Origin of the sequence: Anaerococcus sp. NML200537, from assembly GCF_026131715.1 — a bacterium.
GTDB lineage: Bacteria > Bacillota > Clostridia > Tissierellales > Peptoniphilaceae > Anaerococcus > Anaerococcus kampingae.
The window spans coordinates 1-57,671 of the sequence record NZ_JAMXSL010000003.1 but is presented as its reverse complement, the minus strand read 5'-3'; the positions used below and the strand labels follow the sequence as shown (position 1 = coordinate 57,671).

60 protein-coding genes, 1 tRNA gene and 1 pseudogene (1 of these 62 running past the window's edge) are annotated in these 57,671 nt (G+C 36.4%); 14 read left to right on the top strand and 48 right to left on the bottom strand.

All coding sequences use genetic code 11. The features are described from left to right. From NH288_RS01470 to cls, 11 genes are all read right to left on the bottom strand, one after another. On the bottom strand, nucleotides 1-495 hold the 5' portion of the coding sequence (locus NH288_RS01470) for an ABC-2 transporter permease (protein ID WP_265212525.1). The gene continues 156 nt to the left of window position 1, outside the view; 495 of the gene's 651 nt are visible here — the first part of the coding sequence; its start codon is at nucleotides 493-495; its stop codon lies beyond the left edge, outside the window. After that, nucleotides 495-1,331, bottom strand: a complete 837-nt coding sequence (locus NH288_RS01465; protein ID WP_265212523.1) for an ABC transporter ATP-binding protein — start codon at nucleotides 1,329-1,331, stop codon at nucleotides 495-497. Before NH288_RS01465 ends, NH288_RS01470 begins: the two co-directional genes overlap by 1 nt. Further along, nucleotides 1,324-1,707, bottom strand: a complete 384-nt coding sequence (locus tag NH288_RS01460; RefSeq protein ID WP_265212521.1) for a GntR family transcriptional regulator — start codon at nucleotides 1,705-1,707, stop codon at nucleotides 1,324-1,326. Before NH288_RS01460 ends, NH288_RS01465 begins: the two co-directional genes overlap by 8 nt. A gap of 136 nt (nucleotides 1,708-1,843) precedes the next feature. Beyond that, a complete protein-coding gene (pulA, locus tag NH288_RS01455) occupies nucleotides 1,844-5,407 on the bottom strand; it encodes a type I pullulanase (RefSeq protein ID WP_265212520.1) in 3,564 nt (1,187 codons plus the stop codon). Nucleotides 5,408-5,587: 180 nt separating this feature from the next. Further along, the gene (gene udp, locus NH288_RS01450; RefSeq protein WP_265212518.1) at nucleotides 5,588-6,355 is read right to left on the bottom strand and encodes a uridine phosphorylase; all 768 of its coding nucleotides are present in this window, start codon (nucleotides 6,353-6,355) and stop codon (nucleotides 5,588-5,590) included. After that, nucleotides 6,352-7,029 carry an HAD family hydrolase gene (locus tag NH288_RS01445; protein WP_265212516.1) on the bottom strand — a complete coding sequence of 226 codons (678 nt, stop codon included), beginning with the start codon at nucleotides 7,027-7,029 and terminating at the stop codon, nucleotides 6,352-6,354. The genes udp and NH288_RS01445 overlap by 4 nt, the downstream gene beginning before the upstream one ends. After that, nucleotides 7,007-7,459 carry a deoxycytidylate deaminase gene (locus NH288_RS01440; protein WP_265212514.1) on the bottom strand — a complete coding sequence of 151 codons (453 nt, stop codon included), beginning with the start codon at nucleotides 7,457-7,459 and terminating at the stop codon, nucleotides 7,007-7,009. Before NH288_RS01440 ends, NH288_RS01445 begins: the two co-directional genes overlap by 23 nt. 9 nt (nucleotides 7,460-7,468) lie before the next feature. Beyond that, entirely contained in the window at nucleotides 7,469-8,701 is a 1,233-nt protein-coding gene (locus NH288_RS01435) for a hypothetical protein (RefSeq protein WP_265212512.1), read from the bottom strand. Further along, nucleotides 8,698-9,465 (bottom strand): ATP-binding cassette domain-containing protein, encoded by a 768-nt coding sequence (locus NH288_RS01430; protein ID WP_265212582.1) that lies wholly within the window; start codon nucleotides 9,463-9,465, stop codon nucleotides 8,698-8,700. Before NH288_RS01430 ends, NH288_RS01435 begins: the two co-directional genes overlap by 4 nt. Nucleotides 9,466-9,549: 84 nt before the next feature. Continuing rightward, on the bottom strand, nucleotides 9,550-9,924 hold the full coding sequence (locus NH288_RS01425; RefSeq protein WP_106461784.1) for a GntR family transcriptional regulator: 375 nt from the start codon (nucleotides 9,922-9,924) through the stop codon (nucleotides 9,550-9,552). Between the two features lie 102 nt (nucleotides 9,925-10,026). Next, nucleotides 10,027-11,625 carry a cardiolipin synthase gene (gene cls / locus NH288_RS01420; protein ID WP_106461782.1) on the bottom strand — a complete coding sequence of 533 codons (1,599 nt, stop codon included), beginning with the start codon at nucleotides 11,623-11,625 and terminating at the stop codon, nucleotides 10,027-10,029. A 94-nt stretch (nucleotides 11,626-11,719) separates the two neighbouring features. Between cls and NH288_RS01415 the strand changes: the two genes are divergently transcribed. The 6 genes from NH288_RS01415 to NH288_RS01390 all read left to right on the top strand — a co-directional run bounded on the left by NH288_RS01415 (nucleotide 11,720) and on the right by NH288_RS01390 (nucleotide 15,694). Then, nucleotides 11,720-12,478 (top strand): bifunctional hydroxymethylpyrimidine kinase/phosphomethylpyrimidine kinase, encoded by a 759-nt coding sequence (locus NH288_RS01415; RefSeq protein ID WP_106461780.1) that lies wholly within the window; start codon nucleotides 11,720-11,722, stop codon nucleotides 12,476-12,478. Between the two features lie 10 nt (nucleotides 12,479-12,488). Next, nucleotides 12,489-13,829, top strand: a complete 1,341-nt coding sequence (locus NH288_RS01410; RefSeq protein WP_414731743.1) for an MATE family efflux transporter — start codon at nucleotides 12,489-12,491, stop codon at nucleotides 13,827-13,829. Between the two features lie 10 nt (nucleotides 13,830-13,839). Continuing rightward, on the top strand, nucleotides 13,840-14,106 hold the full coding sequence (locus tag NH288_RS01405; RefSeq protein ID WP_106461777.1) for a hypothetical protein: 267 nt from the start codon (nucleotides 13,840-13,842) through the stop codon (nucleotides 14,104-14,106). A gap of 78 nt (nucleotides 14,107-14,184) precedes the next feature. Next, nucleotides 14,185-14,260 (top strand) — tRNA-Ala (locus tag NH288_RS01400). A 121-nt stretch (nucleotides 14,261-14,381) separates the two neighbouring features. Further along, a complete protein-coding gene (locus tag NH288_RS01395) occupies nucleotides 14,382-15,185 on the top strand; it encodes a class I SAM-dependent methyltransferase (RefSeq protein WP_265212503.1) in 804 nt (267 codons plus the stop codon). Beyond that, nucleotides 15,182-15,694, top strand: a complete 513-nt coding sequence (locus NH288_RS01390; protein ID WP_265212501.1) for a GNAT family N-acetyltransferase — start codon at nucleotides 15,182-15,184, stop codon at nucleotides 15,692-15,694. The genes NH288_RS01395 and NH288_RS01390 overlap by 4 nt, the downstream gene beginning before the upstream one ends. A gap of 56 nt (nucleotides 15,695-15,750) precedes the next feature. On the opposite strand, the gene NH288_RS01385 is transcribed toward NH288_RS01390, so the two are convergent. Together NH288_RS01385 and NH288_RS01380 are read right to left on the bottom strand one after the other, a co-directional pair. Then, entirely contained in the window at nucleotides 15,751-16,077 is a 327-nt protein-coding gene (locus NH288_RS01385) for a hypothetical protein (RefSeq protein ID WP_265212499.1), read from the bottom strand. Beyond that, nucleotides 16,074-16,367 (bottom strand): DUF2089 domain-containing protein, encoded by a 294-nt coding sequence (locus tag NH288_RS01380; RefSeq protein ID WP_265212498.1) that lies wholly within the window; start codon nucleotides 16,365-16,367, stop codon nucleotides 16,074-16,076. Before NH288_RS01380 ends, NH288_RS01385 begins: the two co-directional genes overlap by 4 nt. 147 nt (nucleotides 16,368-16,514) lie before the next feature. Here NH288_RS01380 and NH288_RS01375 point away from each other — a divergent pair, with 147 nt between their 5' ends. Further along, nucleotides 16,515-16,895 carry a VOC family protein gene (locus NH288_RS01375; RefSeq protein WP_265212497.1) on the top strand — a complete coding sequence of 127 codons (381 nt, stop codon included), beginning with the start codon at nucleotides 16,515-16,517 and terminating at the stop codon, nucleotides 16,893-16,895. Between the two features lie 44 nt (nucleotides 16,896-16,939). On the opposite strand, the gene NH288_RS01370 is transcribed toward NH288_RS01375, so the two are convergent. From NH288_RS01370 to NH288_RS01305, 14 genes and pseudogenes are all read right to left on the bottom strand, one after another. Next, a complete protein-coding gene (locus NH288_RS01370) occupies nucleotides 16,940-18,313 on the bottom strand; it encodes an alanine/glycine:cation symporter family protein (RefSeq protein ID WP_106461755.1) in 1,374 nt (457 codons plus the stop codon). A 10-nt stretch (nucleotides 18,314-18,323) separates the two neighbouring features. Further along, nucleotides 18,324-19,286: a D-2-hydroxyacid dehydrogenase gene (locus tag NH288_RS01365; protein WP_265212496.1), complete on the bottom strand. Its 963-nt coding sequence runs from the start codon at nucleotides 19,284-19,286 to the stop codon at nucleotides 18,324-18,326. Then, the gene (locus NH288_RS01360) at nucleotides 19,264-20,103 is read right to left on the bottom strand and encodes a PHP domain-containing protein (protein WP_265212495.1); all 840 of its coding nucleotides are present in this window, start codon (nucleotides 20,101-20,103) and stop codon (nucleotides 19,264-19,266) included. Before NH288_RS01360 ends, NH288_RS01365 begins: the two co-directional genes overlap by 23 nt. A gap of 65 nt (nucleotides 20,104-20,168) precedes the next feature. Further along, the gene (locus tag NH288_RS01355) at nucleotides 20,169-20,408 is read right to left on the bottom strand and encodes a Veg family protein (protein WP_265212493.1); all 240 of its coding nucleotides are present in this window, start codon (nucleotides 20,406-20,408) and stop codon (nucleotides 20,169-20,171) included. A gap of 147 nt (nucleotides 20,409-20,555) precedes the next feature. Then, nucleotides 20,556-21,938 carry an aminopeptidase gene (locus NH288_RS01350; RefSeq protein WP_265212491.1) on the bottom strand — a complete coding sequence of 461 codons (1,383 nt, stop codon included), beginning with the start codon at nucleotides 21,936-21,938 and terminating at the stop codon, nucleotides 20,556-20,558. Nucleotides 21,939-22,168: 230 nt separating this feature from the next. After that, entirely contained in the window at nucleotides 22,169-22,360 is a 192-nt protein-coding gene (locus tag NH288_RS01345; RefSeq protein ID WP_265212490.1) for a helix-turn-helix transcriptional regulator, read from the bottom strand. A gap of 5 nt (nucleotides 22,361-22,365) precedes the next feature. After that, a complete protein-coding gene (locus NH288_RS01340) occupies nucleotides 22,366-22,692 on the bottom strand; it encodes a hypothetical protein (protein WP_265212488.1) in 327 nt (108 codons plus the stop codon). A gap of 228 nt (nucleotides 22,693-22,920) precedes the next feature. Continuing rightward, on the bottom strand, nucleotides 22,921-23,274 hold the full coding sequence (locus NH288_RS01335) for an SdpI family protein (RefSeq protein ID WP_265212486.1): 354 nt from the start codon (nucleotides 23,272-23,274) through the stop codon (nucleotides 22,921-22,923). 94 nt (nucleotides 23,275-23,368) lie between these two features. Then, nucleotides 23,369-23,514, bottom strand: a pseudogene (locus NH288_RS01330) (conjugal transfer protein); the annotation flags it as partial. A 120-nt stretch (nucleotides 23,515-23,634) separates the two neighbouring features. Further along, complete coding sequence (locus NH288_RS01325; protein WP_265212484.1) at nucleotides 23,635-24,108, bottom strand: hypothetical protein; 474 nt, start codon at nucleotides 24,106-24,108, stop codon at nucleotides 23,635-23,637. A 110-nt stretch (nucleotides 24,109-24,218) separates the two neighbouring features. After that, complete coding sequence (locus NH288_RS01320; RefSeq protein WP_265212483.1) at nucleotides 24,219-24,635, bottom strand: hypothetical protein; 417 nt, start codon at nucleotides 24,633-24,635, stop codon at nucleotides 24,219-24,221. 266 nt (nucleotides 24,636-24,901) lie between these two features. Beyond that, on the bottom strand, nucleotides 24,902-26,749 hold the full coding sequence (htpG, locus tag NH288_RS01315) for a molecular chaperone HtpG (protein ID WP_265212481.1): 1,848 nt from the start codon (nucleotides 26,747-26,749) through the stop codon (nucleotides 24,902-24,904). Between the two features lie 88 nt (nucleotides 26,750-26,837). Continuing rightward, nucleotides 26,838-27,488, bottom strand: a complete 651-nt coding sequence (trhA, locus tag NH288_RS01310) for a PAQR family membrane homeostasis protein TrhA (RefSeq protein WP_265212479.1) — start codon at nucleotides 27,486-27,488, stop codon at nucleotides 26,838-26,840. Next, a complete protein-coding gene (locus NH288_RS01305; protein WP_265212477.1) occupies nucleotides 27,475-27,807 on the bottom strand; it encodes a hypothetical protein in 333 nt (110 codons plus the stop codon). Before NH288_RS01305 ends, trhA begins: the two co-directional genes overlap by 14 nt. Before the next feature lie 80 nt (nucleotides 27,808-27,887). On the opposite strand from NH288_RS01305, the gene NH288_RS01300 reads away from it, so the two are divergent. Next, nucleotides 27,888-28,106, top strand: a complete 219-nt coding sequence (locus NH288_RS01300) for a DUF1858 domain-containing protein (RefSeq protein ID WP_106461732.1) — start codon at nucleotides 27,888-27,890, stop codon at nucleotides 28,104-28,106. Between the two features lie 27 nt (nucleotides 28,107-28,133). Here NH288_RS01300 and NH288_RS01295 read toward each other — a convergent pair whose 3' ends face one another. From NH288_RS01295 to NH288_RS01285, 3 genes are read right to left on the bottom strand one after another with little or no spacing between them, the layout of a single operon-like run. Beyond that, nucleotides 28,134-28,649: an NUDIX hydrolase gene (locus NH288_RS01295; protein ID WP_265212474.1), complete on the bottom strand. Its 516-nt coding sequence runs from the start codon at nucleotides 28,647-28,649 to the stop codon at nucleotides 28,134-28,136. A gap of 44 nt (nucleotides 28,650-28,693) precedes the next feature. Next, nucleotides 28,694-30,340 (bottom strand): putative manganese-dependent inorganic diphosphatase, encoded by a 1,647-nt coding sequence (locus NH288_RS01290; protein ID WP_265212472.1) that lies wholly within the window; start codon nucleotides 30,338-30,340, stop codon nucleotides 28,694-28,696. 10 nt (nucleotides 30,341-30,350) lie between these two features. Continuing rightward, complete coding sequence (locus NH288_RS01285) at nucleotides 30,351-31,598, bottom strand: hemolysin family protein (protein WP_265212470.1); 1,248 nt, start codon at nucleotides 31,596-31,598, stop codon at nucleotides 30,351-30,353. A 153-nt stretch (nucleotides 31,599-31,751) separates the two neighbouring features. Between NH288_RS01285 and NH288_RS01280 the strand changes: the two genes are divergently transcribed. Together NH288_RS01280 and NH288_RS01275 are read left to right on the top strand one after the other, a co-directional pair. After that, on the top strand, nucleotides 31,752-33,056 hold the full coding sequence (locus NH288_RS01280) for an NCS2 family permease (protein WP_265212468.1): 1,305 nt from the start codon (nucleotides 31,752-31,754) through the stop codon (nucleotides 33,054-33,056). 324 nt (nucleotides 33,057-33,380) lie between these two features. Continuing rightward, complete coding sequence (locus NH288_RS01275; protein WP_265212467.1) at nucleotides 33,381-33,893, top strand: tryptophan transporter; 513 nt, start codon at nucleotides 33,381-33,383, stop codon at nucleotides 33,891-33,893. A gap of 60 nt (nucleotides 33,894-33,953) precedes the next feature. Here NH288_RS01275 and NH288_RS01270 read toward each other — a convergent pair whose 3' ends face one another. The 6 genes from NH288_RS01270 to NH288_RS01245 are packed head-to-tail and all read right to left on the bottom strand — an operon-like array spanning nucleotide 33,954 to nucleotide 38,981. Further along, nucleotides 33,954-34,730 (bottom strand): ABC transporter ATP-binding protein, encoded by a 777-nt coding sequence (locus NH288_RS01270; protein WP_265212466.1) that lies wholly within the window; start codon nucleotides 34,728-34,730, stop codon nucleotides 33,954-33,956. Further along, nucleotides 34,723-35,292, bottom strand: a complete 570-nt coding sequence (locus NH288_RS01265) for an ABC transporter ATP-binding protein (RefSeq protein ID WP_265212465.1) — start codon at nucleotides 35,290-35,292, stop codon at nucleotides 34,723-34,725. The genes NH288_RS01270 and NH288_RS01265 overlap by 8 nt, the downstream gene beginning before the upstream one ends. Then, nucleotides 35,280-35,696, bottom strand: coding sequence for an ATP-binding cassette domain-containing protein (locus NH288_RS01260; RefSeq protein ID WP_265212463.1), 417 nt, complete (start codon nucleotides 35,694-35,696; stop codon nucleotides 35,280-35,282). The genes NH288_RS01265 and NH288_RS01260 overlap by 13 nt, the downstream gene beginning before the upstream one ends. Next, on the bottom strand, nucleotides 35,693-36,511 hold the full coding sequence (locus NH288_RS01255; protein ID WP_265212462.1) for an ABC transporter permease: 819 nt from the start codon (nucleotides 36,509-36,511) through the stop codon (nucleotides 35,693-35,695). Before NH288_RS01255 ends, NH288_RS01260 begins: the two co-directional genes overlap by 4 nt. Then, complete coding sequence (locus NH288_RS01250) at nucleotides 36,508-37,455, bottom strand: ABC transporter permease (RefSeq protein ID WP_106461717.1); 948 nt, start codon at nucleotides 37,453-37,455, stop codon at nucleotides 36,508-36,510. The genes NH288_RS01255 and NH288_RS01250 overlap by 4 nt, the downstream gene beginning before the upstream one ends. After that, a complete protein-coding gene (locus tag NH288_RS01245) occupies nucleotides 37,455-38,981 on the bottom strand; it encodes an ABC transporter substrate-binding protein (RefSeq protein WP_265212460.1) in 1,527 nt (508 codons plus the stop codon). The genes NH288_RS01250 and NH288_RS01245 overlap by 1 nt, the downstream gene beginning before the upstream one ends. A 231-nt stretch (nucleotides 38,982-39,212) precedes the next feature. On the opposite strand from NH288_RS01245, the gene NH288_RS01240 reads away from it, so the two are divergent. The 3 genes from NH288_RS01240 to NH288_RS01230 all read left to right on the top strand — a co-directional run bounded on the left by NH288_RS01240 (nucleotide 39,213) and on the right by NH288_RS01230 (nucleotide 43,429). Then, nucleotides 39,213-40,406, top strand: a complete 1,194-nt coding sequence (locus tag NH288_RS01240; RefSeq protein ID WP_265212458.1) for a M20 metallopeptidase family protein — start codon at nucleotides 39,213-39,215, stop codon at nucleotides 40,404-40,406. Nucleotides 40,407-40,984: 578 nt separating this feature from the next. After that, a complete protein-coding gene (locus tag NH288_RS01235) occupies nucleotides 40,985-42,139 on the top strand; it encodes an MFS transporter (protein ID WP_265212456.1) in 1,155 nt (384 codons plus the stop codon). Between the two features lie 30 nt (nucleotides 42,140-42,169). Continuing rightward, nucleotides 42,170-43,429 (top strand): amidohydrolase family protein, encoded by a 1,260-nt coding sequence (locus NH288_RS01230; protein WP_106461710.1) that lies wholly within the window; start codon nucleotides 42,170-42,172, stop codon nucleotides 43,427-43,429. A gap of 307 nt (nucleotides 43,430-43,736) precedes the next feature. Here the strand turns inward: NH288_RS01230 and NH288_RS01225 are convergent, their stop codons facing one another. Both NH288_RS01225 and NH288_RS01220 read right to left on the bottom strand, forming a co-directional pair. Next, nucleotides 43,737-44,033, bottom strand: a complete 297-nt coding sequence (locus NH288_RS01225; protein ID WP_106461708.1) for an MTH1187 family thiamine-binding protein — start codon at nucleotides 44,031-44,033, stop codon at nucleotides 43,737-43,739. Continuing rightward, nucleotides 44,034-45,311, bottom strand: a complete 1,278-nt coding sequence (locus tag NH288_RS01220; protein ID WP_265212454.1) for a M18 family aminopeptidase — start codon at nucleotides 45,309-45,311, stop codon at nucleotides 44,034-44,036. 72 nt (nucleotides 45,312-45,383) lie between these two features. Between NH288_RS01220 and NH288_RS01215 the strand changes: the two genes are divergently transcribed. Then, nucleotides 45,384-46,568: an MFS transporter gene (locus NH288_RS01215; protein WP_265212452.1), complete on the top strand. Its 1,185-nt coding sequence runs from the start codon at nucleotides 45,384-45,386 to the stop codon at nucleotides 46,566-46,568. 271 nt (nucleotides 46,569-46,839) lie between these two features. On the opposite strand, the gene NH288_RS01210 is transcribed toward NH288_RS01215, so the two are convergent. From NH288_RS01210 to NH288_RS01165, 10 genes are all read right to left on the bottom strand, one after another. After that, on the bottom strand, nucleotides 46,840-48,096 hold the full coding sequence (locus NH288_RS01210) for an amidohydrolase (protein WP_265212450.1): 1,257 nt from the start codon (nucleotides 48,094-48,096) through the stop codon (nucleotides 46,840-46,842). Between the two features lies 1 nt (nucleotide 48,097). Then, a complete protein-coding gene (locus NH288_RS01205) occupies nucleotides 48,098-48,931 on the bottom strand; it encodes a formate/nitrite transporter family protein (RefSeq protein ID WP_265212448.1) in 834 nt (277 codons plus the stop codon). 105 nt (nucleotides 48,932-49,036) lie between these two features. Continuing rightward, nucleotides 49,037-50,725 carry a glycoside hydrolase family 13 protein gene (locus NH288_RS01200; protein WP_265212446.1) on the bottom strand — a complete coding sequence of 563 codons (1,689 nt, stop codon included), beginning with the start codon at nucleotides 50,723-50,725 and terminating at the stop codon, nucleotides 49,037-49,039. Nucleotides 50,726-50,848: 123 nt separating this feature from the next. Next, entirely contained in the window at nucleotides 50,849-52,840 is a 1,992-nt protein-coding gene (gene tkt / locus NH288_RS01195) for a transketolase (protein WP_265212445.1), read from the bottom strand. Nucleotides 52,841-52,848: 8 nt separating this feature from the next. Further along, nucleotides 52,849-53,502 (bottom strand): fructose-6-phosphate aldolase, encoded by a 654-nt coding sequence (gene fsa, locus NH288_RS01190; protein WP_265212444.1) that lies wholly within the window; start codon nucleotides 53,500-53,502, stop codon nucleotides 52,849-52,851. Between the two features lie 87 nt (nucleotides 53,503-53,589). Then, nucleotides 53,590-54,225, bottom strand: a complete 636-nt coding sequence (locus NH288_RS01185) for a 3-keto-L-gulonate-6-phosphate decarboxylase UlaD (RefSeq protein ID WP_265212442.1) — start codon at nucleotides 54,223-54,225, stop codon at nucleotides 53,590-53,592. Between the two features lie 11 nt (nucleotides 54,226-54,236). Further along, nucleotides 54,237-55,067: an L-ribulose-5-phosphate 3-epimerase gene (locus NH288_RS01180; RefSeq protein ID WP_265212440.1), complete on the bottom strand. Its 831-nt coding sequence runs from the start codon at nucleotides 55,065-55,067 to the stop codon at nucleotides 54,237-54,239. Next, nucleotides 55,054-55,746 (bottom strand): L-ribulose-5-phosphate 4-epimerase, encoded by a 693-nt coding sequence (locus tag NH288_RS01175; RefSeq protein ID WP_265212436.1) that lies wholly within the window; start codon nucleotides 55,744-55,746, stop codon nucleotides 55,054-55,056. The genes NH288_RS01180 and NH288_RS01175 overlap by 14 nt, the downstream gene beginning before the upstream one ends. Before the next feature lie 31 nt (nucleotides 55,747-55,777). Further along, on the bottom strand, nucleotides 55,778-56,074 hold the full coding sequence (locus NH288_RS01170; RefSeq protein WP_265212434.1) for a PTS sugar transporter subunit IIB: 297 nt from the start codon (nucleotides 56,072-56,074) through the stop codon (nucleotides 55,778-55,780). A gap of 16 nt (nucleotides 56,075-56,090) precedes the next feature. Beyond that, nucleotides 56,091-57,560, bottom strand: a complete 1,470-nt coding sequence (locus tag NH288_RS01165; RefSeq protein WP_265212432.1) for a PTS ascorbate transporter subunit IIC — start codon at nucleotides 57,558-57,560, stop codon at nucleotides 56,091-56,093. Nucleotides 57,561-57,671 lie beyond the last annotated feature (111 nt).

The window sequence follows — 57,671 nt, the reverse complement described above, 5'->3', positions numbered from 1 at the left end:
CATTCCTATTACAGCAATTATAAATATTGGTAAAAAACAAAAGATCCTTGCTTTAGCATAGCCGTATTTAAAATAAATCGGATATTGAACAGAAATAATAATTGCATACAAAGCAATGTTAATTCCAATAACCATTGACATATCAAGACCTATTGGCATATTTTTTATTAGAAAAACTACAGCATAGATTGAGAAACCAACCAGACTAGCCACTATAAAAGTCAAGCCAGCTAATATATACCTACCTATAACTACCTTTTTACTATTTATGGAAAAAATTTTATATAAGGCATCAATGCCAGAATTTTCCCCTAACAAAAATGGATTAGATGAATACATAACAGCAAAAAACAATGTCATTGGAACCAATCCTATAGGAGATTTATTAATAAAAGAATTATAAATAAATATACCTAATATTATGATTAAATTTTTTAAAGTATAATAGGGTTTCATTGAAATTATATCTAGTTTAATTTGTTTTTTAATATCCATTAGATCCTCCCATAATAAATCATTATTTGATCAATACTAGGCACTTCTGCCACTAAGGCCTCATCTTCTTTGTAATCTTCTCTTAGGATTAGGGCCTCAAAATTAACCTTAGTCTTCTTTTGTCCATAAATTTTAAGGTTTTTTATTTTTTCAAAATCATCAAGACCACCCTTTATAAGCAAAAATTTGTCATAGAGCTCATCCTTACTGCCTTCAAAGATGATTTTCCCTTGGTCTATAAAGATAATATAATCAGCAATCCTGTCAAGGTCTTGGGTGATGTGAGTAGAAAATAGGACTGTATGATCTTCATTTTCCATATAGTCCAAAATCATATCCACAAGTTCATCTCTCATTGCAGGGTCAAGGCCGCTTGTTGGCTCATCTAGGATAAGAATTTTCGCATCATGTGAAAGGGCGATGGCAAGCATTAGCTTGATTTTCATACCTCTTGATAGTTCTTCAACCTTTTTATCTCTATCAAGCTTAAATTTATCAAGATATTCATAATAAGATTTCGAATCCCAATTTTCATATCCCACATTCATAGCAGCATCTACAAGGTCTAAGGTCCAGTCCTTGCCCAGAAAGGAATCATCCATTACAAGGCCTACATCTTGAAGATAGGTCAAATCATTAATTTTCTCACCATCTATGAATATTTCCCCCTCATAGTTTATAAGGGACAAAAGGGCCTTGATGGTAGTTGTCTTTCCCATGCCATTTTTGCCGATAAAGCCAGTTACAAAGCCTTTTTTGATAGTAAAATCATTTGGTCCGAGTTTAAATGTTTCATAAGATTTGGCAAGATTTTTTGCCAGGATTTTTTCAGTCATTAAAATCTCCTTCATATAAATATGCTAAAAGTTCAAATAAATCATTCTTTTCCATTTCAATATCTTTTGAAATCCTAATAGCAGAAAGTAAAGACTCCTCGAGTTTTTTCTGCTTTTCCTCAAGCCTTAAATTTGGGTCTTCCTTGCCAACAAAGGTCCCAAGTCCTTGGCGACTTTCTATAAATCCTTCATCTTCAAGCTCATCGTAGGCCTTTTTGACAGTCAAAATAGAAATAGAAAGCTCACGGGCAAGGGCCCTTACAGAAGGAAGTTTTTCTCCTGCTTTCACATTCTCCTTTAAAATCTCATCCCTAATGGCATTTTTAATCTGTTCATAAATAGGAACTGGCGATCCATTTTTAATAATTATTTTCAATTTCTTCCCCTCTCATCTATAACAGTATATAACAGTTTATAACACTTGTCAATTCTATTTGATATATTAAAAAATTCTAAAAGAAAAAACCGCTATTTCTAGCGGTCTTTCTTTTACGTCTTAAAAATCAATATTCCTATTCGTAGCAATTTTCAAGCTCTGTTAAATATTTAAGGGCCTGATCTCTTAAATTTTCTGCAAGTGCTAGTTGTTTTTCTAGCTTGCTTTTTACTGGTCTTACTGTTTTTGGAGCATTTTCCAATAAATATTTTGCAGATTTTGATATTACTAGATTCCTGTGGTAGGCTTTCTTTAGCTCGTAATATTGTTTTCTAACTTTTGCATTCATCTTGCAAGGCTTATCTTTTTTATTTAGTTTATTGTTTAGATAAGCAAAATTGAAGAAATAATCATCATTTTTACCTGGTTTCTTATTATCTTCTGGTTTTTTGGTTTCCTCTGGATCTTTTGTCTCCCCTAATTTCTCTAGCATTAAGGTTGACATTGGATCTACTGCTATTTTGCCATCTTTTACTTCTATAGTTTCAAGTCCCTTATGGTTTGCCTTATCAGCTTTGATTAGGACCTTGTATTTGCCATTTGGAAGATTGAATTCTTTTGCAGAATCTTCCCTATTATGTCCGATATATAGGTCCTTGTCTCCTTGGCTTAGACTGTAAGCTATTAGTCCGTCACTTGCTACTATCTTATTAACTCTAGCATCGACTTGGTCAAAGCTTGTTGAGTGGAAAAGTGGTTCGTTTTTCCTAATTGCTATTACTTCTTTGATGTATTCGATGTTGTCTTTGTACTCTTCTGCCCTCTTCCAATCTAGCTCATTGACTTCTGCAGGAGCATTGTAGGAGTTTTCATTTCCTCCCTTTGTTCTTGCAAATTCTTGTCCTGCATGGATAAATGGTCTTCCTTGTGAAAGAAGAGGAATTACTGTTGCTAGTCTTTGTCTCTTTAGAGTTGTCGCATCATCTTCGTTTGGATGAAGTTCTTTTATCTTATCAAAGACTGTCTTATTATCGTGTGCTTCTGTGTATTGGATGAGCTGTTGAGGATTGTCGTAATTTTTACCATTTATTTGTTTTACAGTCTTTATTGATGAGAATAGCTTTTCTTCTACACCTTTTTCACCATTTACAAAGCCTTTTGCATTACCATCAAAAGCTGATCCCTTGACTCCATCTCTTAGGTCGTCGTTGAAGGTTCCTACATGAGGCATCTTTACTGAGTTTACTTGAGTTGCCCTTTGATCTTTTGGAAGATTTCCCATATCCCATCCTTCTCCTAGGATTACTATGTCTGGGTTTATTTCCTTTAGCTCTTTTACTAGGGTATTCATTGTGTGATAGTCAAGTATTCCCATTAGGTCAAATCTAAAGCCATCTAGCTTATAGGTTTTGGCCCAATATTTTACAGAATCTACGATGAATTTACTCATCATCTTTCTTTCAGATGCTGTTTCGTTGCCTACTCCTGTACCGTTGTGTGGGTTGCCATTTTCATCAAATCTGAAATAGTAACCTGGTACTATCTTGTTAAAGCTGTGTTCTCCTAGAGAAAATACATGGTTGTAGACTACATCCATGATTACGCCCATATCTTTTTTATGAACGGCATCAACCGCCTTTTGGAGTTCTTCTATCCTTGCGTATGGATTGTTTGGATCTGTTGAATAAGCTCCTTCTGGAGTATCGTAGTTTACTGGATCGTAGCCCCAGTTGTATTTATCCATCGGATTTTTCTCATTTACAGAATTTTTACTATAGTCATAGATTGGTAGAAGCTGGATATGGCTTACTCCCAAATCTGCTATATAGTCTAGTCCTGTCTTAAATCCATTTGGTGTCTTTGTTCCTTCTTCAGTAAGCCCTAAGAATTTACCCCTGTTTTTGATTCCTGAGTATTCTTGGTTTGATAGGTCTCTTACGTGAAGTTCGTATATTATTGGGTTTTTAACATATTTATTTGCTGGTCTTTCAACCATTGATACTTGTGGATTTACTACTACAGCTTTTTCACCGTTGATGGTTGTTGATTTTGCATATGGATCTACTACCCTATTTACAGAACCATCTTTGAAGTGGATATCATACATGTAGACTGTCTTATCTTGATCACCTGCAAGTGTATATGAATATACTCCCCTATCTTCTTTTTTCATCTGGTCTTTTACTTCGCCATCAGCTCCAAAGATTACTAGGTCTACGCCGCTTGCTGTTGGAGCCCAAAGCTTAAATGTTGTTGCTTCTTTTGAATATATTGAACCAAGCTCTCCATCATAAGCATAGGCTTCGTCAAATTTCTTATCTGCCACTATATTAGCAAGGACTGCCTTTGCGTTTAATTTAATATTTTTTGCAGAGTCTAGATAGAAAATAAATTCGTAGTCCTTGTCAAGTTCTAGGTCTTTTTTGAATTTAATATTTAGCTTATTGCTTATATTATTAGAATCTTTTGAGCCTATTGCTTCTATATCTTCCTTAACAAGGTCAGAATTTGTTATAAAACCATAACCATGGTCAAGCATTTCCTTGATATTTACAGCCTTATTTAGGTTTACATTTATTTCTCTATAGCTATCTACACTTGCCTTTTCTACCCTGATATCTTCATCTACTAGGGTCTTGTCATAAAATACTCTTGGAGCATCTTGTAATACATAGACTTCGGCCTTGCCAGTATCATCAAATCTCTTGATTTCTTTGACATCTCCATCTTGGTAGATGACTTTGCCTTCACTATCAATCTTAACTAGGGTGAAGAGGACTTTATTTATCTCTGATCCTTGGCTTGTAATATTTCCTGTGTAATATTTACCATCTTTTGTTAGCTTTTGGATTTTTGAATTTGCTTCATCTTTGTTATTCCAATATTTGATTGCCCATATATCATCAGTTGACATATCATATCTTCTGTAAGATACATTTGCCTCTAACTTATCATAAGATTTTGCTTCGCCATAAGGATTGTCATAATATATTGTTGGGTCCTTAGATTTTAGCCAAATTTCTGTTCCTTGACTTATATCTATAAACCTATCTTCACCGATATCTTTGTTCCAATCCTTATCTTTCACTAAAAATCCTAGGGAATTTTTATCGGTTTTTATGTCAATTTCTGCATATTTTCCGTTTTCATCTTCGCCTGTAAATGGATAATCCTTGCCTTCGCCATCTTTTGGCCATAGCCATAGGCTCCAGCCACCATCCTTTTTATCGAAGTGGACTGTTACGCTTACTGTTCTTTCAGCTTGTTTTTTATCGTCTTTTTCTTCTTTTGGCTTTTCTTCTTTTTTATCTTCTACTTGGTGTTTAATAAAGGACTCACCATAAGAATCTGTGATAGGAAGGACTCTACTTCCATCCTCCTTATCTGATGGTTCTCTTTTTGACCAATCGGATTTTCTTACGATATAGGTAACTTCTTTTAGGGCTTTATCGAGTGTGATTTCAGCATAATTGCCCTTATCATCCTTCTTATCAAAAGGATGGGCTGCTCCATCTACTCCATCTCCCCAAAGCCATACATCCCAACCACTAGGGTCTTCTCTATCGTAATAGATCTTGACAGTGGTGGAAGCCTGACTTTCGCTTGCTTGGGTATAAGTTGTTGAATAAGGTCCCAAGCCTAGTAATAATACCAAACTAATTATAAAAGTTTTCATAAACTTCCTAAGTTTATTTGTCATAATACCTCCTTTTTGAAAACGTTTATAAAATTATTATAAGACATAATTTTTGATTGTCAAAAAACAATTTAATATAATTTGATAAAGTCTATTGAAACTTGTATATCAAGCCTTTCTTGAATTTTAAAGTTGGAAAATGTTTTTTAACGAAAGAAAAACCGCTATTTCTAGCGGTTGTCCTTACTTATCTTCTTTTATTAATTTTCTAAGTGCTTCAATTCCAAGCCTTATGGCTAGGCCTGTGTCGTGGACTACTGGATTATCCAGCCCCTTTTTTTCTCTTTCTTGGTTAGCCACTACCAAGAAGCATGATCCTACTCTTACTTTTAAGAAACTTCCTACTGTAAATAGGGCTGCTGATTCCATTTCGCTTGCCAGGGTTCCAAGTCTTTTCCAGGCTTCCCACTTGTTAGTTAGGTCGTATGATACCGGCATGAGGTCTGCTTCGTGTTGGCCGTAGAAGGAATCCTTGCATTGGACTACTCCCACATGACTTTTTAGACCCATTTCATTGGCACTTTCCTTAAGAGCTGATGTTATTTCAAAGTCTGCCACTGCAGGAAATTCTATTGGGGCATATTCCTTGCTGGTGCCTTCTGCCCTTATTGCTGCTTGGCCAATGACTATGTCTCCACTTTTGACATCTAAGTCTATGCCACCGCAGGTGCCTACTCTAATAAAGGTATGAGCTCCGATTTTGCTTAACTCTTCTAGGGCTATGGCTGCTGATGGGCCGCCAATACCTGTGGATGTGACTGAAACCTTGACCCCATCTAGGTAGCCTGTGTAGGTGATATATTCACGATTATCTCCTACTTTGACTGGTTTATCGAAATATTGGGCAATTTTTTCGCTTCTTTTAGGATCTCCTGGCAAAATCACGTATTCTCCTACATCGCCCTCTTTTAGTCCTATGTGGTATTGTCTGCCATCTTCTGTATATTTCATATGACCTCCTTGATTAATTCTGCAATCGATTCTACCCTATACTTGCAAACCTCATTTACAAATGGATTTGTCACATAAGTTAGGGTGTATGACCTTTTGGTCGCTTTTAAAAATACTATATCATTGTAATCATCGCCTATGGCATAGATTTCATCCCTATATTTATAAAAGTCCTTTATTATATCTATACCCCTTTGCTTGTCAATTCCTTTATTTACTACATCCACCACTCCTATTGAATAGTGAAAATCAAATATTTTTGAAAGATAATTTTCAACTTGGTCTTCTGTATAAATTGCTAGGGCCATGATGTCCTTATCTACATCGTCTAAATTATAAAGCTTCCTATCTTCGGTAAAGATTGTAATTTCATAATCTTTGGCATATTGATTTATAAATTTTTGGGCATTTTCCCTTTGGATTACAGATTTAAAAATCTCTTTGTAGGTGTCATTTTCTCTCACTAGGATATGGCCGCCGTTGTTGGCTATTATATAATCTGGGGCAATTTTTCCTTCTATGAGAGGGGCAAGATTGTGGTAGGACCTGCCTGTTACAAGACCAAAAAGATTTCCAACATTTTGGAAATCTCTTATGGCTTTTATATCATTTTTATTTATGGACTCGTCAATTAAGATTGTCCCATCAAAGTCAGATGCTATTAACTTCATCATCTTCTATCTCTATATATTCTATATTGTTTTTTAATAAAAGCTCGATTGCATAGTCATCCACGCGATAGGCATTTCTATAATAAATTTTCTTTATACCTGCTTGGATTAGGGACTTGGTGCAATTTAGGCAAGGAAAATGGGTTACATAGCAGATGCAGTTATTTACACTTATGCCTTCCTTGGCACAATACAAAAGAGCATTCATCTCAGCGTGGATTGTAGCTATGCAGTGACCATCTCTCATGGTGTGGCCTATTTCATCGCAGTGGCTATTTCCCTTAATTGATCCATTATAGCCTGTTGATACTATCCTATTTTCACCATTGACTATGACACAACCCACATAGGCCCTGTCGCAAGTTCCTCGCATGGCTACAGTTTCAGCCAGCCTCATAAAATATTCATTCCATGTTAGTCTATCTTTTGCCATTATTCACTCCTAAAATTTAAGTCTTATCTTAAATAGGATATCAAATAACTTGTAAGATATCAAGAGGGAAAGGCCGTAGGCTATAATATTTATGAAAATATTTGTACCATCATTACTTATTATTCCTGTTGTTACCATAAAAAGTACTGATGTAAGACTTAAGATGCCAGAGCACTTGCAAATATTTGAAATCACCTCATTTTTGGCCATGTAGCCTGATCTTTCTGCTGATGACTTTCCTATTAAAAAGTAAGAGGCGATTGCTATTATTAAGGCTACAGCAAGTCCTGCCCACACGGATGATGTCTTTTCAAAGTTAACATTGGTTAAGGATAGAAAGACAAGACCTGCTGGACTTAGAGTCTTTTTAAAGGCATAAAAGCTATCATTTGCCCTACTTACAAGGTCTTCACCAAATATTGCCATAAAGGAGAATACTATAAACTTAAACCATTCTATAAAGCCTATAGCAATTACTGAAAGACCCATATGACCTAAGAAATTGCCTGCAAGGAGTCCTAGGGAAACGCCAACTAAGCTCGTAGATATAAGAGATAGGATTGATTTTAAAATGAAAGTTCCTAATCCTTCAAAGCTTGCAATTTCAGAAAAAACTGATCTTTTTACAAGGCCGTAAACTATGGCTGAATTTATGGCAAATAAGCCAAGGCCAAAGACTAGGCAAATGCCTATCTTCATGATAAATTCCTTTTTCTTTGACCAAGGAAGCATCCTTGTGAAGTCGTAATAATTGAGGGATTCTTCGATTGATGTCAGTGCCATAGCTAGGATGAAAATAAAAGCTATAGTAAGGCTCATAGTAGATGTTAGATTATCTACAGCCTGAAATTTATTATCTTTATATGCTTCCACGATGTTTATGAAATCATCGTAGGCATAATACTTATCAAGGATTCCATTTTTGTCCATCTTTTCATATTCATCTTCACTTAACTTCCTATCCATGTCTCTAGAAAGCTTGTATTTTTCAGCAAATTCTTCAGCAAGTTTTTTGCTATCTTCTAGATATTTTTCATCGATTTTTCCATCGTCCCGATGTTCATTTTCCTTTCCCATGTATCTTTCAATTTGCATAAGGCTAGAATGGAGTCGTCTTTTATTCCAATCTATATTTTGTTTTACTCCAAGGACATTTGAAAGAGTTAGGAAAAATCCTAAGAGGATAAGCCAAATAGCATATCTTTTCCAGGATATTTTTAATAGTTTCTTAAAATCTCTCATATTTTCCCTCCTGCTTCCATGTAGAAGTAATCTTCTATATTTAGACCTAGAATGTCGTATTGGACAATCTGATCATCTGATAAATATTCGCTTAAGAGCTTATCATCAGCCTTGATCAAAATTACCTTGACCCTGCCAAGGGATGAGATTATCACGGCATTGTCTGCCAAGGTCTGTGGGAGTTTATCCTTGACTACTACTTGAACCTTTCTGATGTTTTTAGTGTCTTGGCTCGTGTTTTTAAGCTTACCATCCTTTGATAGGTAGAGGATTTCTTCACATATTCCAGCCAAATAATCTAGCTCATGGCTTGAGGCAAGGACGGTCCTACCAGCTTCCTTGGCATCTAATAAATAGGAAAGGATTAGCTTTTTATTTAGGACATCCATCCCATCAAGGACCTCATCGACAAGGATTATATCAGCCCCACTTGCCAAAATTGTAATTAGCCCAAGGAGATTTTTCTGACCCTTGGAGAAATTTCTAATAGTTTGGTTAGGATCAATTTCATTTTTATTAAGCTGGCAAAAGAAATAGTCGCTATCAAATTTTTCATAAATTATCTTATAAAAATCTGGCACATCCTTTGCCTTATAAAAAGAAAAGTAGTCAAACCTATCTGGCAAAAATCCTATGTGAGAAATTAGTTTTGGATCATCTGCAAGTTCTTTCCCATCTAGGCTGAATTTCCCAGAGTCTGCCCTATAAATCCCGCAGAGGATTTTAAGAAGGGTGGTCTTGCCTGACCCATTTCTGCCTACTATGCCTGTGATAGTACCTGGCTTTAGGTCAAAGCTTACATCTTCTAAGACCTTGTTTTGCCAAAGGTCTTTGTGATATTAGAAACCTTAAACATCATCTATCTCACCTCTAACTTTCTCATAAAGGGATATAATCTCTTCCTTAGTCACCTGCAAAAAAATCGCCTGGGATATATCTTCTTCTAGTTTTCTAAAAAAGTCTTCCTTTTCTAGATTAATCTTCTTATCATCTAACTTGATAATTGTGCCTATGCCCGGCTTACTTTCAATAATCCCCTGACTAGCTAGCTCCTTAAATGCCTTGGAAACTGTGGTCTGATTGATCAAAAGCTCTTTTGATAAGTCTCTTACTGACGGGAACTTATCGCCATTTCTAAAGATGCCACTTGCAATGGCTATCTTTGTTTGATCAACTATTTGCATATAAAGAGGACTGTCAGAGCTTGTATCTAGCTTAAACATCTTAACTCCTTATTGTTTGGTTATCCACCATACATCATATAATAATTATATAAGCTTTCTTAATTTTTGTCAAGAAGAAAAGCCCTAAGACTAGCTTAGGACTTACATCAAAGGAGCAAATGGCTTTAGGAGTGCACCTGCTAACCTTGTTCTTAATTTTATATTTTCAATATCTTCTTCTGTGACAAGTTGACTAACTTCAAAAAATTCATCAAAATCTTCTTTTATTGTCTCAAGGGACTTAGATTTATAAATCAGGACTCCGCACTCAAAGTTTTGGAAAAGAGCCCTGTAGTCAAGGTTGATTGTCCCAACCATGCCAATTTTTCCATCGGCAAGCCAAGTTTTGGAGTGGACAAAACCTGGGGTGTATTCATAAATTTTTACCCCGCACTTTATAAGTTCCGCATAATGAGTCTTAGCTAGGCTAAAGGCAATCTTTTTATCAGGTATGTGAGGTATGCAAATTCTCACATCTACACCCTTTTTTGCTGCTGCTTGAAGGCCTGATACTACTTCATTATCTACGATAAAATAAGGTGTCATGGCATAAATATAATCTCTGGCATTATTAACCATATCTAGGAAAATATTTTGGCTAAGCCTCTCATCATCGGTAGGATTGTCAGAAAAGGCCACATAATATCCATCGTGGCTTTCGATTGGCTTAGCCACTAGGTATTGATTATAATCTTCAACTACTCTTTCAGGATTTGCTGCATTCCACATGGTCAAAAACAAATTGGTAAGGGCATCTACTCCCTGGCCTTCAAGTCTAAGACCGCAGTCCTTCCAATGGCCGAACCTTTCATACTTGTTTATATATTCATCAGCAAGGTTGATTCCTCCAGTATAGGCCCACTTTCCATCAACAACCATAACTTTCCTGTGGTCCCTGTTATTTAGGTAGGTTGAGACAATTGGATACATCTTGGAAAAGACCCTGAATTTGATACCAAAGTCTTCCATCTCGCTTTCAAAATCACTGTGCAGCCTGGTAATAAGATTTGACCCATCTATAAGAAGTCTTACCTCAACCCCTTGATTGACCTTTTTGACCAGTTCTTCAAGGATAGTTCCCCACATATAGCCATAATCTAGGATGAAAAACTCCATAAAGATAAATTTCTCGGCCTTCCTTATATCCTTGATCATATCCTTAAACATGTCATCGCCAAGCTTATAATAAAAAGACCTGGTTTGATTGTAAACTGGAAAACCTCCTGTATTTTTAAGATAGGATGTAAGGTTAATAAACCTCTTATCTTCAGTATTTTCGATGGCTTCCTTTGTCATGGCCTTGTGGTGATTTTTGCTTGCATCTGCCTCAATTTCTAAGACCCTCCTATGTATTTTTCTATAGCCAATCCTAAAGTGAGCCATCAAAAAAGCAACCAAGGCAAAAGTAGGGGCCACAAAGATAAAAAGCGACCAGGATAGCTTCATGTAAGGATTCATATCATCTAGATTTAGGATAAGGATCATCATCACAAAGCTAATTACAGAAGAACCTCCCAATAACCAGTATTCATCAATAGCAAAGTGCCTATAAAGTCCATAAATTATAAAAATCTGACTGATAATCAAGAAGGCAAAAAGACCAGTTCTTGAGAATATAAGGCTGCCTATCCCCTTTTTAGTCTTCCTGACATATTTATTCTCTTTTACTTTTTTAAGCAATAATTTTTTCTTCTCGTTCATATGGTCATTATACCCTAATCCAATTATTTTTCTCTTATATTTGACAATATTGTTAAAGTTCATAAGATATATATAAAGATAATAAGGAGTTTAAATGAAGAATGTTTTAATTTTAAATGACTTCGTATCCAAAGGTAAGATTGCTGCAAGACTAATGGCATCAGTCCTAGCCTATATGGATGTGGAAGTTTTTTTGTTACCAACAGCAATGATTGCAAATAACTTTTCTCTAAGCGGAAATGCATTTTTAAATACGAATAGCTACATCAAAGATTGCCTAGATAATTGGACAAGGCTTGGCTTTAAGTTTGATACAATTTTTATAGGCTACATAGATGATAAGGACCAAAGAGACCTAATAAGAGATTTTCTAGAAAATCTAGACTATGAAACAACAATCATCCTAGACCCAATAATGGGAGATGATGGTAGTCTCTATCCAGGTCTTGATGATGGAAAAATTGAAAATTACAAGTCCCTTCTAGACCTGGCTGACATTGTAATTCCAAATGAAACAGAAGCAAAGTTTTTAGACCTTGATATAGATTCTTTTAAAGATAATAAGAAAGAATTGATTATAACTTCTAGTAAGGATGAAGATAAGGATTGTGTCAAAGTCTATGGCAAAAATGAATTCACAATCTATTTTGACAAGCAAGACCTCAAGGTCGGTGGGTCTGGAGATTTGTTCGATGGACTTTTCATAGGCTATAAATTGAAAAATTATGACTCAGAAGCTGCAATTGATAAGACTTGCCAGGATATAATCAAAATTTTAAGGGCCAATGATAAAGATAAACCTGGTGCAAGCGAGGTAAATATTGAAAAATACCTCACACTTATAAAGGGATAGGAAAATGCAAATAGCAGATAAAGCCTATTTCAAAAAATCTCTTGAAATAGCCTGGCCAGCTGTTCTTGAGTTTTTATTTATTTCCATAGCAGGTATGATAGATACCTTCATGGTATCAAGCATGGGACCATCAGCCATATCAGCGATAGGACTTGTTACCCAGCCAAAATTTATACCCCTATCAGTTTTCTTCTCCATAAATGCATCTGTATCAGCACTTGTAGCCCGTAGGCAAGGAGAAGGCAAGAGATTTAAGGCAAATGAAACCCTTACTACAGCGCTTTATATCATGATATTTTTTGTAATAGTAGTAGACCTAATCATGATTCCTCTGGCAGATCCAATCCTTAAATTTGCTGGATCAAATACAGATACCCACGACCTAGCCTACCAGTATTACATCATAACCATGGTAGGAATGTTCTTTAACTGCCTATCAATGCTAATAAATGCCGCCCACAGGGGATGTGGCAATACAAGGATAGCCTTCTTTTCAAACCTTGTATCATCTTTTGTAAATATTGGATTTAACTTCCTACTCATAAATGGTAAATTTGGATTTCCAAAAATGGGAGTAGCCGGTGCAGCCCTTGCCACAGTTTTGGGAACAGTCGTAGCATCCATAATGTGTATAATAAGTCTATTTTCAAAGACTTCTTATATGAACTTTAGCCAAATAATAAAAAGTAAATTTAAATTTTCATTAGAAATTGCAAAAGAAATCAAAAACCTAGCAGTCAATATCTTCATAGAAAATGTATCAGCTAGGGTAGGATTCTTAGTAACAGCAATAACAGCTGCAAAACTTGGAACAGATGCCTTTGCAGCCCATAATGTCGGAATGAATTTCCTATCCATATCATTTTCCCTAGGTGATGGTATGCAAGTAGCAGCCATAGCCCTAACAGGAAATGCCCTCGGTGCTGGTCTGAAAGAAGAAGCTAAAAAATACGGCAAAACCTGCCAGCAAATAGGATTTTTAGCATCACTTATAATATCTGCAATATTGATATTTTTCGGAAGAAACATATTTTCTATATTTTTTAATAAAGAACATTTACTTGACATGGGCGTTGAAATTTCAAGGTTCTTGATATTTATCAACCTCATACAAATATCACAAATCATCTATGGGGGTTGCTTAAGAGCCGCAGGTGATGTAAAATATACCTTAGGAGTTGCACTAGTATCTGTTACATTGATCAGATCAATAGTAACTCTTATCTGTGTTAACATACTAAACTTAGGACTAGCTGGTATCTGGATTGGTATCCTATCTGACCAAGCATCAAGGTTTGTAAGTTTAAGATACAGATTCAACAAAGGAGAATGGGTACACAAAAAAATTTAGGAGGGTACAAATGAAAAAATTACTATCACTACTAGCTCTATCTTTAGTACTAACAGCATGTGGAAACTCAGCAGACAAGAAAGCTGAAGAACCAACAGAAACAACTACTAAAACAGAAGCTCCAGCAGAAGAAAAAGCTGAAGACAAAGTAGAAGAAGCAAAAGATGCTCAAGAAGATGCTGACAAAGCTGAAGATGAAGCAAAAGATGCAGCTAAAGATGCAGCTGAACAAAAAGTAGAAAAAGAAACAGAATCAAAAGACAAAGGAAATAACTAATAGTAATTTCACTAAGTCAAAAAGCCATCCATTTGGGTGGCTTTTAAATTTCTTCTGTGGTATAATAAATCTATATTTGGGGAATTAGCTCAGCTGGGAGAGCGCTTGGCTGGCAGCCAAGAGGTCAGGGGTTCAAGTCCCCTATTCTCCACCAAATAGCAAACATCCGAGGAATTGATTCTCGGATGTTTTTTTATAATAAGATTTTTTTCAAGTTCAATAACTTATTCCACATCCTATTTATTTTAAGGTATATTTACATAAAGGAGAATTTCATGGATATGGAAAATATTATTAAAATAGATGATGATTTAGAAAGAAACGAAGAGCTTTATAAACTTTTTGACGAAGAAGCTCGTCTTAAGTCAAGAACTGGCCTGGTAGAGAAAATCACCACCCAAATAGAAATTGATAAATTAATTAATAAAGATTCCAAGGTCCTAGATGTTGGGGCTGGGACAGGTGTTTATACAATCCCCCTTGCCACTAAAGTTAAAGAAGTCATTGCCTTTGAGCCAGCAAGTTCAAATTTTAAGACCTTAGAGGCGAAGGCTAAGGATTTTTCAAATATAAGGGCCTATAATAAGTCATCTTTTGATCTTAAAGACTTGGAAGATAATTATTTTGACCTAGTTCTAATCTTTGGTCCTATGTACCATCTCTCTAATGAAAAAGACAGAAAGGATGTCCTAAAAGAAGCCAAAAGAATCTGCAAGAATACTGGTCATATCTTAATTTCCTTTATAAATCACGATATGGTTTTAATTAGCGAGACAATAAACTTCAATACAGATATTTTTTCAGGTCCTAGCTATGATAATGAAAAACAAAGGTTAATTGATAGGCCCTTTGTATTTTTCAAGGTCAATGAAGCTAAAATAATGATTGAGGATGCAAATATAAAAATAAAAGAAATAATAGCAAGCGATGGTTATGCAGAAGTTTTGAGTAATAAGCTTGAGGAAATGACTGAAGAATCTTTTAAAAATTACCTAGACTGGCACCTAAGCCACTGCAAGGACCCAGAAACTCTCGGTGCGACTAACCACCTGCTTTTTGTTTGCAAAAATAAAAAATGAAAAATATCAACTTATGCATCCCAAAAGAAAAGGAATTAGACTTTGCAAAAAATCTCCTAAAAGATCCTGCCACAATGGCATACAACAAGGGCTATGATTTGGATTTTCCTGGATATAATAAGGAGACTGGTACTATCAACCTTGATGACACCTACTTAGAAAAATGGTATGACCTTTATTTTACTAATCCAGGAGAATATTTTTACGCCTATATTTATGACCAAGATTTAAAGGTCTTTGTGGGTGATGTAAATTTCCATCCATCAAAGCTTAATGCTCATGCTAGGGACATAGGAATTGTGATTAAGGACGAATTTAGGGGCCAAGAATATGGAAAATTAGGACTAAAACTTTTAATTAAGAAGGCTTTTTCCTTTGATTCTATAAGGGTCCTTCACAATGATTTTGAAAAAGAACGTGCAGCTGCTTTGAAAATCCATATAGATTTAGGTTTTAATATCATTCACGAATCTGATGGAATCTTATATCTTGAACTTGAAAATAAATAATTAATAACTACCTACAATTTAAAAACGAAGCCAAGGTCTCCCTTAGCTTCGTTTTTTTACATATCCATTATTTCCATCTTGTCTAGTTCGTCTTTTTGTTTTTTCTTATTTTTGTAGTAAATATAAACCAAATACTGAATCATTGTTGGTATATTTGCTATAATAAGACCTATGATGAAGCCTGGTATGGTGACCTGATTTTCCCCATAGGCATCAAAAGATACTTGTCCAATATACCAGAAAAGTGTACTTAGAAAAGATAAGATTGGTATTATTAGCCCCCATCTTCCCTTGGTATTTTTACAAATTATGATTTGAATTATAAGTGGAATTAAAAAAGTATATATCCCTAAGCCTAAAAATAATCCTAATAATTTTTTCATTTCTCTCTTCCTTCCCTTTTGTATTCTTCAATCAAAATCTTGGCAGCATCTAGGGTGATTTTTCCGTCTATGGCCATTGATTTTATTAGGCTCACATAGGACTTATCTTCCTTGTCTAATAGTTTTATTTTTTCAATCAGCCTATCAAGCCTAAGCCTGACTGTCGGATAGGATACACCGTAGATTTTTGCCATTTCCTTTAAGGATCCCGATTCTAGGATAAATCTCTTGATAAAGTCGATTTCGCTATCATCGAGATTTTCTATCCATTCTCTCTTATCATTTCCCATGGCATCCTCCTTTGTTACTACCATTATAAACCTAAATAATATTAAAGTCAAATTTAATTTTATTAAATATAATCGAAAAACTTACTTTAATATTATTTTAATGTGTAAGATTCCCCTTTTAGGTTATATATAAAATAAGGAGGATCTATGAAATTTTTACACACAATGATTAGAGTCAAGGGCCTTGATAAGTCCTTTAAGTTTTATACTGAAGAATTAGGATTTAGAGAATCAAGAAGAAAGGAATTTCCTGAAAAGAAATTTGATTTAGTTTATCTAATTCTCCCTGATTCACCAGAATTTGAATTAGAATTAACCTACAATTACGACCAGGAAGAGCCTTACGACCTAGGTACTGGCTATGGTCACATAGCTATTTCCCACCCAGACATTATCTCTCTAAGGGAAGATTTTGTGGCTAAAGGCTATGAAGTGACAGAAATTAAAGGCCTTAGGCCAGATTCTAATAAATATTTCTTCGTAGAAGACCCAGATGGTTACAGGATAGAGATTATCCAAGAAAGATAAAAAATCCGGATTTGATCTTTTGATCTCATCCGGATTTTTAAATTCTATAATTTATATTCTTCTTCTCTTTTCCAAAGAGGGTCTTCTATGCCTTGGCTTTTTTGTCTTTCATAATCATCCATTACTTCTTTTACCTTCTTGAAGAGTAAAAATAAGCTGATTACATTGATAAATACAATTATACCTACAAAGACATCTATAATTCCCCAGACCACGTGAAGGTCTAGTTTGGTTGAAATTATAAACATGGCGAAGGCTGTTAACCTATAGATCCAAAGTGGGATTTTTGCTTTTTCCTTAAATATTAGAAGGACATTGGTTTCACCATAGAATAAGTCTGCTATTAGGGTTGTAAAACCAAACATTAGCATAGCAAAGAATATCATCCAACGACCAAGGTTGCCAAGTTGTGATTGGAAAGCATCTTGGACTAGGACTATACCATCGTTACCATTTCCTAATACTCCTGTAAGCATGATGGCAAAGGCTGTAAGGGTACATATTATGATTGTTGTAACAAAAGTTCCAAACATACCCAAAAATCCTTGCTCTGCCGGATGTTTAACATCTGCTGAAGCATGCATGATACCTGCTATACCATTACCAGCATCGTTTGAAAATAAGCCCCTTGCAACCCCATACCTAAAGGTGGTCATTACTGTATAACCACCAAGGCCTGCGAAGGCTTGTTTAAGTCCAAAGGCACCTTTAAAGATATCTGAAAACATTGCTGGGACCTTAGTAATATTTGTAAGCAGGATAAATAAAACTGCAAGTATGTATAAACCCGCCATAACTGGAACTATCTTACTTGAAATATCTGTAAGCCTTTTAACCCCACCGATTGTAACTATGGCAGCAATTATCGTAATCACTACCCCTATGTAAATTGGATTAATATTAGATACGCCTGTAAGGGCTTGAGCTATGGAGTTTGTCTGCATGAAGGCTATGCAAAGGCCTACACCAATTATGTAAAAAATAGCAGTTATGACTGACATTATTCTAGATTTTAGACCAAATCTCACATAGTAGGCAGGACCGCCCCTGTAGGTTCCATCTTCTAATTTCACCCTATAAATTTGCCCCAAGACTGTCTCTGCAAAGGTAATAATCATTCCAAGTAGAGCTGTAATCCACATCCAAAATATAGCCCCAGGACCTCCAGCTACAAGGGCTGTTGCAACTCCTACAAGGGATCCTGTCCCAACCTGACCACCTACAGCTGTTGCAAGGGCTGCAAAACCAGATACATTTGAATCTGATTTCAGATTTTTCTTAATGACATGGAAGATATCCTTTGCATAGCGAAATTGGGGAAAGCCAAGCCTTATTGAATAATAAAGGCCCACCCCCAAAAGGACATAGCCAATTACATTGGCCCACATAAAGTTTGCAATATCAATAAATATATTCATAATTCTCCTCTCAATTTACTACATTTTTCGCTTTACCTGCTTCAAAGGCCCTGATATTATCTATGGCAATTTCTAGAAGCCTCTGACGAGTTTCAACCGGTCCCCAGGCCATGTGTGGGGTTATGATTATATTATCATAAGCAAGCATTGGGTTATCGTCATTTATAGGCTCTGTTTTATTGACATCAAGGGCTGCCCCATAAATCTTGCCTGAATCTAAGCCTGCCATTAGGGCATCCTCATCAATTAGGCCGCCCCTTGCTGTATTTATGATAATAACCCCATCTTTCATCTTAGAAATTGAATCTTCGTTGATAATATCTTTTGTCTGATCATTTAAAGGCAGGTGAAGGTCTATTATATCGGATTTCTCAAATATTTCATCCTTGCCCACATATTCTACGAAAGCCTTTGCCTCTTCATTCTCGCTCCTATTGTAGGCAATAACTTCCATTCCCATGGCCTTATATATTTTGGCAGCTGCAAGTCCAATCTTACCAAGTCCCATAATGCCAATGGTTTTGCCAACTAGTTCTATTAGTGGAAAATCTCCAAAATACCAGAAGCCTTCCTTTTTCCAGCGACCCTTTCTAACTTCCCCATCGTGGTGACCAACCCTTGTTGTTAGCTCAAGAAGGAAAGCAAGGCCAAACTGGGCCACAGCATCAGTTCCATAAGCTGGCACATTTGTAACGACAATCCCATTATTTCTTGCAGCCTCTAGGTCAATAGAATCGTAGCCTGTCGATAGGACACCGATATATTTAAGCTTTGGAAGTTTTTCTATAATATCTCTTGTAATTTTTGTATAGCAAATAAGGAGAATTTCAGCATCCTTGGCCCTTTTAATTATTTCTTCTATGTCGTTTGGGCATTCCTTATAAACTGTCACATTTCCAAGCTTCTTTAGGCTACCAAAGCTCATATCGCCTGGATTTAGGGGTTTAGAATCAAGAATTACAATATTTGTCATTAAAATCCTCTCTTAACTTATCAAATTCATCATGACTTAGACCATAATCTCCTAGTTCAAATCTTCCCAATCTATGAAAATCAGACCCTCCTGACATGATAAAATCAAATTTTTTAGCAATTTCCCTTGCTCTTTCAAAATCATCGCCCTTCATCCTGGAGTGATTGATTTCAATTCCTCTTAGGCCAAAGCCTGCGTACTTTTCAATCTCATCCCAATTGTCATATTCTTGTGGATGGGCAAGAATTGATAGGCCAGAATCTTCATTTATGGCAGAAATGGCATCCTTTACTGGTATGTAGCCCATTTTCCTAGCCAGGTCATCCGTAGTTTTTTCCTTAAAAATATCCTTAAAGCCAAGACCCTCCATCTTTTCTGGATACTTGGCCTTTAGGGCCCAAAATATATCTGACTTATAGATTATAGAATTTGGGGCAAATTTTTTGACAAAATCATAGTCAAGGTCAAATCCCTTTTTAGCAAGTTCAGGCAAAAGCTCGATATGACAGGCTTCTCTGAGCTTATTTATGTGGTCATTAAGTTTTTTAATATTAGGCGTGTAATCTGGCAAGAAAAGACCTACTATATGAACTTTTTTACCCACTTCATAGTCATAGGCTGATATTTCTATACCCTTTATAGTTTCAAGACCATAAAGATCGGCAAGGACCTTTATTTTATCATAATGATCGCACCTATCGTGGTCTGTTATGGCAATTTTTTTAAGTCCTGCCTCAGCCATCATTTTTATTACTTCTTCTATATTATAATCCCCATCTGAATAAGATGTGTGCATGTGTAAGTCTGCGTATTTCATAGTTTCCTTTCTTTTTGGAAGAATTTTTTTAATAAAAAAAGGAGCCGTTTTGCCAGCCCCTATTTTTATTTATTTGGAGTCAACTTAACTGTGGATGTAAGAATATCAGAATATGTGTATGATACTACTCTTTCTACATCAAAATCATTGTTGACCTTTACTGTAAATACACTTGGAAATGCATCTACTATGACACCTGTCTTAGTTTTAACTCTCTTCCTGCCCATATCGGCTTTGAGAATTACTTCCTTACCCACCGAACTTTCAACTTCTTTTCTAATATCGTGAACTGATCTTTGTGCCATTTAATCATCCTTCCGTTTGATACTTATATCATTATACCTTAGAGGGACTTATTTGTCAAAAAATATATATTATACACCTGCTAAAAGTATTGTCAAATATTTTTTGCAAAGTTTTTATAGCTGATCAAATGGGTAGATATCAGTATTTTAGATATGTTTATAGAAGGCAAGATATGCTTTAAAAGTCTGATATAAATCTGCCTTTGAGATAACTTCTAAAGGAGCATGCATAGATACCACTGGTGTACCGCAATCGACTACGCTCATGCCGTATTCTGCAAGGATATAGGCAATTGTTCCGCCACCACCTTGGTCGATTTTGCCAAGCTCACCTGTTTGCCAAATAGCAGCTTCTTTTCCAAAAGCGGTCCTCACCTCTGCTAGATATTCGCTGTCAGCATCATTTGAGCCACCCTTGCCACGGCTGCCAGTATACTTGGTTAGGCATACCCCATGGCCAAGCTTGGCTGTATTCATCTCTTCTGTAGCTTCTAGGAAATTTGCGTCTTCTGCTAGGGTCACATCTGCTGAAAGGACCTTAGAATTTCTAAGTGCTCTCTTTAAGCTAACAACATTTCCCTTGCCAAAGGCATTTAGGATTTCAAGGGTCATATCTTCGAAAAATTGGCTGGTCATGCCTGTTGCACCAACAGATCCTATTTCTTCCTTATCTACAAAAAGTCCAACTAGGGTCTTTTCTGGATTTTCTACTTCTAGGATTGCCTTAAGGGCTGCATAAGAGCAGACCTTATCATCGTGGCCATAGGCCATAATCATTGACCTATCAAGGCCTACTTCACGAGCCTTGGTTGCAGGTATTACATTTAGCTCAGCTGTAAGGAAATCTTCCTCTTCTATCCCATATTTTTCATTTAAAATCTTAAGGACATTTTTCTTAATAGGATTTTCCTTCTCATCCTTAAGTGGAATTGAGCCTACCATGATATTAAGTTGCTCACCTGTTATAACTTCGCTGGCCTTTTTTTGGTTAAGATCAGCTGAAAGGTGGATTAAAAGCTCAGAGATGAAAAATACTGGCTCATCATCGTCCTCTCCAATTGAAATATCAACCTTTTTCCCATCCTTAGTAAAGGCTACGCCCACAAGGCTAAGGGGAATATTTGTCCAGTGATATTTCTTAATGCCCCCATAATAGTGGGTCTTTAAATAAGCTGCGTGGCTTTTTTCAAAAAGTGGAACTGGCTTAAGGTCAAGCCTTGGGCTATCTAGGTGGGCACCGACAATAGTCATACCCTTTTCTAAATCCTCCCTACCAATCACAAACATTGCCACAGCCTTATTTCTATTGATAACATAAGCTTTAGAACCTGCCTTAAGGTCACCACTTGCGATTAAATCATCAAGATTTCTAAAACCAGCTGCCTCAGCTCTTTTAACAATCTCCTTAACAGCCATTCTCTCAGTCTTAGCCTTATCCATAAAGTCTAAATAATCTTTAGACATGGCTTCTAACTTATCAAGGTCAGCCTCATCCATGGCAAGCCAAGCATTAGTTCTTTTATATTCCATATTTCCTCCCAATAAAAAGGAGACCTTGGTCCCCTAACTTTCTTTTTATATTATTATACTGGTTTGTGGAAAGAATCACTTATTTTTTTCTAATTCTTACAAAAATATAGTGACACGATCTATCACCTTTCACACCACTTTAAGAAATTCCTGACACACAAAAAAGTGATGAGCAGAATAGATTTACCTATTCTGCAACATCACCTTTAAGAAAATTTGGCTCAATCTTTTTATTCATATATGAATAATTCATCTATAGTGGTCTCAAGAGCAAGAGCTAACTTAAAAGCAAGCTCAAGCGTTGGATCGTACTTATTGTTTTCAATTGCATTAACAGTTTGTCTACTGACTCCGCATATATCAGCTAATTCTTGTTGAAGTAATCCTTTCTCGGTTCTATATTCTTTGATATGATTTTTCATTTCTCTTACCTGTATTTCCTCATATTAATTAGGTAGGAAATATTAAAAGCTATTGATATTATACCGACATAAAATATCGGATTATCTTCAAAGCTTATGCTTGAATTTTGTTCAAAGAAAATATTCCAAATTATGTTTAAAATTAGAAATATTAACCCTACCATTAATGCAGTTAATCCAGATTTTTTTACAATATATCCCTTTCTTTCATCTCCTTTTTTAATTAAGGTTACTATCATAATTAAGGTACATACTAGTGAAGCAACCAGAAATAACCATAGTAAACCTATACCAAACATTTGATTTGACTCAATAAATTTTATAAGATTCATATTGACCTCCTGATGTCAAATTCTTTTGACATTATCATATACCCTTTGGATTTTTATGTCAAATACTTTTGACATTAAATAATGAAATTAAGTTCATATACCTAGAAGTCCTCTACCATCATAGATAGAATCACTTATATCCTTTCTTAAAATAAAAAAACGACTAGATTTTTTATTTCTAATCGTTTTTAATACTTTATATTCCGTTCGACAAACTGGGATTTGTGATTAATATCTATTTCCACTTTTATCAAAAGTCTTCTTTAAAGCTCTTTCAGTGAAAATAATAATTACAATAAAACTCATCATTTGAATAATTGTAATAGCAAGTCCTATCCACCCTATTGTATCTATTGGCTTGCCAAAAAACATCGGCATTATTGCAATAGCTAAAATCAGAGCTGGAAAAAACATATACAGAGATATTTTCGCACAATATTTTTGCGAGAAATCCCATGTATCTTGATTTTTCATAGAGCGTGATGTCCTATATCCACTTGCATTATGAATTGTTTTTAATCTTGGGCATAGATACCATGTTAATAATAAAGCAGCCGGTATCAATAATGTTACTATGAACATAAAAATCCAGAACCCCATAATTCACCTCCGCAAATTCTAATTTATTCTATTATATTATATATACCCATGTCACATAAAGCTATAACAGAAAATATTACAATCTTGTAATTACTGTATTTCTATTAAGCTTAACTTTACCTTTTCTCTTAATATAATCTTTAATATCAAATACATTCTTTTATCATAGTCCTCAAGGAGCTTGTAATTCTTGTGCTTTGTAATATCAAATTTATCTGACAAAATATGAATAGAACTATTCATACAGGTATCTTGCATTAAATCTTTATTTGTCAATCGATGATATTTTGTAGGATTTTGGTAAATAATTCCTTGATATCAAATTCTTACCATTCAGTTATATCAATTTTTTTCATATTTTTTCTCTCTTATCATCGTTAAAATCCATGGAACTACTTGTAATATACAAAGAATTACAATATGTGCTAAAAGCATATTATTATTCAAAAAGCATCCATTTAATACATACACGACTAATAATCCCGATAATTCAAGGAGCAAGAATATTATTCCGAATTTAATCCACAAATTATAGGATTTGATATATATTTCTTCATTCTTAAGCGAACGCTTTGAGTAATATCCTGTTATTCCCCATCCTTTTTTCCTTAAACTTACTATTTCTTCGTGTCGAGGTCTAAAAAAGAATCTTTGGATATATAAACTACAAAATGCTAATGAAATTCCTATAGCCACAAGAATTGTGTCACTATTAGATCTTGCGATTCGAAATGCATATTTCAGAAATGGTTTAAGTATTACAAAAAGTGCGAGTAAAAAGATAATATCAGCTACTTTGTAATTAATTTTCTTCATAGCTCTCCTCCCTCCTATTATCTACTATAGCTTCTGAAACATTGTTTTCTAAAATAAGTACCAAAAAGGCAAGAAGTTTTATTTTCTGCTTGCCTTTTGAAGAAAACTTCCTAATTAGATACTTTTATTTTTAAGAGATAGTCTTCTTTTTTATCCTTAAATAACTTATCCATTTCATCAACATTTGCCCACTTTAGTAAAATTTCTGAACTTTCTCTACTTGTAAGGCTAAGAACAAATTTTTGTACAGCTTGCGATGGGCCTTCGACCATGTTTTCATCTTTAATTGGATAATCAATCTTATTATAAGAAACTAAATTCAAATATTCATGTTCATCCATGGACCAATACTTAATAGGAAGACCTTGGGGAAGGATAATTTCAACAAGGTCACTATCTCCGTCCATTTTGATTTCAATTTCAGAATCCCTATGCGATTCTCCTACAAGATCTAAAGGATAAGCCTTGCCATTGATCATTACAATATTATTTTTAGGATACCCCTTATCATCCAAAGGAAATTCCATCTTTTTGTCACCCTTCACTTGTGCAGACTCTTTGCTGCAACTTGTCAGCAAAAACATAACAGAAATTAAAATCGCACAAAGCAAAATAGTAAAAACCTTCTTATACTTTAAAGACTTAGTATAATTTATAAAACCCCACCTTCCTTCTAGCATATTTAATATCTTTTATTTTTTATACCCAAATAAAAAACATCCACTCTTTATTTCGATAATTTTATGCAAGAAAAAAGGAAAGCACATTTTCCGCACTTTCCTTATTATTCTTATTAAATTAGTTTCCAAATATTTTTAGCATATTCCACAGGATCATCTATTTCTAGGCCTTCTATGAGCCTTGCTTGGTCTAGGAGTAGTCCTGCTATCATTTTTGCCTTTTCTTTGTCATCCTTGTAGGCTTTTTCTAGGAGGTCGTAGGCCTTGGTTTTGTTTGAGATTTCTAGGACTTTTTCTGCCTTGATGCCAAAGGCGTTTGGTTGGTCTTTGAGGGCCTTTTCCATCTCTATTGAGACTTCTCCCCTTTGCTTGATGATGGCTGGTATATCTTCTAGCTTATCTGAGATATTTACATCTACCACATCTTCAGGCATGGCTTCCTTGATGAAGCTTATTAGCTCGCTATCTTCCTTATCTTCTTCATCTTTTTCATCTTCTGCTGATATGGACTTAAATTTGAGCCCATCGTATTCTTCTAGCATTTTGATTAAAAATTCATCTAGTCTTTCATCTAATAAGAGGACATCGACTTCTTCATCTACTAGTTTTAAAGCTGGGGAAGCTTTGATTTTATCGATTGATTCACCTGTACCATAGTAGATAAATTCTGCAGTTGATGGAGCCTTTTCCTTATATTCTCTTAGACTTATTAGCTTATCTTCTTTTCTAGAGTAGAAGAGTAAGAGGTCTTGGAGTTCTTCCTTATTTGCCCCAAAGGATTCGTAGATTGCAACCTTGATTGAGTTGCCAAATTCCTTGTAGAATTTCTCGTAGTCCTCCCTATTTTTCTCCATCATTTCCTTGAGATGAGCATTAATTTTCTTATTGATTTGCTTAGAAATTACCCTTAGCTGCCTATTTTGTTGGAGGGTTTCTCTTGAAATATTTAGGGTAAGATCATCTGATTCTACAACTCCCTTTACAAAGGAATAGGCATCATCTAGGATTTCATCGCAAGAATCCATAATTTTTACTCCGTGAGAGTAAAGCTCTAGTCCTGTTTTCCTATCTTTGGAATAATAATCGAATGGAGCCTTTTCTGGTATATAGAGTAGGGCCCTAAATTCTACTAGACCTTCAACTGAGAAGTGAAGCCAGCTTAGTGGCTTATCAAAGCCGTAGTGACTTTCCTGGTAAAAATTGATGTAATCATCATCACTTAGGTCTTTTTTATCCTTTTTCCAGATTGGTTTATCTGAATTTAGGATGTCATAGGCCTTATAATCTTCATATTCTGGCTTATCTTCTGGAGATCCTTCCTTGATTTTGGTCTTGGTTACTAGCATCTTGATTGGATATCTGATGTAGTTTGAATATTTACGAACGAGTCCCCTAATTGTATTTTGGTCTAGGTAGATGTCGTAGTTTTCATCTTCGGTATTTTCTCTTAAGAAGAGTGTGATGTCTGTGCCTGACTCATCTTTCTTTGCTTCATTTATTTCAAAGCCATCGGCATTTTCACTTGTCCAAAGGTAGGCCTTATCTTGGCCGTGCTTTTTGGATAGGACTTCGATTTTCTCTGCAACCATGAAGGCTGAATAAAAACCTACACCAAATTGTCCTATAAGGTCTTTGGCGTCTGAATTTTCTACAGAATTTCTGAAGGCTTCTGTACCTGATTTGGCAATTGTTCCTAGGTTATTTGTTAGGTCCTCTTCATTCATGCCAATACCTGTGTCCCTGATTGTAAGGGTTCTCTTTTCCTTATTTGGGATGATTTCTATATAGTAGTCATCTTTTTCTGTGGTTGAATCAGACTTTAGGTCTTCAAAATAAAGCTTATCTAGGGCATCTGACCCATTTGATATTAGCTCTCTTAAAAATATTTCCTTGTTTGTATAAATTGAATGGATCATTAAATCCATGACTTTTTTGGCTTCTGCCTTAAATTCTTGTCTCATTGCTAATCCTCCTAATCATTTTCCAAATAAAATTAGCAGTCTTCTTACTCGACTGCTAACATTATACTTACTTTCTATTTTCTTGCAATTATCCCAAAAATTTATAGTTGCCATAAAACATGACAAAGGCTGCTACAAGGATAAAAATATGCCAGATAGCGTGGTTGTAGGGGATTTTCTTTATGGAATAGAAAATGGCTCCTAGGGTGTAAAATAGACCGCCGACTAGCAAAAACATGATATAGGACATGCCGATGTATTTATAAATTTGATAGATAAGTAGGAGGGATATCCAGCCCATGGCCATGTAGATTATCATCGAGGCCTTTCCTATCCTATCTTCCTTGCCTGTAGCAAAGGCTATGATGTTCATGGTTATGCCTGAAATAGCCAAGATCCATATAAGGACAAAGATGACTATGGATAGGCTTGACCTGAGGCCAATTAAGATTATCGGCGTATAAGACCCTGCTATTGTCAGGTATATTACCCCGTGGTCTATGGCCCTAAAGATGGTCCTGGCTGTGGGATTGGTCATGGAATGGTAGAGGCTTGATGCCAAAAACATGATGGCTATGGCTATAAAATAAATTAGCCAGGCCAAAAATCCAAGCAAGTCCTTGCCACGGTAGGCTCCCACAACTACTGGTATAAAAAATATCAGACTAAGGATGAAACCTAGGATGTGGGTAGCTATATTTAGGGCTTCTTCAGACTTACTATATTTAATTATTCTCATTTTTTATCTCCCTACTTAAGCTTACTATCTCCTTTTGGAGGGCAAGTCTTTCTGCTATTTGCCTTTTCTTTTCCCTTTCATTTTTCTTCTGAGTCCTTAAGGTATAAATACTAAGGCTAATTATAAATATTATTATAAATATGCCAATTTTTTGCACATCTGTCATTTTTAAAAAAATCGCAAGACTAAGGCCAAGAAAGGCTAGGCCCAAGGGTCCTAGGAAGGTCTTTAGAAAGCTATTTTGTGGGCCCTCATTGATTTTTTCTTGTAATATTCTTAATTCTTCTTTCTTTTTTTCTAACAATTCGTACTTTTCCATATTTTCTCCTATATCCTAGTGATTTACTTTGATTATTATATTTTAAGTAGTAAAATATTCCTATAAAAGGGGGAATATTTATGACCGAAAATACAAAAGAAACAAACAAAGTAACTATCACTCGTGATATGATTATAGGTGATATAATTCAAGCAAAGCCAGAAGCTATCAACGTTCTTATGATGAGCGGTATGGGCTGCATAGCATGTCCAACATCTTTATATGAATCTCTTGAAGAAGCTTGCATGGTTCATGGTATGGACCCTGACTACATGCTTGATCAACTTAATTCCCTATAGATACAAGGCCCTATTTTCTGGGCCTTTTTATATTTCCATAAATCTCTTATCCTTTTCTAGGTCAAAGAGCAAATCTATGAAGGATTTCTTGTATTTTACAAATTTCCCTCTCTTCATCAGGCGGGTTACCTCATCATAGGATGCCCACCTTGCATCACTTACCTCTTCTTCTTGCAGCCTTAAATCTTCTAGTCTTATATTTTTGTGAATCATGTAAAAATCATCAAAGCCATACTTAAAATTGGCTGTAAGGATTGGTCTTGAGCCCCTAAAATTGAAGGCTATGCCTAGCTCTTCATAAAGCTCACGACTTGCTGCCTGATCGGTGTTTTCACCACTTTGACAAGCCCCACCGCAAGTTATATCCCAAAGGCCTCCCATAGACTTTTCTGCCTTTCTTTGTTGGATGAGCAATCTCCCGTTCCTATCAAAGATTAGGACATGGACAATGAGCCTATATGTATTAGGGGGCATTACCTCTCCCCTTATGTAGGTCTTGCCAGTTTTTCTCCTGTACCTATCGTATAAATCTAATATTTCCATCTTATCTCCTAAGTAAAAATCTCTAGCTAGGCTAGAGACTTTTGTTATTTCTTGACTATTGCTGCTGTTAGTTTTGGTATTACTTGTTTCTTACGTGAGAGAACTCCCTCAGCATTTATCGTGCCATTTTTGGTGACTTCTCCAAATTCTTCTTGGATAGCATCATAGAATTCACCTACAACTAAAAGCTCACTTCTTTGGTTAAAGATATCTGTTAGGACTAGGACGAAGGTATCTTCTCCCCTTTGCTTAATTTTAGCTGCCATTAGCTCTTTTAGCTCATCCATAATTGGTACTAGCTCTTCTGGATTCATGGTCATTACCTGACCTACTCTTATTGTTGAAGAGCCGATTGTAAATGTCTTAATATCTCCTTCGATTAGGTCTTTGGCTGATTTACCCTTCAAAGATGTGCCTGCCCTAAACATCCTGTCTGCAAATTCTTCTGGGTTGATATCTGCAATCTTGCTCATCCTATCTAGGATTCTCCTGTCAACATCTGTTGTAGTTGGTGACCTGAAAAGAAGGGTATCTGAGATTATAGCAGCGCAAAGTATACCTGCAATTTGCTTAGATGGTCTGATACCACTTTCTAAATACATTTCTGAAATGATTGTAGCAGTTGATCCAACTGGCTCTGCCCTAAAGAAGACTGGACCTGTTGTAAGGATGTTTGCTACCCTGTGGTGGTCTATTATTTCTATAATTTCTGCTTCGTCTATATCATCTATTGATTGGTTGCGTTCGTTGTGGTCTACTAGGATTAGCTTTTTCTTATCTGAAGAAATTAAGTGATACCTAGAAATTGAGCCTACTACTTGATTAGTTGGGTCTACTACCGGATATGACCTAAATCTAGACTTGGCCATGACTTCCCTAACTGTATCTAGGGTATCGTCGGTTTTAAAATAAATTAGATTGTCTGTGGTCATTACATGGCTTACCGGAATTGTAAGTGGAAGTAGTCTTGAAGCCATGAAGGAGTTATATTCTGTAGATATAACTGTAACCTTGTTTTCTTTTGCCACTTCTAGGGCCTCATCATCAAGCCTTGCCCCGTTGGTTAAGATTAAAAGTGATATCTTTTGATTTAGAAGATATTTGTAATAGGCATACCTATTCCCTGATATGATTATGTCATTTTCAAGGACTACACCTTCTAGGTCCTTTTCATCCCCACTCATGGCAAATACAGCCATCTTACCTGAAAGCTCTCTTGGTTCTTTTGGAAGATTAATTATATTTGCTGCTAGGACATCGATAATATTGTCAATTGATGTGTTAGACCTGCCAAGGATCTTATCATCCCATATATCCATGTAAGATTTTGTAATATTTGATAGGGATGCTATACCCACGATTTCTCCCTTAGAGTCTACAACTGTTAGGGAATTGGTAGCTCCATGTTGGAAGGTATCCCAAGCCTTCCTAATTGGAATAGATGGGTCGATGATATTGCCCTTATCTATGTTTAGGTCCCCTACAGTAAGCTTCATTGTTTCCTTGATTTCTGGTGGCCTTACCCCAAAATATTCAAGTACAAAGCGGCTTTCTTGGCTTAGTTTGCCAAGTCTTATAGGAATTGCATCATATTCTCCTAGCCTATTTTTAAGGTCAGCATAGGCTATGGCTGACATAATTGAGTCTGTATCTGGCTTCTTGTGGCCTGTGATATAAACTGTTTCTCTCACTGTCTCCTCCTTAAGAAAACTCTACCTTTAGCATTTCTATCTTGTATCTATCTACTTTGATTACTGTTATCTTTATACCCTCAATTTCGATTTCATCGCCCTCTTTTGGAATTTTTTCTAGGGTGTCAATTACAAAACCGCCTATAGAGTCGTTTTTAATCTGAATTAGGTCTGTATCAAAATAATCATTGAAGTCATTTATGTGAATTGATGGATTGACCAAATATTCCTTGTCACTTATCTTATAAATTTTATCGTGGGATGTGTCATACTCATCTTCAATCTCGCCTACAAGCTCTTCTACAATGTCTTCGATTGTGACAATACCACTTGTGCCCCCATATTCGTCTGTGACAATGGCAAGAGAAACATTTTCTCCACGCATAGCCTTAAAGAGGTCAAATGTGTGCATATTGTCATAAACATAAAAGGCAGGCCTTATCATCTTTTCTATATCAAGTTCCTTATCTTCTGCAATAAAGGCAACTATGTCCTTCATATGGAGAATTCCTAGGATGTTATCGATAGACTTGCCATAAACAGGAATCCTAGAATGGATAGAATTTCTTAAAAATTCCTTAAGTTCATCTTGTTCTATATCGACACAAATGGCCTCCATATTAGTCCTGGCTGTCATTATATCTTCTACATCGCTATCTCCAAAAGCAAAGACATTATTGATAATCTCACTTTCCTCAAGGTTGATTACCCCTTGCTCTTCAGATACATCCACAATTGTCTTAAGGTCTTCTTCTGTCACCTGATCTCCACTTTGCTGATTATCATCAATAAAGGACTTAGTAATGACACCAGTTATAGCCTGCAAGATAAAAGAAAGTGGCTTTAGGATAATATTTAAAAAGCTTATTGGCCTTGCAACCTTTAGGGCTACCTTCTCGCTATTAGCTGCGGCGATATTTTTAGGAGAAACCTCGCCAAAAATTAGGATTGCAATTGTAAGGACAACTGTTGAAACCAAAGCCCCTGATGGGCCCAAGATATCTGTAAAAAATAAGGTAGCAATGGTGGTTGTCCCTATATTTACGATATTATTGCCGATAAGAATAGTCGTTAGGACCTTTCCAATATTTTCTGAAAGCTTTCTAACCAGGGAAGAATTTTTCACCCCATTTTCTTCTAATTGTCTGATTTTAAATACATTGAGAGATGTCAGGGCCGTCTCACTTGATGAGAAAAAAGCACTCATCATCACTCCTATAATTATTACTATTAATTGTATGATATTTTTACTTGTCATATACCTTCCTTGTCTAATAAACTATTGATAGTTTCATACTTCTATTATAATATTTATCAAGCTAAAAATAAAGGTTAAAAATTATATAAATGTGGTGACAAAAACTAAATTTATAATATAATGGACTCGTATCATTAATAAAAGGAGGCAATTATGGAAAAAGTTTCGTTTTTCGAGAAAACTTTTAAACTTAAAAAACATGATACTAATATCAAGACCGAGATAATGGCAGGTATAACCACATTTATGACAATGTCTTATATACTAGCTGTAAACCCACAAATCCTATCAGAATCTGGTATGGACTACGGTGCAGTATTCTCAGCTACAATCTTAGCATCCATTATCGCAATGTTATTGATGGGCTTTTATGCCAATCTTCCATTCGGTCTATCAGCTGGTATGGGGCTTAATGCTTTCTTCACCTATACAGTCGTTATGAAAATGGGCCACCCTTGGCAATTTGCTCTGACAGCTGTATTTTTTGAAGGTATTTTGTTCATGATTTTATCCCTATTTGGTGTCAGAGAGGCAATATTTAACTCAATCCCATCTACACTCAAAAAAGCTGTATCAGTCGGTATTGGTCTATTTATCGCAGAAATTGGTTTATTAAATGCAGGCATTATAGAAAAGGCAGAACCAGCCCTATCCTTAGGAAATATTTCAAGCAAAGAATCTATAGTATTTTTCTTTGCCCTAATCGTGATGGTAGTCTTAACAACAAGAAAGGTAAAGGGAGCCCTCTTATGGGGAATCTTGGTATCAACAATCCTATCCCTAATACTCGGAGTAACAGGTCTTCCAGAAGGATCACTCGTATCACTCCCTCCATCAATCTCACCAATAGCCTTTAAGCTAGACTTCTCAAATGTCTTTAGCTTAGAAATGTTCTCAGTCCTATTTTCATTCTTATTTGTGGACTTATTTGACACCCTTGGCACCCTCACAGGTGTAGCAACCAAGGCAAAAATGCTAGATGAAAATGGCAACCTAGAAAACGCATCAAAAGCCCTACTAGCAGATGCAGTAGGAACAACATGTGGAGCCCTATTAGGAACATCTACAGTCACAACCTTCGTAGAAAGCTCTGCAGGTGTTGCAGAAGGCGGAAGAACAGGCCTTACAGCCCTAGCTTGTGCAGGATGCTTTGCAATCGCAGCCTTCTTCTTCCCAGTATTTTCACTAATACCAAGCCAAGCCACATCAGCAGCCCTAGTAGTAGTCGGACTATTCATGCTATCAACAGTAGTAGAAATAAACTTTGGAGATATCACCGAATCCTTCCCAGCCTTCATGACCATCCTCATGATGCCACTAGCTTATTCAATAGCAGAAGGTATAGCATTCGGAATGATTTCCTTCGTATTAATCAAGGTTCTAACAGGCAAATACAAGGAAGTAAGCTGGGTAATGTATGTCCTAGCAATCATATTCTTAATAAGATATATGATCTAAGGCTTGACAAGATTATAAATTTAGTGTATTATAGTATCAATATAAATCGTAGTTAGAAATAGTAGCAAATAATTAAGCCAACAGAAAGTAAATGGTAGATGAGAATTGCAGGGTAAGATTTTTTGTGAATGGATCTAACAGATCAATGGTGAATCGAAATAGTAGCCAGCGGGTGTTTCTCACCTTACAGGGATAGGATATGTATGTATCTAAAGATGTCTAATTTTAGACAAGAGGGATGGCACCGTGGGCTAAGGCTCGCTCCTATATATTAGGAGTGAGCTTTTTTTATTCCCCTAACTCAATGAAAAGAAAGGTAAAATAATGCAAAAACAAAATACAATCAAAACAAGAAATCTAACCATATCAGCAGTCTTCATGGCCCTAGGACTAGTCCTCCACTTCATGGTACCAGGAATATTTTTTGGAGTCAAGCCAGACTTTCTCCTATCAATGATGTTTATATCTTTAATGATAGTAGAAGATGTCAAAGAAGCCCTACTTCTAGGAGTTGCTGGAGGAATAATGAGTGCCCTAACAACAGGTTTTCCAGGAGGCCAAATCCCAAACTTCATCGAAAAGATAATCACAAGCCTAGTAGTCTTCTACCTAATAAAGACAATGAATAAAAACTTCTCAATCCCAAAGATAATCCTAATCTTTGCCCTAGGAACAATGGTTTCAGGAACAATGTTTCTAACACTTGCCCTAGGCATGACCAAACAACTAAACCTCTTCATCCCATCCTACCCAGTAGTCCTAGTAGCCATGCCAATAAACGCAATCCTCGGCATATTTTTATACCAGGCAGCTAGAAGGATGAATTTGTTGAAATAAAAATATCCCAGCCCTTTAGCTGGGTTTTTTTAAAGCCTCCAAAAATTGGAGGCTTAGTTTTTATATTTTTATCGATTTAAAAAGTTCTTTTGTGTAGTCATCCCTATCTGGGCTTGCTAGGTCTTTGGTTTCGAATAGGTCTACTAACCTTCCCTTATAAAGGACTCCTATCCTGTCGCAAAGGTAGGCTATTACGTTTAAGTCGTGGGAGATGAAGAGGCAGGTGAAGTTGTGGGTTTTTTGAAGTTTTTTAATTAGGTTTAGGATTTGAGCCTGGATTGATACATCTAGGGCAGATACTCCTTCATCTATTATTAAAAACTCTGGCTCTATTATTAGGGCACAGGCTATGGCTATTCTTTGCTTTTGACCGCCTGATAGGTTGCCTGGATAATAATCTAGCACATCGCTTTCCATCTCTATTTCTTCTAGGATGTCCCTGATCTTTTTTTCCCCTTCTTCTTCTGTATAAACCTTGTGGATTTTAAGGATTTCCCTGATGGAAAAGCCTATGGTTTTTTTGGGATTTAGAGCCTGGTAGGGATTTTGAAAGACTACCTGGAGCTTTTTCCTGTAGGCTAAAAGTTCTTCCTTGCTTAGGCTTGTTATGTCCTTATCTTCAAAATATACCTTGCCGGATGTTTCCTTTATTAGCCTTAGGATGATGTTTGATAGGGTGGTCTTGCCTGAGCCAGATTCACCGACTAGGCCAAAGATTTCTCCTCTTTTTATGTCAAAGCTAACCTTATCTAGAGCTAGGTTGTCCTTTTTTCTAAAGAGGATGGCAGAATCCTTATATACCTTGCTTATATTTTCTATTTTTAAGATACTAGTCATTTTGATCTCCGTATAAGTGGCAATGAACTTCACGCCCATCTTTGATGTAGGCTGCTGGGTAAGTTCTCTTGCAAATGTCCATGGTGTGGTCACACCTATCTGCAAATGGACATCCTTCATTTGACCTATTTTTTAAATCTGGTACATGGCCTTTGATATTGTAAAGGGCCTCTCCCCTTTTCTTATAATTTGGCACTGCCTTTAGGAGGGCCTTGGTATAAGGATGGAGGGGCTTATCTATTACATCTCTTGTGTCTCCCTTTTCAACCAATCTTCCTGCATACATGATCATGACTTTTTTACAAATCCTGTTGATTAGGTTTAAGTCGTGGCTTATAAATAAGATTGCTCCCTTGTAGATGTGGCCTAGGTCCTTAAAAAGGTCGATGATTTGGGCCTGGACCTTGGCATCTAGAGCTGTGGTTGGCTCATCTGCTATGAGGACATTTGGATTTGCAATTAGGGCCATGCAGATTACTATCCTTTGCTGCATGCCGCCTGATAGCTCGTGGGGATATTTATTATATAAATCTTCTACATCCCTAAGACCTACATTTTCCATAGTTTTATATACAAGGTCTTGGCGTTTTTTCTTATCAAAATCGTAGTGGATTTTAGGACTTCTTCGATTTGGGCCCCCACTTTCATTAAGGGATTTAGGGCTGAGCCTGGTTCTTGGAAGACTGTGGCTATATTTCTAGACCTGTATTTTTTCCAATCCTTATCAGATAGGCCAAGGACTTCTATATCACGAAGCTTGCAAGAACCTGACTTTATTATAGCATCTTTTGACTGGATTCCAAGAATTGTCTGGGTTGCTACAGTCTTGCCGCAGCCGCTTTCTCCAACTAAGCCTACAAAGTCATTTTCAAAAAGGTCAAAGGATATGTGGTTGACTGCATTTTTATCTCCATTAACAGTATTAAAGGCTACTGTTAGGTCCTTTACTTCTAGGATTTTTTTCATCTTGCTGCCTTCTCTTTCAATCTTTCTGACCTGAATTTCTCTCCATAAAGGGTAAAGCCCAATACTACTAGGCTTAGGCAAATACCTGTGAAGATGAAATAGTGAGGTGCCTGGTTAAAATAGGCTTGACTTTCTTTTAGCATCCTGCCCCAAGATGGGTTTGGTGGCCTAACTCCAAGGCCTAAGTAGGAAAGTCCTGCTTCGGCAAGAATTGCCTGAGATACTGATAAGACAATAGCTACCATGAGTTGGTTTTTGATATTTGGAAGGATGTGGTTGATGGCTATATAAAGAGGACTGGCCCCCTTAACAACTGCAGATTTGACAAACTGAGCGTTTTTAATCTGCAAAAATCCACTCCTTACAACCCTTGCAAAATAAGGGACTGACATAATTCCAATGGCAAGGATGGTATTCATAACCCCAGCTCCAAATACTGTTACAAGCATCATGGCAAATAAAATGCCTGGAAAGGCCATGAGTGAGTCTATAAATCTCATCAAAACTTCATCAATAGCTCCTCCAAAATATCCAGCACTTGCCCCTATGATTGAACCTAGGAAAAGAGCCAAGGATACTGTTCCAAAGGAAAGGATGAGGGCGTATTGGGACCCTTCCATAAGGCGTGATAGGATATCTCTTCCCATATTGTCTGTTCCAAAAGGATGGGCTAGGCTTGGTGATAAGAGCTTCATAGATGTATCTACCTTATTTGGGTCATAAGGTGTCCAAAATATTGAAATAATAAGGATTATAAAATAAAGGCCAATTATTGCCTTGCCAATCCTTATCGAATTTTTATTTTCTTTAATCATCTGCCACCTCGAATCCTTGGGTCAACTAGGCCGTAAATTATATCTATTATTAGATTTATAAAAATCACTAAAAATGCCACCGCAAGTACTACTGACTGGATAAGTGGGAAGTCTCTAGAGCTAATTGAGGCTACAATTAGAGAACCTACTCCTGGTAGGGAAAATACATTTTCTACTATAAGCGATCCGCCAACTGCTGATGTTAGGCACATTCCAATAACTGTGATTACTGGAATTAAGGCATTTCTTAAGACGTGCTTGTATAAGATTTCCTTAAGTTCCATCCCCTTCATCCTGGCTGTCCTTACATAGTCCTTGTTGATTTCATCAAGAAGGGCCGCCTGCATGTACCTAATTATGGTTGCCACATTTGGTATTGCAATGGCAAGGGATGGGAGGAAGAAATTCTTAAGCTTATCCAAAAAGCTTCCGCCCATTATATTAAAAGACAGGGTTGAAAATAGGCCGAGTCTTACTGCAAATAAGTGGATTAGCAAAAATGCTAGCCAAAAGGATGGAATTGAAATCCCAAGTTGGGTCACCGCTGTGATTATAGATGCATACCACTTATCAGCCTTCATGGTTATTTGTATTGATAGGGGAATGGCTATTATTATTGATAGAATCAATGAATAAAAGGTAAGCCACATAGTTACAGGTAGCTTCTTAAAAAAAAGTTCCCTAACAGGGATTTGGTATTTGATGCTCATGCCCATATCAAGTCTAAAAAGTCCTAAAATCCAATTTATGTATCTTTCAAAGATAGGCTTATCAAGACCTAGCTCTTTTTCAAGAGCTAGGAGTTGGTGTGGATCTGCCTCAGTTCCTAAGATTATCTCAGCAGGATTGCCTCCTATTATCTGAAATACAAAAAATATGAGAAGTGAGACAAAAAACAAGGTCATGATAAGCGAAACTATCTTTTTTATTATTGATTTTGTCATTATTTTAAGCTTATATCTTCTAGATTTAGTTTTTGGACTGGGTAGGTCTTAAGACCTGTGTAGCCATTATTTAGGACTATGTTGTCGTTAGGGTCCTGTATAAATACAGATGCGCAGTCTTTAGCTATGATTTCTTGGGCATCTTTGACATTTTTGATAAGTTCATCCCTATTTACAGCTGATTTTGCATCTTCAATTGCCTTATCAAAGGCTTCAGATTTATAATTAATATAATCTTTCTCGCTTGATGAAACATACCTATCTAAAATCCTAATTGGGTCTATATAGCCAATGAAGCCAACTATTGTTGTTTCAAAATCTTTTTTCTTATAAACCTTATCAAGCCATGTTGAAAATTCTATTGGATCTATTGTCGCATTTATACCTGCTTTTTTAAGTTGGGCTTGGATTAATTCTCCTGTGTCCATGTGATACTTATAATCACTTGGTACTGTTATTTTGATATCAAGGCCATTTGGATATCCGGCTTCTTTCAATAATTCCTTAGCCTTTTCTACATCTGTTGGGTAAAACTCTTCAAGTTCATTGTAATAATCTTTTAGAGCTGGTGAGAATGAAGAATAAAGTTTTGTAGCCTTTCCGCCACCTACAGAATTTATTATTTCATCCTTATCTATAGCATAGGCTATGGCTTGTCTTACTCTAATATCGTCGAATGGTTTAACCCCATTATTTATTCCAAGTACTTGAACTAGGTTTTGTGGGTGAGAGTATGAATCTGTTGATTCTTTTACTTGCTCAAGCTCATCAGCTGTAAGCTTTGAAGCAAGATCTACTTCCTTGTTATTTAACGCCATTACTAGAGCTTGATTATCGGCTATTCTAACTATATTTACTTGCTTAATCTTAGCTATGTGGTCTTTTCTATGGTAATCATCAAATCTTTCCAAAATTAACCCTTCACCTGGTGTATAGGATACAAACTTGTAAGGACCTGTACCAAGAGGCTTATTTTGGTTATCTTCATAATCTTTTTTGACCATAGCTTGGGTTAATAAGTAGATAAAACTATTATCTCTTTCCTTTAATTTAACAGTGATCTCTGTAGGTGAAATAACTTTCATCTCTACAATTCCAGTAAATTTACTGTTCAAAGGCTCACCACTTGTAAGACCTGATAGTTTATCCAAGGTGTAATACACATCATCTGCACTAAAGTCAGATCCATCGTGGAACTTGACACCTTCTTTAAGCTTAAAGTTATATGTAAGTCCATCTTCAGAAATCTCATAAGACTCAGCCAAATCTGGAGCCAGATTTCCATCATCATCCACATCAACCAAACCATCAAAGATTTGATCTGTCATTGTTTTTGTGTCCCCTGCAGTAGTTTTGAATGGGTCAAGGGAATCTATCTCTGTAGCCATAGCTACTGTTAGTGGTCTTTCTGCTACTTGTGTTTCATTCTTTCCTTCTGCCTTTTGCTCTGACTCTTTAGCACCACCGCAAGAGGTCATCATTAGACCTGCTAAAAGTAGAGTCAAAAGTGTTTTTGATTTTTTCATTTCTCCTCCTTAGGAAAATTATTTATTACTATTATAACACATGGATATTTTTTTAACAATGTTTTCTAAAAAAAATTTCCTATGTCCTATGGACAGTATACTTAAATAAAATTTTAATGCTAATTTTTATGGCTAATTTTAGTTATTCAATTTTAGTTTTACAATAATAAGATATCACTTTATTGAATCAGTATAAAATGATTGTATACTAATTAATTATAAGGAGGTTGTATGAATTTTTTAAAGCTCGCCAAAGGAATTGAAGAAACTATCATCAAGGATAGAAGGAATCTCCATAAGATTCCAGAGCTTGAACTAAACTTACCAAAGACAGTGGCCTACGTAGAAGAAGAACTAAAATCTCTAGGTATCCCCTACAAAAAATTGGTAAATGACAATGCCATAGTGGCTGAAATCGGAACTTACAAGGGAAAATGTATAGCCATCAGGGCTGATATGGATGCCCTACCAATCACAGAAGAAACTGGCCTTGATTTTAAATCGACTCATGAAGGGTGTATGCACGCCTGCGGTCACGATGGCCACACAGCCATGGCTCTTGGGGCTGCCAGACTTTTAAAGGAAAATGAAGATAAGCTTGATGGCCTGGTCAAAATATTTTTCCAACCAGGTGAAGAAATCCCTGGTGGTGCCAAGCCAATGATTGATGAAGGATGTATGGAAAACCCTAAGGTGGACAGGGTAATTGGCCTTCATGAAGGCGGGATTTTTGGGAATTTACCCCAAGGCACTATAGCCTACAAAAAAGGCCCTATGATGGCCTCTATGGATGCCTTTATCATCAGGGTTAAGGGCCACGGCGGCCACGGGGCAAGACCAGATTCTTTTATTGACCCGATTGCAACCATTAGTGAAATTAATTTGGGTCTGCAAAAGATTATCTCAAGAGAGCTTGACCCAACCCAGTCTTCCCTCATTTCTATCTGCCAAATCCATGGCGGTACATGCCAAAATATCATACCAGATGAGGTTTGGGAGGAGGGTACAGTTAGAAATCTCAACGAAGAAACCAGAGACTTTGTGGAAAAAAGAATGGCAGAAATTGTAGAAAATACAGCCAAGGCCTTTAGGTGCGAGGGAATCCTCGAATACAAGAGATTTTACCCAAGCCTTATAAATGACGATGACTTTACAGGCTATGTTAAAGATATTGCCACTGATTTACTTGGTAAAGATAAAGTTAGAGAGATAGCAAATCCATCTATGGGTGGTGAAGACTTTTCCTTTTTCCTAAAGGAAGCCAAAGGTACCTTCCTATCCCTTAACAATCTTAAAGAAAACAAAGATGGCAAAATCTACCCACACCACAATTCAAAATTCGACGTAGAAGAAAGCACATTTTATATAGGAACTGGCATCCTTGCAGAAGTTGCTTATAGGTATTTGAAAGAAGGAAAAAAATAAAAAAATTTAAACTGCACATCATAGCCCTAGGAATAGTCATAATCCCAGCCTTTCCCATATCAGGCTTTATCAGCTACCATACAGAAAATGTAGATTTCACAACCCTTTGTACACCAATCCTTGCCTACGCAGGTATCTACACAGGTTAAAAACTAGACAAGCTAAAGAAAACCGGACCAAAAATCATCATACTTTCTATCTTCGTAATCTTGGGTACCTACATAGGTTCATCTATTATTGCCCAAATTATCTTAAAAATGATTGGTCAAATCTAATTTAAAGTCTAAAAGAGCCTTGCAAATATCGCAAGGCTTCTTTTATTAAAATTAACTTTCGATAAGCTTTCTATAAATTTAGCGAATTTGATTTTCTAACAAAACTAAATTGATATTTTATAAATTTTCATCAAACTTTGTAATTAGAGAATAATTATAGTAATTATAGCAAACCTTTGTCACTTGTAAATATGCGATATTTATGAGTGCAGGCCTTGTTTTTTTATTTGTATTGCTGTATAATTATTACGTTCATAGTTAAATAATAATTATGAACGAATTTATAGAAAGAAGGTTATATATTTGGTAGAAAATAAAAATTTTCATTGGCCAACTTTTATACTTATGGCAAGCGTAACATTTATGGCGATCTTGTCTGAATTAGTGCCGTCTGGAATCTTGCCAGAGCTTATGACTGGTCTTGGTATATCAGAAGCACAAGCTGGTACTTTAGTTGGTTTTTATGCAATAGCCAGTGCGATTTTTGCAATTCCATTAATATCTGCAACTGTTGAATTTAACAGGAAGAAGCTTTTGCTTGGTTTACTAATAGGCTTTGCTCTAAGTAATATCTTAGTAGGTATTGCACCTAGTTATAGTATTGCCATTGTTGGAAGAGTTATTGGTGGAATATGTGCTGGAGTTTTGTGGCCAATGATTGCGGCTTACGGAATGAAGCTTGTTGATGATGAACATAAGGGCTTGGCAGTCGCTGTTATTATGAGTGGTACGACATTTGGTATGAGCTTAGGTCTTCCGCTTGTAACATTTATTGGTACAAATATTGGATGGAGAGTTGAATTTTTAGCAATTGCAATTCTTATTATTTTTATTGCCCTAGGCAGTAATTTCATGTTGCCAGAAGTTTCTGGAGAAAAAAGAGTTGCGGCAAACTCACCTCTTACTCTTATCAAAAATAAAGGCGTGCTTATTATTATCTTACTTACCTTTATATCAGTAGTTACTAACTACGGAGTTTACACATATATCACAAATTTGGTTGATTCAATGAATTACAGTGGAGGAATTGGATTTGCCCAAGTTCTTTTTGGAATTGGTTCAATCTTATCTGTTTTTATTGCAGGAAAAATTATTGATAAGCATATAAAGATACTTTGCCTTTTAATGTTAGCGTCATCTTGCCTAGCCTTTATATTTTTTAGTGTCTTTTCATCAATTAGTCTTATGGTTCACTTAGGATTTATCCTATGGGGAATTGGCTTTGGAGCCTTAGTTACCTTATATCAAACAGCAGTTGCAAGACAAGTGCCACCAAACGCATCAGCAGTTGCTACGTCATTACAATCTGCAAGTTTTAATTTTTCAATAATGGTTGCAAGTTCACTAGGTGGAGCAATACTTGCAAATGGAAATATTAATAATCTACTTATCCTAATGACTACAATCTTAGGAGTAGGTTTGATTGTAACGATTTTATCAAAGAAGACAATGGCTTAATTATTTAAAATTTCTTAGGAGGAATATATTATGAAGAAAAAATTTATTAATGCAAAAGTTTATGGTCATGGAGATTCATCTGAAATCTTAGTTGAAGATGGAAAGTTTTCAAAATTTGGAAACAATCTGGAAGATGCAGATGAAGTTATTGATTTAGATGGAAAACTTGTTATTCCACCATATGTGGATGCCCACCTTCACCTAGACTACTACATGATTGGTAAGACTGATGAAGTTAAAAATGAATCAGGAACACTTTTTGAAGCAATCGACCTTTGGAATGACTTCAAAAAGGGAGTAACAAAAGAAGATATGAAAAATAGAATTTACCAAGCAGTGGAAGATTGTCTTTCCTATGGTACTCAATATATAAGGGCTCAAACTGACTGTACTGATCCTAACCTAACAGGAATAAAGGCTGCTCTTGAAGTGCGTGATGAATTAAAAGATAAGTGTACAATTCAAGTTGTTGCCTTCCCACAAAATGGTATGTATTCATATAAAGAAGATGGCAAAACAGGAAGAGATTTAGTTGAAGAAGCGCTTGAACTTGGCTGCGAAGTTGTTGGTGGAATTCCACACAACGAATGGAGCCGTGAACTTGGAGAAAAGTCACTAAAAGAAATTGTTGAGCTTGCAGTAAAACATGACAAACTTATTGACGTTCACTGTGATGAAACTGATGATGTTATGGCAAGATTTGTAGAAGTATTAAATGCAGAAGCAATGATGAAGGGTATTGCTGAAAAAACAACAGCAAGTCATACTTGTTCCTTTGGATCAGCTGATGATTCATATGCCTTTAGAATGATGGGACTATTTAGAAAATCTAAATTAAATTTCGTCTCCCTTCCAACAGAAAATGCCTTCTTACAAGGCCGCCAAGATTCATACCCAAAACGTCGTGGTATCACAAGAGTTCGTGAATTTGTAGATAATGGTATTAATGTATGCTTTGCTCAAGACTCTATAGTCGACCTTTGGTACCCAGCAGGCAATGGAAACCTAATGAATATTCTTGATAATGGAATCCACCTTGCACAACTAATGGGCGAAAAGGACTTTGATAAGGACTTTGACCTTGTAACTTATAATGGAGCAAAAGCAATGTACCTTCAAGACGAATATGGATTTGATGAAGGAAAACCAGCTAACTTCATAGTTCTTGATGCACCAAATGAATTTGAGGCAATAAGAAATAGGGCTGAATGTCTTTCATCAGTACGTAATGGAGAATTCTTATTTAAAAAAGCAAAAAGAGAATTTGAAGTTGCTCTTAAATTAAAATAAAAATCAACAAAAAAATAGGGGCTCTATAGGCCCCAAAGCGTCGATAAATCCGTTAATTAATCGGGTTTATTGACGCTTTTTTTAATACAATTTGTTTTTAAAAACTATTACAAATACATCATCAGTTAATAATAAATTTGAATTAAAAATAGACACTCTCTTTAGAAAAAATATTAATCCTAACTAGCTTAAGTAAGTAGGCCTATTTAAAAGAAAATGTCTATTAATTAAATTTTATAGCTTGATACAATTATAAATAATATTATCAAAAGAATAGATTTGTCAATCCTGCAAGGTCAGCACTTTTTTATAGCTTATCTTCAACTGATTTTATTTTTTGTTCCATAGAGGCTTTTTTATCACGTCTGTCATCAATTTTTATAACTGTGTAGACCCTGTCTGCTCCCTTAGAAAATACTGACTCTTGCATCTTTCTAATGGCGGCAAAGGCCTTGTCACAATCTGCCTCAATTACAGTTCCCATAGGATTTAGCTTATATTTTAGGCCCTCATCCTTTAGGATTTTTTCTGCTTCTGCTACATATTTACTAACTGATGTTTCCTTGGTGCCAAGTGGCACAAGGGCTACTTCTACTATTGCCATTTAAATCTCCTCAAAAAATCCCTTATATATTTCGTATGCCTCGTAATGGTCCTTCATGCCGCAAAGCTCTCTAATAGAATGCATGGCAAGCATTGGTATACCCACATCTATGGTCTTTAGGCCAAGAACTGTAGTTGTGATTGGCCCAATTGTGGAACCACCTGTCTTGTCATTTCTGTTGTGGAAGGTCTGTAGCTTAAGACCCAATTTATTTGCTAGGTCAAAAAGTCTTGCCTTAGTTTCAACAAATGATGCATAGGCTCCATTTGCAGCGATTTTTACTACTAGTCCCTCATTCATCTTTACAATATTAGTTGGGTCAGAATATTCTGGATAAGATGGGTGAATGGCATGGGCTTGGTCGGCAGAAATCAGCATAGAATTTTCCACCATAATTTGGTAGCCTTCCTCATCAAGACCTGATTTAAGGGCAATTCTCTTAAGCACAGCCTTTAAGAAATTAGAAGCCGCTCCTCCCCTAGTCCTTGATCCGATTTCCTCATTGTCATTTAAGATAATCATCTTATTGGCACCTTCTTTAGAATCCACAAGGGCCCTAAGAGAAGCGTGAACAGAACCGAGATTGTCAATCCTTCCTACTTGAACCATATCATTTATTATCGCCCCAGCTTGCCTATCATAAAGGCCTAGGTCAAAGTCAAGGATGGCATCCTCATCTATTTTCAGGTCCTCAGCAAGAAGTTTAAGAATAAATCCATCCGCTTCAAGCGCATCGCTGATAGTTTTTACAAGAGGATAAAGTTTATCTTGAGGATTATAACCATAGCCCTTGTTGATTTCCCTATTCATGTGGATGGCTGCATTTGGAATAGTCAAAAGGTTCTTGTCAATATTTACAAGAGAATATTTAATCTCATCGCCTTCCTTGTAGGCAACCTTTCCTGCTAGAGATAGGGTCCTATCAAGCCAGGTTGAATGAATCATGCCCCCATAAGGTTCTATATTTAGCTTTAAATAGCCATTTGTCCCTATTTCTGGATTAGACTTGACTTTAAAGGTTGGGCTATCGGTGTGAGATCCTATTATCTCAAAGCCCTCCCTTGGGTCTTTTCCTATTTCAAAGGCTATAAGAGCGGAATCATCACGAATTACATAGTATTTTCCCCTTCCTAATTCCCAATTTTCTTTTTCAGAAAGCCTCTTAAAGCCAGCCTCCTCTAGAATTTCGCTAGCATTTTTAACTGCGAAATAGTTTAGAGGAGATGCATCAATAAATTTTATTAAATCTTCACTAAATTCTTTGTATATTTTCATCATAAAATTATCATACGTCAAGACCGATAAAATTCATTTGAAAATGGGTATAATTATTTTATTAAGGAGTTAAAAATGAATGAGCAAAAAAATTTAAAAATTAAACCAGTAATTATTGAAGGACTTATGTTCTTAGCCTACGCATTTTTCGCAGTCAACTGGATAGCAGGTTCAAAACTTACACCCAATATCCTAAATTTCTTTAATGTGGAAGGCCCTCACGCAGTTAGCCTTATAAATAATGTGGTAACTGTGGCAAAAATCTTGGGAAATCTGATAGCTGCAACAATCTTTGTCAAGCTCTTTCCCAAAAAATCTATAGGACTTGCAGCACTCTTAATACCAGCAGGGGCCATGCTTGCAGCCCTATCCCAGTCCTTTCCTGTTTTTCTAATAGGAAGGTTCATCATGGGCTTTGGAGGAGCACTTTTTGTAGTCTACTTCTCACCAGTAGTAGTAAATTACTTCCACCCAGATCAAAGACCAGTGGTAAATGCCCTAAATAACGTATCCTACAATGTAGGATCAATCCTAGCTCTCCTTCTAATAGGACCAATCATAAAATTATTAGGACTTGGTAGGTGGGCCTTAGTAGCTTTTGCTATCGTATCTTTTATAATCTTCGCCCTCTGGCTAATATTTGGTGAAAACTTTGAAATTTCATCAACAAAAACAAGTGATGGCCTAGACTTTAACCTAAAAGATGCCTTTAAGGAAAAAATCGCCATAATCATGCCAACCATGTATTTTGGCCACTTGACCCTATATATGGTCATGCTAAATATTTTCCCAAACACCAACTTTTCACCAATACCTGCCAGCAAAATCTCAACCCTATTTACAACAGGAGCCCTAATCGGTACTCTTCTATCAATAATAGTAGCAAAAAAATCAACAAAAAGAGTCCCAACCCTAAAAATATCAGGCATCCTTACAACAATAATAGCCATAGCCCTAATAAATTCAACAAATGCGACATTTTCAACAATCCTAGCCCTTGCTTTGGGAACAATAATGTATGTACCACTAACAAACTTCGTCCTAATCCCACAAGAGATTCCGGGCATGTATTCAGAAAAACTAACCCAAATCATGAGCGTCTATTGGTCCCTAGTTTATATCCTAGAAACCATAGCCTATCAGATAATAGTAATGATAGAGCATTCAGCAGGAGAAAAAACTGCCCTAATGGCAACAGCAATCTTATCAGCAACCTTCATCATTGGGTCATTTATAATAAAAGAACCAAAAGATTTATAGAAAAAAGGGGCCTAAGCCCCTTTTAAAATCCCCCTTTTTTCTCATTTTTAATGAATTATAATTTTTTACTTTAATTCTTCGTAATTATATCTCATATCGAATTATATTTATTTACAATTGAATCTTCGTCTAAAGAGGAGGCCCAAGGACCCTTTCGCATGGGTCCTTGGCCCTCCCCCTTAGGCGAAGTCATCAGCTTGATGACAACAATTTATTACGTGATAAGATAACGAAGAATTAAAGTAAATAATAATATTATCTTGGATAAATCTCAGTTTAAATATCTTATAACTTCTTTAAAAACTCCCAAGGCCTCTTCCAGAGTATCCTCATTAAAATCAAAACTATCCTTATGGTGGCCTGCTGCTAGTTTGCTTCCGAATATGAAGTGGACTGCCTTGCCTCCATTTTCTTCTACTTTGTTTATGAAGTAGACTACATCTTCTGAGGCTTTAAATTTGCCATTTAGGAAGGTCTTATAGCCTCGTTTTCCTAGCATATCGTTTATTTCTTTATAAAATTCACTTTCTATCTTTAAAAGAGCTGGGGCCGATCCTACTGTTTTTATTTCATAGGCTAGGTCGAAGGCTTTGGCCGCTCCTTCTACTATCTCGTAGGTTCTTTTTACCAGGGTCTGGTTGATGGCTTCTGTCTCTCCCCTGGTTTCCATTTCTAAGATTGCCCTATCTGATACTGAGTTTCTTGTTGACCCTGCTCTTATTACTCCTACATTTACCCTGGCCATGCCGGTTGAAAATTGGGTTAGGGTGTGGAGGTTTAGGGTGGCTGTAGCTGCAGCTAGGTTGGCATTTTTTCCTTCTTCTGGGAGGGCACCTGCGTGAGAGGCATGTCCCTTAAAGGTTATATCTAGTTTGGTGGATGATAAAAATCCTCCTGTCCCTACGCAGATTTTCCCATCTTCTACTCCCATTCCCAAATGGCCTGCAAATAGATAATCTAGGTTGTCAGCAACTCCTGCCTCTGTCAGGGACCTTGCTCCTCTTAAGCCTTCTTCGGCTGGTTGAAAGATTAGGGTGTAGGTACCCTTTAGGTTTTCCTTATTATCTACAAGCCATTTGCCTAAAAACAGCCCAATTGATAGGTGGCCATCGTGGCCACAGGCGTGGCAGGTCTTATCATTTCTTGACCTAAAGCCTTCTTTTGCTGGCCTGTGGGACTCTTCTTTAGATTCTCTGATTGTTAGGGCATCTATGTCGAAACGAAAACCAATATTTGGGCCTGGCTTATTTGTATAAATTTTTGCCACTGCTCCCGTGTAACCTTCTAGGATTTCTGAAATATCGAAATCGACATCTTCATCTATTGTTACTGCATAGGCCTTTGTTTGTTTAGGGCTTGGCCTACCGTACATGTAGGCTTGGCTGTGGATTTCTTTTCCAAATCTTATTTCATCGACTCCAATTTCTTTTAGGTTTTTTATGATGTTAATTGTTGTCCTAAATTCCAAAAAACCTGGCTCTGCTATTGAGTGGTAGAACCTCCTAGTTAATCTTATATCTTTTTCCATATCAAGCCTCTTTCCTATAGGCTAAAAAGTACAAAAATCCAACAAGGATGGCCCCACCGATAATATTGCCAAGGGTAACTGGCAGGAGGTTTTTAACAACCATGTTAGACAAATTAAGACTAGCTATAGCCTGTCCACCTAGACCGGATTTTACCGCAAGACTTGCAATATTTTTAGCCATAATTCCTGCTGGTATATAATACATATTGGCAATGCTATGCTCAAAACCTGATAGGACAAATATTAGCACTAGGAAAAATCCAGCTATGGCCTTTGACCCATAAGATTTGGCTCCAAGTCCCATCCAAACACCCAAGCATACCAAAAAGTTGGCCAAAATTCCCAGGATAAGGGCCTGGCTAAAGGATAAGTCTATTTTTGCCTTGGCTATTAAAATTGTCCTTGCCCCAACAAGGCCATCTCCCATTAGCCATTGACCAGATTGGGCGAGCAGAATTACTATAAAAAGAGCCCCTATAAAATTTCCAAAATAGACTAAAGCCCATGATTTTAGCATAGTCTTAAGGCTGATTTTTTTATCAAAGAGGGCAAAGACCATCAGGCAATTACCAGTAAAAAGCTCCCCACCTGCAAGCATTACAAAGATTAGGCCAGGTGTAAAAACAAGGCCTTGGATAAGTTTACCCATAGGCAAGGTCTCAGGACTTGCAAGCAAGTGGGCTGAGGCAAGGCTTGAGGCCACTGCTGCTAAGCTTATAAAAACGCCTGCAAAAAAAGCTAAAATCATCGTTTTCTTGATCGGCATTTGAGATTTTTTCCAATAAGTATCAGTCGCCCTTGGTAAAATTTTATCAGGGCTTAGATCATTTTCCATAAATACTCCTTATTTTTTATCTAATTAATTAATAATCTTACCTTTTCTAGGCTAAGAAAAAAGACAAGCCTAGGCCTATCTTTTAAAAAATAAAATAATTTTCCCTTAGCCCCAAATTACAAAGGAATTTCGGCCTAACTTTTTATCCTCATACTTATTAGCTGCTAGGATATTTGAATCTCCTAGGTCAAAATCTAGATCATTACCCAAATTTATAGCAAGGCTTAGCTTGCTTTCGCAATCAAACCTTTCGACTAATAAAATATCATCCTTGCTTGAAATTTTAATCTTGCCATCTCTTATAACTTTTTGACCCTTTACACTTAAAATTTCCTTGATTTTTTCCAGATAAGATATGTTTTTTTCTAGACTAATCCAAGGGAAAGATCTCCTGCAATCTGGGTCTCCCTTGCCTTCTAGGCCAATTTCTGTTCCATAATAGACTAAGTTAGCCCCCATATACACAACGCTTAAAGCTATCGCTGCCAAATGTTTATCCCTAGACCCATTTATTTCTGTAATAAATCTAGGTGTATCGTGGGTATCAAGTAGATTTAGCATCATCATGTTTGCCTGATTTCTATTTCTCATCTGAACCATATTAAAACGATCACTTGCTTTCTTTGCATCAATCTTTTTAGTAAAATAATCAAGGCTTATTTTACTAAAGGCATAATTCATTATAGAATCAAATTCATCACCTCTTAGGAAAGTCTCAGCGTTGTGCCAATTTTCTCCGATAATTACAGCGTCAGCCTTGGCACTTTTGATTTCCTTACGAAATCTCTTCCAAAAATCATGACTAACCTCATCTGACACATCAAGTCTCCAGCCATCTATGTCAAACTCCTCAATCCAATACTTGCCTACCTTTATTAAATAATCTTGGACCTCCTTATTTGAAGTCCTAAGCTTGGGCATATTATAAACATGGGCAAAGGTCTGGTAATTTATCTTTTCTATATCAGCCTTATCTCCATCAATATAAAACCAATTGTTATATTTAGATTTTTCTCCCTTTTCCCTCACATCTTCAAAGATAGGATTTAGGTGGGACATGTGGTTAAAAACTGCATCTAGGACAATCCTTATACCCAAGTCATGGGCCCTATTGACAAGCTTTTTAAAGTCTTTTTTATCACCAAAATGCGGATCAATTTCAAAATAATCAATTATATCGTACTTGTGGTTGGTCGGTGACTTAAAAATCGGAGTCAGATAAAGGCAGTTGATACCCAATTCTTTAATATAGTCTAGTTTTTCAGTAATTCCCCTAAGGTCGCCACCTGCAAAAGACTTTGGAGATGGCAAGTCTAGCCATTTTTGATTGATATAGGTATCATCTTTGTCAAAATTCCCCCTATTAAATCTCTCGACAAAAATCTGATAAAATACAGCATCCCTCATCCATTCGACTGGCTTAAAAATATCTGCCTCGTTGATATATGGCATGTGAAATGATGTGAAGTAAAAATTATCAAGATCATAAGTCTCTTCGAGTCCATATTCACTTAGGTAATAAGTCTTATTAGCTTCTTCTATTTTGAAAATATAGGCAAATCTCTTATCTTTTATTTTTATATTTATCTCATAGTAAGCAAAAAGCTCATCGACAAAGGTCTTCTCCATATTAGCTTCCTGCCAGCTGTGCGGGTAGTCAAATTTGTATGTGTAAAGCAGGCTTACATCGACTTCATCTTCCCTACCAGCCCTCAACCTTATATTTAGTTCGTCTTCACCTATGGCATAGGCCATAAAGCTTTCACTTAAATGTAAAATTGCACTTTTATTCATAAATCCTCTCTTTCATTTATATAATTATATGCTAGGATGAGATTTTTTCATTTATAAAGGAAAAACCCCTCCATCCGTCTTGCGGATTTTGGGGTTGAGATCATTTTGAAAGGAGTGCTTAACCTATAAATATTTTTCCTTATATTTTTTGACAATATTATCTACACTAAAGCCTAGTTTTTCTGCAACTAGATCACCAGGGCCTGAGATTCCAAAGTCATCTATGGCAATATTTAGTCCCTTATCTCCGGTCCATTCTGCCCAACCAAAGGATGAAGCCATTTCAATACTTACCCTATTTTTAACATCTTTTGGAAGGAGGGATTCTTTGTAGGATGCATCTTGTTTTCTAAAGAGGGTCATTGATGGCATTGATATTACTCTTATGGCCTGGCCTTCTTTTTCGAGGGCCTCTGCTGCCTTAATGGCTAGGGCTACTTCTGAACCTGTTGCAATAAAGATTCCATCTGGCTTTTCCTTGCTTGCCTCTTTTATGATGTAGGCTCCCTTTTCGATTGATTCTAGCTTTTCTGTTGCCTTTAGATTTTCTAGATTTTGTCTTGAAAGCGCTATGACTGTTGGGCTTTCCTTACTTTCTAGAGCTATTTTCCAAGCTTGTCTTACTTCGTTTCCATCTGCTGGTCTTAAGTCGATTACATTTGGTATTGACCTTACCATGGCTAGTTGCTCTATTGGCTCATGGGTTGGTCCATCTTCACCAACAGCCACTGAATCGTGGGTGAAAACATAGGTTAGAGGAAGCTTGGATAGTGCTGATAGCCTTAAGGCTGCCTTTACATAATCTACAAATACGAAGAAGGTTGATACATGGTGGAAGCTTCCTCCGTGGGCCATAATTCCGTTGCCTATGGTTGCCATGGCAAATTCTCTTACTCCATACCAGACATTTCTTCCTGATGGGTCGTCCTTAAAGGATGGAGATTCTCCTATATCTGTCTTATTTGATGAAAAGAGGTCTGCTGATCCGCCCCAGATATTTCGGTTGTTTTTGGCTAGGTCTTGGAGGATTTCCCCGCCTGATGCTCTTGATGCTAGGGCCTTATCTTCTGCTGTATATTTTCTTATCTTGTCAAAGAAATTATCGTCTAATTTTCTTTCTATACCATTTATTAGAGATTGATAAGCTTCTGGATAGGCTTTTTTATATTCTTCCATCAAATCATCCCAGGCCTTGTTTGCTTCTTGGCCTCTCTTGCCTAGATTTTCTTTGAATGTGTCATAGATTTTTTCTGGAATTTCAAAGTCCTTGTTTTCCCACTTATAAAATTCTTTGGCCTTGGCAAAGTCGTCTCCACCTAGGGGTGCTCCGTGGACCTTGTTTGTGCCTTGGTTTGCTGAACCGTAGCCTATGATTGTTTTTATTTCTATTAGGCTTGGTTTTTCATCTTGGCTGTTAGCCTTTTCTATTGCCTTGCCTATGGCTTCTAAATCTTCGCCGTCATCTACTTTTATATAGTTCCAGCCTTGGGCTTTGACCCTTTCTTCTACATTTTCTGAGAAAGATGTATTTAATTTTCCATCTAGGCAGATGTCATTTGAGTCATAAAGCATTACTAATTTTGACAATTTTAAGTGACCTGCCAGACTCATTGCCTCATAGGATACACCTTCCATTAGGTCTCCATCTCCGCATAGGCAGTAGGTTTTGTGGTCTATTACCGGATAATCTTCCTTATTATAGACTGCTGCCATGTGCTTTTCTGCTAGGGCCATGCCTACAGCATTTGCTATTCCTTGGCCTAGTGGTCCTGTTGTTACTTCTACTCCTTCTGTGTCAAGTCTTTCTGGATGGCCTGGGGCCTTTGATCCTATCTGCCTAAAGTTTTTAAGATCTTCGATTGGAAGATTGTATCCTGCTAGGTGGATCATTGAGTAAAGTAGGGCTGACCCGTGGCCTGCTGATAAAACAAACCTGTCTCTATTAAAGAATGATGGATTTTTTGGATTTACATTGAGATATTTATTCCATAAAGAATAAATCATTGGGGCAGCTCCCATGCAGATGCCCGGGTGGCCGCTGTTTGCCTTTTCTATTTGGGCTAGGGATAGGCTTCTTATGGCTGCTATCGCTTTTATATCTTTATTTCCTGTCATTTTCTCACCTATTTTTCTCTATTTTCAAATGCTTCCCAATCTTTTTTGAAGCTTGCTATACCTGCATCTGTTAATGGGTGAGACCATAGTTTTTCAAAGATTGAGCCTGGAATTGTTGCTATGTGGGCTCCTGCTAGGGCTGAGCCCTCTAAGTGTTTGTTTGTTCTGATGGATGCTGCTATTATTTCACTTTCTAGACCATAGATGTCTAGGACTTCTCTAAGTTCACTTATTAGCCTTATTCCATCTTCTCCCATATCATCGATTCTTCCGACAAATGGTGATATGTAGGTGGCTCCTGCTTTTGCTGCCATTAGGCCTTGGCTTACTGAAAATATTAGGGTGCAGTTGGTTTTGATTCCTTCTTTTGATAGGGTATTTACTGCTTTTAGGCCATCTTCTGTCATTGGGATTTTGACTACTATATTATCTGCCCAAGTAGCTATATCTCTTGCTTCTTTTACCATATTTTCGTAATCATAGCTTGTTACTTCTGCTGATATTGGTCCATCTACGAAGGAAGCTATTTCTGTTACTACTTCTTTGAAGTCCCTGCCTTCTTTGTTGATTAGGGATGGGTTGGTTGTTACTCCATCACATAGGCCTAGGTCATTTATTCTTTTAATTTCATCTACATTTGCTGTGTCTAAGAAAAATTTCATTTTTACTCCTTCTTTTCTATGCTTTTTAAAATAGCAGTGAATTTTATCTAGGAAATAATTGCCCCGATTTAAATCCACTGCTAAAATTTAGAATATTTCGTTTATCTTTTCTTTAAAATCGATAGCTGCTTGTCTTGGATCTTCAGCCTTTGCTATTCCTCTGCCGGCGATAAATGCATATACATCTACCCCCTTAAATAGTTCTAATGTATTTACATCAAGGCCACCTGTAGCATAAACTTTAAAGCCCATGTCTATTAATTTTCTGATTTTGTTAAGGTCTTTTTCTCCCCAAGTTTCACCACTTAGGAGGGCATCTCTTGATTGGTGGTAAACTACTTCGTCTATTCCAATTTCCATCCATTGTTTGGCTTGGTCAAAGGTCCAATCTCCGTAAAGCTCTACTTGAAGACGATCAAGCTCTTTTTTTGCTGCCTGCATTGTTGGAATTGTTGCACAGCAGATGACTGTCATTATATTAGCTCCTGCATCCTTGCAGTTTTTGGCTACTGTTCCGCCTGCGTCTGCACATTTTGTGTCAGCTAGGATGTCTTTTTCTGGATATAGGGCTCTGATTGCTCTAACTGGCTCCATACCATCTTGCAAGCATAAAACAGTTCCTACTTCTAAGATGTCTACTACATCTCCTACTTCTCTAACAGTTTCTAAAGCTTCCGCTAAATTTTGGCTATCTAAAGCTATTTGTAATTTTGGTTTTGTCATTATTCATTCCTTTATTTCAATTTATTTGTCAAAAATTCATAAGCGTCTCTTATGATTTCTTTGTAATTTTCTTCACCGTGGTTCCAGAATTCTCCAGTATAAAGATTTACACCTTGGTCTTTTAACTCACTAATGCATCTTTCATATTCAGTGTGACCACCAGAACCAAAGGTCATGTCCCTATAGATTCCTGGATTTGTCTCCTTTAGGTGGGCTGCAAATATATGGCCCCTGCCAAGTTTTAAATCTTCTACTACATCTGTCCCATATTTTACGGCCGCATTTTTTAAATTGCCTATGTCTGGATAAATTCCTAGATATGGACTGTCGATCAGTTTTACATATTTCATGGCCTTTTCTACTGTATCCATAAACTCGGTTTCCATGGTTTCAAAGGCTAAAATCACACCGTATTTACTTGCCATCTCCACTGCCTTAGCTAGGTTTTCGGTAAAATATTTGACTGTATCAGGGCAAGACTCTTCATAATAAACGTCATAGCCAGCTAATTGGATGATTTTAATACCATTTACATCGGCAAACTCGATGGCTTTTTCCATTATTGATAGACTTTTATTTCTTTTAAAAGTATCTAAGGAACCAAATGGATATTTTCTATGACCTGATAGGCACATTGTCCTTATCCTAACTCCCTCATCTCTTTGAGCCTTGGCTAGGTCATAGGCAAAGCCGTTATATATCCTATTTAGCTTTTCATCGGTCTCATCTACGCTTATTTCAACTTGATCAAAGCCGATTTCCTTGGCTAATTTTAGTTTCTGATGGATATTTAATTCATTTGGTAGGGCCTTTTCATAGATACCCAGGTTAATTTTGTCCATAATATGCATTTTCTCCATGTTTTCTTAGATAATGCTTATCTAAGAGGGTCTGACTCATTGCTTCATACCTTTTAAGAGCTTCTAAGTGCCAATTCATAAAGGCCACTTCTTCTAGAACTACTGAATGAAATACTGAATCTGCAGCATCTTTACCAAAGGTGAATGGTCCGTGATTTGCTACTAAGACTGCTGGTATTTGGTCAGCCTTTATATTTCTTTCCTTAAAGGTTTCTACTATTACAAGGCCAGTATTTTTCTCATATTCGCTTGCTATTTCTTCTTTTGTCATATCCCTTGTTGCAGGAATTGGACCATAGAAATAATCGGCTTGGGTTGTACCAGCTGCCTTTATATCAAGCTTAGCCTGGGCCATTATGGTTGCCCATCTTGAGTGGGTGTGGGTTATGCCCGATATTTCTGGGAAATTCTTATAAAGCTCTATATGGGTTGGAGTGTCGCTTGATGGATTTAAATCTCCCTCAACGACATTTCCTTCCATATCCACAACTACCATGTCGCTTGCTTTCATAGAAGAATATTCAACTCCAGATGGCTTTATAACTATATATTTCCTGTCTTCAGTAATTTCTGATACATTGCCCCAGGTAAACTTTACTAAGTCATACTTAGGCAAGAGCAAGTTTGCCCTATATACTCTTTCTTTTAATTCCTCTAACATATTTTCCTACTAACCTTTCTTATTCTTTTTCTTATTTCTCTAATAAATTATTTTCTAAAATTCTTTCTTTAGCTTCATCTTTTGAAAGAATATTTTTCATACCTACTATTTGTACGCCCCTTGCCTTTAGATCATCAAATGTAGACATAAAGTTGATAGCACAGAATATTACATCAGCAGTCCTACCTGTAGACTTACCTTCTGCTAAAGAGCAGTGAGATATATCTAATTTGCCCTTATAGTCTAATTCTTTAAAAGCTTGTTTAATCTTATTCATCATCATTAAAGATGTTCCAGCACCATTAGCACACGCAACTATAATTTTCATATTTATCTCCTTTATATCATTTATTTATTGTTTCTTTATAAGCTTCGTAATCTTCTGTGATTAGGAAGTAGCCTTTTTTGTTCTTTCTGTATTGAATTTGTGGTATAGCAATAAATACTATAGCAACTATTGCCACACCGATGTAACCAAGATTATTCATGATTACTGTAGCAGCTGGCCATACTGTGGCCCAGTCTACCATTCCTAGATATCCACCGTATTGGCCAAGTCCTGTATAAGAAGCTATGAAAGCTGAACCAAATACCTGAACTAAACCTGATATAAATGGAATCAAGAAGGCTGCCTTATAGCCACCTCTGTTGTCTGAATAAACTCCAAGTACCGCATTGTCGAAAAATAGTGGAACGAAACCAGCTATTATTAGGGTAGGTGATTTCATTAGGAAAAGTATAGCTATAGCTAAGAATTGTCCTAAAGCACCAAACATAAAGCCAATTGTTACAGCATTTGCTGAACCAAAACCAAATATTGCTGCACAGTCGATTCCTGGAAGAGCCCCTGGCAGTAATTTATTTTGAATACCATCAAAAGATCCAGTTAATTCACCAACGAAGGTCCTAACTCCAAGTTGTAAGATAGCAAGGTTTACAGCAAATGAGAATGATGATTCTAATATATAGAAGAAGAAGTTATCTTCTAATTTTAACGCTTCTTGAGCTACTAGGTAATCTTTGCCTAAAACTAATTGGATAACTCCAAAAAATCCTGTCATAAGGATGGCAGTTGCAACCATGTTTTCATTAAAGATAGATAAGAAGCCTGGTAATTCAATATCATCAATGCTCTTACTATTTTCTTTGTGATTTTTGAACAATTTATCAGATAACCAGCAAGCAAATCTTATACCAAACATTTGTTGGTGGGCTATACAAAATCCTGCCCCATCTGTTAGTTGTTGGGTATCTTCAACGGTTAGGTTAGAACCAACAGCCCAATATAGGCCTAGTAAAACAGCCATTATGATTAAAATTGGTGTCTGACCAAGTTTTGGGAAACAAAATATAACTAACCAAAAAGCTGTAGCAGCTTGTTGCATTTGAACGTGACCTGTTGTAAAGACCGCTCTCATCTTTGTGATATTTTTAAGCCTAACTAGTACTATATTTACAATAAAGGCTATAAGTAATAGAAGCATTACTTGGGAGAAAGACCTTCCTAAATGTTCCATACCTTCAGTAACTGCATTTTGACCAAAATATGGGTCAATAACTGTAGCTGATATCTGGAACCTATCCTTAAGGCCAGTAAGTATTGGCCTAAAGGTCTTAACAAGGCCACCAGAACCAACAGATAAGATCATATATCCAACAGTTGCCTTGATAAAGCCAGCCAAGGCATCGTACCATTTTCTACCATCTAAAAGATATCCAATTAATACTAAAAAACCTATAAAAAACGCTGGTTTATGACCTGAACCCCAAAATCCGGAATACGGATGGAGGGGTTTTTGTATGCCAAAATACACAAAAGAATTTAAAATCAAACTAGTAACGGAATATTTATCAGGGGAATCTGGAGGCAGTCCGATGGTTGCTAAAAAATATGATATACCCGAAGGTACATTACAAAACTGGAT

Coding starts and splice junctions, on each gene's coding strand:
- NH288_RS01320 (WP_265212483.1), bottom strand. CDS start 24,635: ATGGAATTTCCTTTGGATGATAAGGGGTATCCTAAAAATAATATTGTA.
- NH288_RS01385 (WP_265212499.1), bottom strand. CDS start 16,077: ATGAAAAAATTATTAGGATTATTTTTAGGCTTAGGGATATATACTTTT.
- NH288_RS01300 (WP_106461732.1), top strand. CDS start 27,888: ATGACCGAAAATACAAAAGAAACAAACAAAGTAACTATCACTCGTGAT.
- NH288_RS01345 (WP_265212490.1), bottom strand. CDS start 22,360: ATGAAAAATCATATCAAAGAATATAGAACCGAGAAAGGATTACTTCAA.
- NH288_RS01305 (WP_265212477.1), bottom strand. CDS start 27,807: ATGGAAAAGTACGAATTGTTAGAAAAAAAGAAAGAAGAATTAAGAATA.
- NH288_RS01210 (WP_265212450.1), bottom strand. CDS start 48,096: ATGGAAAAAGATATAAGATTAACTAGGAGGTTCTACCACTCAATAGCA.
- NH288_RS01425 (WP_106461784.1), bottom strand. CDS start 9,924: ATGTTTAAGCTAGATACAAGCTCTGACAGTCCTCTTTATATGCAAATA.
- NH288_RS01260 (WP_265212463.1), bottom strand. CDS start 35,696: ATGAAAAAAATCCTAGAAGTAAAGGACCTAACAGTAGCCTTTAATACT.
- NH288_RS01220 (WP_265212454.1), bottom strand. CDS start 45,311: ATGATGAAAATATACAAAGAATTTAGTGAAGATTTAATAAAATTTATT.
- NH288_RS01255 (WP_265212462.1), bottom strand. CDS start 36,511: ATGATTAAAGAAAATAAAAATTCGATAAGGATTGGCAAGGCAATAATT.
- NH288_RS01230 (WP_106461710.1), top strand. CDS start 42,170: ATGAAGAAAAAATTTATTAATGCAAAAGTTTATGGTCATGGAGATTCA.
- NH288_RS01250 (WP_106461717.1), bottom strand. CDS start 37,455: ATGACAAAATCAATAATAAAAAAGATAGTTTCGCTTATCATGACCTTG.
- NH288_RS01415 (WP_106461780.1), top strand. CDS start 11,720: ATGAAGAATGTTTTAATTTTAAATGACTTCGTATCCAAAGGTAAGATT.
- NH288_RS01240 (WP_265212458.1), top strand. CDS start 39,213: ATGAATTTTTTAAAGCTCGCCAAAGGAATTGAAGAAACTATCATCAAG.
- NH288_RS01445 (WP_265212516.1), bottom strand. CDS start 7,029: ATGATGAAGTTAATAGCATCTGACTTTGATGGGACAATCTTAATTGAC.
- NH288_RS01360 (WP_265212495.1), bottom strand. CDS start 20,103: ATGAAATACGCAGACTTACACATGCACACATCTTATTCAGATGGGGAT.
- NH288_RS01355 (WP_265212493.1), bottom strand. CDS start 20,408: ATGGCACAAAGATCAGTTCACGATATTAGAAAAGAAGTTGAAAGTTCG.
- NH288_RS01335 (WP_265212486.1), bottom strand. CDS start 23,274: ATGTTCATAGTAACATTATTGATACCGGCTGCTTTATTATTAACATGG.
- tkt (WP_265212445.1), bottom strand. CDS start 52,840: ATGACAGGAAATAAAGATATAAAAGCGATAGCAGCCATAAGAAGCCTA.
- NH288_RS01280 (WP_265212468.1), top strand. CDS start 31,752: ATGGAAAAAGTTTCGTTTTTCGAGAAAACTTTTAAACTTAAAAAACAT.
- NH288_RS01405 (WP_106461777.1), top strand. CDS start 13,840: ATGAAAAAATTACTATCACTACTAGCTCTATCTTTAGTACTAACAGCA.
- htpG (WP_265212481.1), bottom strand. CDS start 26,749: ATGAGACAAGAATTTAAGGCAGAAGCCAAAAAAGTCATGGATTTAATG.
- NH288_RS01245 (WP_265212460.1), bottom strand. CDS start 38,981: ATGAAAAAATCAAAAACACTTTTGACTCTACTTTTAGCAGGTCTAATG.
- NH288_RS01440 (WP_265212514.1), bottom strand. CDS start 7,459: ATGGCAAAAGATAGACTAACATGGAATGAATATTTTATGAGGCTGGCT.
- NH288_RS01270 (WP_265212466.1), bottom strand. CDS start 34,730: ATGACTAGTATCTTAAAAATAGAAAATATAAGCAAGGTATATAAGGAT.
- NH288_RS01380 (WP_265212498.1), bottom strand. CDS start 16,367: ATGGGAAATGATAAGAGAGAATGGATAGAAAATCTCGATGATAGCGAA.
- NH288_RS01370 (WP_106461755.1), bottom strand. CDS start 18,313: ATGAATATATTTATTGATATTGCAAACTTTATGTGGGCCAATGTAATT.
- NH288_RS01265 (WP_265212465.1), bottom strand. CDS start 35,292: ATGGAAAATGTAGGTCTTAGGGATGTAGAAGATTTATATAATAAATAT.
- NH288_RS01390 (WP_265212501.1), top strand. CDS start 15,182: ATGAAAAATATCAACTTATGCATCCCAAAAGAAAAGGAATTAGACTTT.
- NH288_RS01295 (WP_265212474.1), bottom strand. CDS start 28,649: ATGGAAATATTAGATTTATACGATAGGTACAGGAGAAAAACTGGCAAG.
- NH288_RS01395 (WP_265212503.1), top strand. CDS start 14,382: ATGGATATGGAAAATATTATTAAAATAGATGATGATTTAGAAAGAAAC.
- NH288_RS01170 (WP_265212434.1), bottom strand. CDS start 56,074: ATGAAAATTATAGTTGCGTGTGCTAATGGTGCTGGAACATCTTTAATG.
- NH288_RS01205 (WP_265212448.1), bottom strand. CDS start 48,931: ATGGAAAATGATCTAAGCCCTGATAAAATTTTACCAAGGGCGACTGAT.
- pulA (WP_265212520.1), bottom strand. CDS start 5,407: ATGACAAATAAACTTAGGAAGTTTATGAAAACTTTTATAATTAGTTTG.
- NH288_RS01375 (WP_265212497.1), top strand. CDS start 16,515: ATGAAATTTTTACACACAATGATTAGAGTCAAGGGCCTTGATAAGTCC.
- NH288_RS01185 (WP_265212442.1), bottom strand. CDS start 54,225: ATGACAAAACCAAAATTACAAATAGCTTTAGATAGCCAAAATTTAGCG.
- udp (WP_265212518.1), bottom strand. CDS start 6,355: ATGAAATATACAGAAGATGGCAGACAATACCACATAGGACTAAAAGAG.
- NH288_RS01350 (WP_265212491.1), bottom strand. CDS start 21,938: ATGGAATATAAAAGAACTAATGCTTGGCTTGCCATGGATGAGGCTGAC.
- NH288_RS01285 (WP_265212470.1), bottom strand. CDS start 31,598: ATGACAAGTAAAAATATCATACAATTAATAGTAATAATTATAGGAGTG.
- NH288_RS01200 (WP_265212446.1), bottom strand. CDS start 50,725: ATGAATAAAAGTGCAATTTTACATTTAAGTGAAAGCTTTATGGCCTAT.
- NH288_RS01225 (WP_106461708.1), bottom strand. CDS start 44,033: ATGGCAATAGTAGAAGTAGCCCTTGTGCCACTTGGCACCAAGGAAACA.
- NH288_RS01340 (WP_265212488.1), bottom strand. CDS start 22,692: ATGAATCTTATAAAATTTATTGAGTCAAATCAAATGTTTGGTATAGGT.
- NH288_RS01215 (WP_265212452.1), top strand. CDS start 45,384: ATGAATGAGCAAAAAAATTTAAAAATTAAACCAGTAATTATTGAAGGA.
- fsa (WP_265212444.1), bottom strand. CDS start 53,502: ATGAAATTTTTCTTAGACACAGCAAATGTAGATGAAATTAAAAGAATA.
- NH288_RS01365 (WP_265212496.1), bottom strand. CDS start 19,286: ATGACAAATATTGTAATTCTTGATTCTAAACCCCTAAATCCAGGCGAT.
- NH288_RS01465 (WP_265212523.1), bottom strand. CDS start 1,331: ATGACTGAAAAAATCCTGGCAAAAAATCTTGCCAAATCTTATGAAACA.
- NH288_RS01175 (WP_265212436.1), bottom strand. CDS start 55,746: ATGTTAGAGGAATTAAAAGAAAGAGTATATAGGGCAAACTTGCTCTTG.
- NH288_RS01180 (WP_265212440.1), bottom strand. CDS start 55,067: ATGGACAAAATTAACCTGGGTATCTATGAAAAGGCCCTACCAAATGAA.
- NH288_RS01275 (WP_265212467.1), top strand. CDS start 33,381: ATGCAAAAACAAAATACAATCAAAACAAGAAATCTAACCATATCAGCA.
- NH288_RS01325 (WP_265212484.1), bottom strand. CDS start 24,108: ATGAAGAAAATTAATTACAAAGTAGCTGATATTATCTTTTTACTCGCA.
- trhA (WP_265212479.1), bottom strand. CDS start 27,488: ATGAGAATAATTAAATATAGTAAGTCTGAAGAAGCCCTAAATATAGCT.
- cls (WP_106461782.1), bottom strand. CDS start 11,625: ATGAACGAGAAGAAAAAATTATTGCTTAAAAAAGTAAAAGAGAATAAA.
- NH288_RS01435 (WP_265212512.1), bottom strand. CDS start 8,701: ATGAGAGATTTTAAGAAACTATTAAAAATATCCTGGAAAAGATATGCT.